The 57,671-nt window shown below is 68.5% G+C and carries 50 protein-coding genes and 2 pseudogenes (1 of these 52 running past the window's edge); 18 read left to right on the top strand and 34 right to left on the bottom strand.

The features are described from left to right. From ABGB16_RS13440 to ABGB16_RS13375, 14 genes are all read right to left on the bottom strand, one after another. Positions 1–169: the 5' end (the start) of an ABC transporter ATP-binding protein gene (locus ABGB16_RS13440; protein WP_347668352.1), read on the bottom strand. The gene continues 1,613 nt to the left of window position 1, outside the view; 169 of the gene's 1,782 nt are visible here — the first part of the coding sequence; it begins with the start codon at positions 167–169; the stop codon falls past the left edge of the window. After that, positions 166–2,025, bottom strand: a complete 1,860-nt coding sequence (locus ABGB16_RS13435) for an ABC transporter ATP-binding protein (RefSeq protein ID WP_347668351.1) — start codon at positions 2,023–2,025, stop codon at positions 166–168. Before ABGB16_RS13435 ends, ABGB16_RS13440 begins: the two co-directional genes overlap by 4 nt. A gap of 8 nt (positions 2,026–2,033) precedes the next feature. Next, complete coding sequence (locus ABGB16_RS13430; RefSeq protein ID WP_347668350.1) at positions 2,034–3,365, bottom strand: condensation domain-containing protein; 1,332 nt, start codon at positions 3,363–3,365, stop codon at positions 2,034–2,036. Between the two features lie 79 nt (positions 3,366–3,444). Next, a complete protein-coding gene (locus ABGB16_RS13425) occupies positions 3,445–4,326 on the bottom strand; it encodes an aminoacyl--tRNA ligase-related protein (protein WP_347668349.1) in 882 nt (293 codons plus the stop codon). Between the two features lie 25 nt (positions 4,327–4,351). Continuing rightward, positions 4,352–5,524: an acyl-CoA dehydrogenase family protein gene (locus ABGB16_RS13420; RefSeq protein ID WP_347668348.1), complete on the bottom strand. Its 1,173-nt coding sequence runs from the start codon at positions 5,522–5,524 to the stop codon at positions 4,352–4,354. Beyond that, a complete protein-coding gene (locus tag ABGB16_RS13415; RefSeq protein ID WP_347668347.1) occupies positions 5,524–5,748 on the bottom strand; it encodes a phosphopantetheine-binding protein in 225 nt (74 codons plus the stop codon). The genes ABGB16_RS13420 and ABGB16_RS13415 overlap by 1 nt, the downstream gene beginning before the upstream one ends. 20 nt (positions 5,749–5,768) lie before the next feature. Continuing rightward, positions 5,769–5,903 (bottom strand): hypothetical protein, encoded by a 135-nt coding sequence (locus ABGB16_RS13410; RefSeq protein WP_347668346.1) that lies wholly within the window; start codon positions 5,901–5,903, stop codon positions 5,769–5,771. Positions 5,904–6,143: 240 nt separating this feature from the next. Further along, positions 6,144–6,374, bottom strand: coding sequence for an MbtH family protein (locus ABGB16_RS13405; RefSeq protein WP_347668345.1), 231 nt, complete (start codon positions 6,372–6,374; stop codon positions 6,144–6,146). Beyond that, complete coding sequence (locus tag ABGB16_RS13400) at positions 6,371–11,467, bottom strand: amino acid adenylation domain-containing protein (RefSeq protein WP_347668344.1); 5,097 nt, start codon at positions 11,465–11,467, stop codon at positions 6,371–6,373. Before ABGB16_RS13400 ends, ABGB16_RS13405 begins: the two co-directional genes overlap by 4 nt. After that, positions 11,451–11,720 carry a (2Fe-2S)-binding protein gene (locus tag ABGB16_RS13395; protein ID WP_347668343.1) on the bottom strand — a complete coding sequence of 90 codons (270 nt, stop codon included), beginning with the start codon at positions 11,718–11,720 and terminating at the stop codon, positions 11,451–11,453. Before ABGB16_RS13395 ends, ABGB16_RS13400 begins: the two co-directional genes overlap by 17 nt. A 130-nt stretch (positions 11,721–11,850) precedes the next feature. Next, positions 11,851–12,567 (bottom strand): alpha/beta hydrolase, encoded by a 717-nt coding sequence (locus ABGB16_RS13390; RefSeq protein ID WP_347668342.1) that lies wholly within the window; start codon positions 12,565–12,567, stop codon positions 11,851–11,853. After that, complete coding sequence (locus ABGB16_RS13385; RefSeq protein WP_347668341.1) at positions 12,564–13,247, bottom strand: hypothetical protein; 684 nt, start codon at positions 13,245–13,247, stop codon at positions 12,564–12,566. The genes ABGB16_RS13390 and ABGB16_RS13385 overlap by 4 nt, the downstream gene beginning before the upstream one ends. After that, positions 13,247–14,092, bottom strand: coding sequence for a hypothetical protein (locus ABGB16_RS13380; protein WP_347668340.1), 846 nt, complete (start codon positions 14,090–14,092; stop codon positions 13,247–13,249). Before ABGB16_RS13380 ends, ABGB16_RS13385 begins: the two co-directional genes overlap by 1 nt. 26 nt (positions 14,093–14,118) lie before the next feature. Continuing rightward, a complete protein-coding gene (locus tag ABGB16_RS13375; protein ID WP_347668339.1) occupies positions 14,119–14,892 on the bottom strand; it encodes an HAD family phosphatase in 774 nt (257 codons plus the stop codon). Between the two features lie 727 nt (positions 14,893–15,619). On the opposite strand from ABGB16_RS13375, the gene ABGB16_RS13370 reads away from it, so the two are divergent. The 10 genes and pseudogenes from ABGB16_RS13370 (at position 15,620) to ABGB16_RS13325 (ending at position 25,127) form a co-directional block, all read left to right on the top strand. Beyond that, positions 15,620–16,777 carry a hypothetical protein gene (locus tag ABGB16_RS13370; protein ID WP_347668338.1) on the top strand — a complete coding sequence of 386 codons (1,158 nt, stop codon included), beginning with the start codon at positions 15,620–15,622 and terminating at the stop codon, positions 16,775–16,777. Beyond that, positions 16,774–17,592, top strand: coding sequence for a formyltransferase family protein (locus tag ABGB16_RS13365; RefSeq protein ID WP_347668337.1), 819 nt, complete (start codon positions 16,774–16,776; stop codon positions 17,590–17,592). Before ABGB16_RS13370 ends, ABGB16_RS13365 begins: the two co-directional genes overlap by 4 nt. Beyond that, positions 17,585–18,556, top strand: coding sequence for a hypothetical protein (locus ABGB16_RS13360; protein ID WP_347668336.1), 972 nt, complete (start codon positions 17,585–17,587; stop codon positions 18,554–18,556). Before ABGB16_RS13365 ends, ABGB16_RS13360 begins: the two co-directional genes overlap by 8 nt. Then, complete coding sequence (locus ABGB16_RS13355; RefSeq protein WP_347668335.1) at positions 18,553–19,899, top strand: aminotransferase class III-fold pyridoxal phosphate-dependent enzyme; 1,347 nt, start codon at positions 18,553–18,555, stop codon at positions 19,897–19,899. The genes ABGB16_RS13360 and ABGB16_RS13355 overlap by 4 nt, the downstream gene beginning before the upstream one ends. Before the next feature lie 61 nt (positions 19,900–19,960). Then, positions 19,961–20,671, top strand: a complete 711-nt coding sequence (locus ABGB16_RS13350) for a hypothetical protein (protein WP_347668334.1) — start codon at positions 19,961–19,963, stop codon at positions 20,669–20,671. Beyond that, complete coding sequence (locus ABGB16_RS13345) at positions 20,668–21,459, top strand: hypothetical protein (RefSeq protein ID WP_347668333.1); 792 nt, start codon at positions 20,668–20,670, stop codon at positions 21,457–21,459. The genes ABGB16_RS13350 and ABGB16_RS13345 overlap by 4 nt, the downstream gene beginning before the upstream one ends. Then, a complete protein-coding gene (locus ABGB16_RS13340; protein ID WP_347668332.1) occupies positions 21,459–22,703 on the top strand; it encodes an HAD-IA family hydrolase in 1,245 nt (414 codons plus the stop codon). The genes ABGB16_RS13345 and ABGB16_RS13340 overlap by 1 nt, the downstream gene beginning before the upstream one ends. After that, positions 22,700–23,389: a hypothetical protein gene (locus ABGB16_RS13335; protein WP_347668331.1), complete on the top strand. Its 690-nt coding sequence runs from the start codon at positions 22,700–22,702 to the stop codon at positions 23,387–23,389. The genes ABGB16_RS13340 and ABGB16_RS13335 overlap by 4 nt, the downstream gene beginning before the upstream one ends. Positions 23,390–23,676: 287 nt before the next feature. Continuing rightward, positions 23,677–23,847: pseudogene (locus ABGB16_RS13330) on the top strand (SDR family oxidoreductase); the annotation flags it as partial. A 137-nt stretch (positions 23,848–23,984) separates the two neighbouring features. Further along, positions 23,985–25,127, top strand: coding sequence for an RNA ligase family protein (locus ABGB16_RS13325; RefSeq protein WP_347668330.1), 1,143 nt, complete (start codon positions 23,985–23,987; stop codon positions 25,125–25,127). Positions 25,128–25,314: 187 nt separating this feature from the next. Here the strand turns inward: ABGB16_RS13325 and ABGB16_RS13320 are convergent, their stop codons facing one another. Then, the gene (locus ABGB16_RS13320; protein WP_347668329.1) at positions 25,315–26,514 is read right to left on the bottom strand and encodes an FAD-dependent oxidoreductase; all 1,200 of its coding nucleotides are present in this window, start codon (positions 26,512–26,514) and stop codon (positions 25,315–25,317) included. A 92-nt stretch (positions 26,515–26,606) separates the two neighbouring features. Here ABGB16_RS13320 and ABGB16_RS13315 point away from each other — a divergent pair, with 92 nt between their 5' ends. Further along, positions 26,607–27,275 (top strand): TetR/AcrR family transcriptional regulator, encoded by a 669-nt coding sequence (locus ABGB16_RS13315; RefSeq protein WP_347668328.1) that lies wholly within the window; start codon positions 26,607–26,609, stop codon positions 27,273–27,275. Positions 27,276–27,648: 373 nt separating this feature from the next. Here the strand turns inward: ABGB16_RS13315 and ABGB16_RS13310 are convergent, their stop codons facing one another. Then, positions 27,649–28,416: an IclR family transcriptional regulator gene (locus tag ABGB16_RS13310; protein WP_347668327.1), complete on the bottom strand. Its 768-nt coding sequence runs from the start codon at positions 28,414–28,416 to the stop codon at positions 27,649–27,651. Between the two features lie 81 nt (positions 28,417–28,497). Between ABGB16_RS13310 and hutH (ABGB16_RS13305) the strand changes: the two genes are divergently transcribed. Together hutH (ABGB16_RS13305) and hutU are read left to right on the top strand one after the other, a co-directional pair. After that, positions 28,498–30,063 carry a histidine ammonia-lyase gene (hutH, locus tag ABGB16_RS13305; RefSeq protein WP_347668326.1) on the top strand — a complete coding sequence of 522 codons (1,566 nt, stop codon included), beginning with the start codon at positions 28,498–28,500 and terminating at the stop codon, positions 30,061–30,063. A gap of 26 nt (positions 30,064–30,089) precedes the next feature. Then, a complete protein-coding gene (gene hutU / locus ABGB16_RS13300; protein ID WP_347668325.1) occupies positions 30,090–31,745 on the top strand; it encodes a urocanate hydratase in 1,656 nt (551 codons plus the stop codon). A gap of 376 nt (positions 31,746–32,121) precedes the next feature. Here the strand turns inward: hutU and ABGB16_RS13295 are convergent, their stop codons facing one another. The 8 genes from ABGB16_RS13295 to ABGB16_RS13260 all read right to left on the bottom strand — a co-directional run bounded on the left by ABGB16_RS13295 (position 32,122) and on the right by ABGB16_RS13260 (position 41,355). Continuing rightward, a complete protein-coding gene (locus ABGB16_RS13295) occupies positions 32,122–33,081 on the bottom strand; it encodes an electron transfer flavoprotein subunit alpha/FixB family protein (RefSeq protein WP_347668324.1) in 960 nt (319 codons plus the stop codon). 11 nt (positions 33,082–33,092) lie between these two features. Then, entirely contained in the window at positions 33,093–33,872 is a 780-nt protein-coding gene (locus tag ABGB16_RS13290) for an electron transfer flavoprotein subunit beta/FixA family protein (protein ID WP_347668323.1), read from the bottom strand. Between the two features lie 99 nt (positions 33,873–33,971). Beyond that, positions 33,972–35,441 carry a Re/Si-specific NAD(P)(+) transhydrogenase subunit beta gene (gene pntB, locus ABGB16_RS13285; protein ID WP_347668322.1) on the bottom strand — a complete coding sequence of 490 codons (1,470 nt, stop codon included), beginning with the start codon at positions 35,439–35,441 and terminating at the stop codon, positions 33,972–33,974. A gap of 3 nt (positions 35,442–35,444) precedes the next feature. Continuing rightward, positions 35,445–36,986, bottom strand: coding sequence for a Re/Si-specific NAD(P)(+) transhydrogenase subunit alpha (locus tag ABGB16_RS13280; RefSeq protein ID WP_347668321.1), 1,542 nt, complete (start codon positions 36,984–36,986; stop codon positions 35,445–35,447). Between the two features lie 468 nt (positions 36,987–37,454). Further along, the gene (locus ABGB16_RS13275) at positions 37,455–38,231 is read right to left on the bottom strand and encodes an SDR family NAD(P)-dependent oxidoreductase (protein WP_347668320.1); all 777 of its coding nucleotides are present in this window, start codon (positions 38,229–38,231) and stop codon (positions 37,455–37,457) included. A gap of 102 nt (positions 38,232–38,333) precedes the next feature. After that, positions 38,334–39,554 (bottom strand): imidazolonepropionase, encoded by a 1,221-nt coding sequence (gene hutI / locus ABGB16_RS13270; protein ID WP_347668319.1) that lies wholly within the window; start codon positions 39,552–39,554, stop codon positions 38,334–38,336. A 40-nt stretch (positions 39,555–39,594) separates the two neighbouring features. After that, positions 39,595–40,869 (bottom strand): FAD-dependent oxidoreductase, encoded by a 1,275-nt coding sequence (locus ABGB16_RS13265; RefSeq protein ID WP_347668318.1) that lies wholly within the window; start codon positions 40,867–40,869, stop codon positions 39,595–39,597. An 84-nt stretch (positions 40,870–40,953) separates the two neighbouring features. Beyond that, a complete protein-coding gene (locus ABGB16_RS13260; protein WP_347668317.1) occupies positions 40,954–41,355 on the bottom strand; it encodes a nuclear transport factor 2 family protein in 402 nt (133 codons plus the stop codon). A gap of 203 nt (positions 41,356–41,558) precedes the next feature. Between ABGB16_RS13260 and ABGB16_RS13255 the strand changes: the two genes are divergently transcribed. From ABGB16_RS13255 to ABGB16_RS13245, 3 genes are read left to right on the top strand one after another with little or no spacing between them, the layout of a single operon-like run. Beyond that, positions 41,559–43,544, top strand: a complete 1,986-nt coding sequence (locus tag ABGB16_RS13255) for an NAD(P)/FAD-dependent oxidoreductase (protein ID WP_347668316.1) — start codon at positions 41,559–41,561, stop codon at positions 43,542–43,544. A 57-nt stretch (positions 43,545–43,601) separates the two neighbouring features. Further along, positions 43,602–44,486 (top strand): alpha/beta hydrolase, encoded by an 885-nt coding sequence (locus ABGB16_RS13250; protein ID WP_347668315.1) that lies wholly within the window; start codon positions 43,602–43,604, stop codon positions 44,484–44,486. Continuing rightward, complete coding sequence (locus tag ABGB16_RS13245) at positions 44,483–45,106, top strand: HutD family protein (RefSeq protein ID WP_347668314.1); 624 nt, start codon at positions 44,483–44,485, stop codon at positions 45,104–45,106. Before ABGB16_RS13250 ends, ABGB16_RS13245 begins: the two co-directional genes overlap by 4 nt. Positions 45,107–45,290: 184 nt before the next feature. Here the strand turns inward: ABGB16_RS13245 and ABGB16_RS13240 are convergent. The 8 genes and pseudogenes from ABGB16_RS13240 to hutH (ABGB16_RS13205) form a co-directional block, all read right to left on the bottom strand. Beyond that, a pseudogene (locus ABGB16_RS13240) lies at positions 45,291–45,505 on the bottom strand (IS5/IS1182 family transposase); the annotation flags it as partial. Between the two features lie 105 nt (positions 45,506–45,610). Next, entirely contained in the window at positions 45,611–46,897 is a 1,287-nt protein-coding gene (locus ABGB16_RS13235) for a formimidoylglutamate deiminase (RefSeq protein ID WP_347668313.1), read from the bottom strand. Continuing rightward, positions 46,894–48,105, bottom strand: a complete 1,212-nt coding sequence (locus ABGB16_RS13230; RefSeq protein ID WP_347668312.1) for an allantoate amidohydrolase — start codon at positions 48,103–48,105, stop codon at positions 46,894–46,896. Before ABGB16_RS13230 ends, ABGB16_RS13235 begins: the two co-directional genes overlap by 4 nt. Before the next feature lie 258 nt (positions 48,106–48,363). Continuing rightward, positions 48,364–49,137 carry an alpha/beta fold hydrolase gene (locus ABGB16_RS13225; RefSeq protein ID WP_347668311.1) on the bottom strand — a complete coding sequence of 258 codons (774 nt, stop codon included), beginning with the start codon at positions 49,135–49,137 and terminating at the stop codon, positions 48,364–48,366. Positions 49,138–49,145: 8 nt separating this feature from the next. Beyond that, positions 49,146–49,913: an amino acid ABC transporter ATP-binding protein gene (locus tag ABGB16_RS13220; RefSeq protein WP_347668310.1), complete on the bottom strand. Its 768-nt coding sequence runs from the start codon at positions 49,911–49,913 to the stop codon at positions 49,146–49,148. Further along, positions 49,910–50,803, bottom strand: a complete 894-nt coding sequence (locus tag ABGB16_RS13215; protein WP_347668309.1) for an amino acid ABC transporter permease — start codon at positions 50,801–50,803, stop codon at positions 49,910–49,912. The genes ABGB16_RS13220 and ABGB16_RS13215 overlap by 4 nt, the downstream gene beginning before the upstream one ends. Before the next feature lie 249 nt (positions 50,804–51,052). Then, complete coding sequence (locus tag ABGB16_RS13210) at positions 51,053–51,988, bottom strand: ABC transporter substrate-binding protein (protein WP_347668308.1); 936 nt, start codon at positions 51,986–51,988, stop codon at positions 51,053–51,055. Between the two features lie 702 nt (positions 51,989–52,690). Next, positions 52,691–54,220, bottom strand: a complete 1,530-nt coding sequence (gene hutH, locus ABGB16_RS13205; RefSeq protein WP_347668307.1) for a histidine ammonia-lyase — start codon at positions 54,218–54,220, stop codon at positions 52,691–52,693. Positions 54,221–54,398: 178 nt separating this feature from the next. On the opposite strand from hutH (ABGB16_RS13205), the gene ABGB16_RS13200 reads away from it, so the two are divergent. Further along, complete coding sequence (locus tag ABGB16_RS13200) at positions 54,399–55,475, top strand: NADP-dependent oxidoreductase (protein WP_347668306.1); 1,077 nt, start codon at positions 54,399–54,401, stop codon at positions 55,473–55,475. A 24-nt stretch (positions 55,476–55,499) separates the two neighbouring features. Here ABGB16_RS13200 and ABGB16_RS13195 read toward each other — a convergent pair whose 3' ends face one another. Together ABGB16_RS13195 and ABGB16_RS13190 are read right to left on the bottom strand one after the other, a co-directional pair. Further along, entirely contained in the window at positions 55,500–56,357 is an 858-nt protein-coding gene (locus ABGB16_RS13195) for a MurR/RpiR family transcriptional regulator (RefSeq protein ID WP_347668305.1), read from the bottom strand. Positions 56,358–56,379: 22 nt separating this feature from the next. After that, positions 56,380–57,426 carry a hypothetical protein gene (locus tag ABGB16_RS13190; protein ID WP_347668304.1) on the bottom strand — a complete coding sequence of 349 codons (1,047 nt, stop codon included), beginning with the start codon at positions 57,424–57,426 and terminating at the stop codon, positions 56,380–56,382. A 131-nt stretch (positions 57,427–57,557) separates the two neighbouring features. Between ABGB16_RS13190 and ABGB16_RS13185 the strand changes: the two genes are divergently transcribed. After that, positions 57,558–57,671: transposase (locus ABGB16_RS13185; RefSeq protein ID WP_347668377.1), on the top strand; the 114-nt coding region annotated here is incomplete at its 3' end.

Genomic DNA, 57,671 nt, shown 5'->3' with positions numbered 1-57,671 from the left:
GCCCGCTACCGAGCCCGGCGGAGTTGGACAGGTTACGCACGCTGAGACCGGTGGCGGCTACGGCCAGAGCGTTGAAGAACGCCAGCACCAGTACGGTGGCGGTGGCTTTCTTGTCGGCGCCGTACGCGATGCGGAGCATGGCGAGAACCACGTTGGACTCGGCTTTCATGCTTTCGCTCCTCCCGGACGTGCCCTCATCGGGTTCTCGGGCGCGCCGGCCGGCGGTCCGTCGCCGAAGCGATCGGCTTGGAGCCGGTACAGCCGCGCGTAGTGGCCGCCGAGGTCCATCAGCTCGCTGTGGTCCCCGGTCTCGGTGACCCGGCCGCCGGTCAGCAACACGATCCGGTCGGCGTTGCGGACGGTGGAGAGCCGATGGGAGATCACCACGATGCTCACGCCCGAGACCGCGGCGATCACCTGGTCGTAGAAGTTCGTCTCCGCCTTGACGTCCAGATGTGCGGTGGGCTCGTCGAGGATGAGCAGCTTGCGGCCGTGCGCGACGGCGAACATCGCGCGGGCGATGGCGATCTTCTGCCACTGTCCGCCGGAGAGGTCGACCCCGCCCCGGTGTTCGCGGGTGAGCAGGGTGTCCAGCCCGTTGGGGAGCCGCTCGATGACGTCCCGGGCGCCCGCCGCCTCAGCCGCGGCCATGATGCTCTCGTCGGTCGCCTCGGCTTCCGGCGCGCCCAGCGCGATGTTCTCCCGGACGGTCAGTGGATAGTGCACGAAGTCCTGGAAGACGGCGGAGACGCGGCGCCGCCAGGACGTGATGTCCAGCTGGGCCAGATCGACGCCGTCGACGCTCACCCGTCCCTCGGTCGGCCGCTGCAAACCGGCGAGGATCTTCAGCATGGTGGTCTTGCCGGCTCCGTTGCGGCCAACCACGGCCAGCACCTCGCCGGGCTGGATCTCCAGGTCCAGGCCGTCCAAAACCTTCTTTCCCTCGCCTGGGTACGAGAATCCGATGCCCTCGAACCTGAGGCGCGGCGCTGATTCGGGGGCCAGAAGTCCCGCGCTCCGCTGGTCCGCCGCGGCGAGCCGATGCGAGCGCAGCCGCTCGAACGCCTGCATGGCGCCGGTGGCGTACTCGATGTCGAAGGCCTCGTGTCCCATGACGCCGGCGGCGAAGACGCCCCAGGCGGCGAGGACCATCGTCACCAGCGCCCCGAAAGTGAGCTCACCGTTGCCCAGCGCCGTGCCCGGCACGTAGAGCGCCGCGAAGCCGGCCGCTCCGGCGAGGCCGAACGTGACCCATTGCCGGCGCAGGATGCCGCGCCGCTCCCGCCAGATCTCGCCGAGCCAGTCCTCGGACTGTTCCCGGTGCCGGGCGTTGAGCCAGCCGGCGAGACCGAACAGGCGTACCTCCTTGGCGGCGGCGGAGCCGGTGAGCGTCTCCGACCAGTACTCCATCCGGTTCCGGTCGCCCATCCGCGAGTCCCAGATGGCTCCCAGGCGCACCCACTGCCGCCGGATCACTGCTCGCATGAGCAGAGTCGCGGTCAGCAACGCGATCCCCAGCCACGGCTGGTACCACGCCAGCACCGCGCCACAGCACACCGCCCCGGCCAGCCGCCCGAGCAGGACGAGCTGACCGACGGCGCCGGTTCCAGGGGTACGGGTTCGCCAGCCGCCGAGTTCCGACACGCGGGCCACGTCCGTGCTGTAGTCACCGTCGTCGAGGTGCGAGATCCCCCGCGGTTCGGACACCCTGCGGCGCACGTCGGAGCGCAGCCGGCCGTCGATCCGGCGGGCCGCGAGCACATCGAGCGGCTCACGCAGCAGCTCCGTGCACTGGCCCAACAGCACCACGACCGCGACGAGGGCCAGATGGGGCACCATCTCACCGACCGACCCCGAGCCGAGGGCGCGTGTGAGCAGCAGGCCCGTGAACACGGCCGTGGCCGCCGGCGCCAGGGCGGATGTCAGGTGCGCCAGCAGCAGTCCGCCCAGTGTCGCGCGTCCCGCCCGGGTGAGCAGCATGAGCAGCTGGAGGCGTTGCCGCCCCACCGTTCCCCAATGGGTCATTGGACTCTTCATCTCTCCATAGCGAGTGCGCAGCGATCGGCCACCTGCCGCACGGTGGTGTCCGTCCCGTCGGCCAGCCGGCACAGCTGCTCGTCGAACCATCCGGCCAGCGACCGCAGCTCCGAGGCGGGCAACAACCGGGGATCGACGCGGATCACGATCGGCATCTCGGCGCCGAAGCGGACCTTGACGTCGAAGCGGGGTCCGATCTGGCGGCGTGGCGTGGTCTCCTCTACGCGAGGCGGCGGATGGCCGTCCAGCCGGGCGGAGGGCCGGGCCACGATGTCGGTCGGCAGGAAGTTGAAGAAGTGGTCGAAGCCGAGCTCGATCTGCCGTTCCTGGCGCACCAGGTCGGTGATTCCGTCGACGTCGTACATGCCCATCCGGTACGCCTTGAGAGCCGACGCGCCCAGGCGGGAGAGGAAGTCGGTGTACTTGGCGTGAGGTGCCCCGAGATCAGCCGGCAGCGGCACGTACTGATTCATGGAGCTGACGATGGCGCTCCACCGCGGGTCGAAGCGGTTGCCGGACTGCAGGGTCAGCACCGGCTGGGCGACGCCGGTGACCACGCCGCAGGCCACCGCGGTCAGCGACAGCAGAAGGGTATGCGGCGAGGCGTTGGTGCGGGCGGAAAGGAGTTCCAGCGCCGCACGTGCCCGCGTCGAGTAGAGGACGGCTTCGATCCGGCCCGGGATGTCTCCGTCGGACAGCGGCACCGGGAAGTGCTTCTCCGGCAGCGTGTGCAGGAGCTTCTGCCAGTGACGTACCACCGCGTTCCGGCGCGATCGATTGGCCTCGGACCATTGCTCCGCGGCGAGGTCCCTCGGGGAGGGCGCTGTCTCGGCCAGCCACTGCCGGCCCGCCTCGTCCGGTGACTCCAGCAGCGCCGACAGCTCCGCCAGCAGACGGATCATGCCGTAGGCGTCGGACACGATGTGGTCCACGACGATGACGACCGCGTGCGGCAGCCCGTCGCGGGTGACCACGGCGAACCGGCGGCCGAACTCGCTCCCCCGGACGATCCGGTCCTTGGCCAGCAGCCCCGCGACCACGGCGGCGTCGTCGTGCTCGACCACCTCGACGGTCACCGTCTCCTCGGCGGGCACGACGTGTTGGCGGGGCCCCGCCGGAGAGTCCACGAACAGCGTTCGCAGCGACTCGTGTCTGCGGCACAGTGCGCTGACCGCCCGGACCGCCTCGTCGAGAGTGGTGCCGGGCGGGACCGGAACGTATTCGCGCAGATACGTCTCCGAGAAGCGCTCCAGCGGATACGTCTCCATGACTCGCCATACCGACAGCTGCCCGAAGGTCAGCGGGCTCGACGCACGCTCGTCGGTCATGATCCGGCCCCCTGCTTCCGGCCGGCCGGCGCCACCCGCACGGCAAGCGGGTCTGCGGGCACACGGTGCGGAGAGCGCGTCACTTGGCTGTCCCGCCCAACGCCAGCGAGCCACGCACGGAGGCGGGCCAACGCGCCGGTGACTCTCCGTGCGCCGCGATCAAGGCAAGCACGATCCGCTCCAATCCGAATGCCGCGCACGCGGTGTGCGCGACGCCCCCGTCCATCCGAATGTCGAACAGCCCGCCGAAGTGATCCTTGTGGTAGTTCGCGCTCGCTATCGCCTGCGCCTGGCCGGTGCCCAGATCAGCTCGCAGCTCCCACTTGAGCTCTTCCTGCCGCTGGCGTGGCGCCATCATCCGGGCGGCGTCGCCGAAGAACGGGTCCGTCGCGGTCTCCACCGACACCTTCAGGCCGAGCCCGTCGAACCAGGTGCGGGCCCGCGCCAGCCACTCGTCCCGCCATGCGGGCACGCCGTCGGGGCCGCCGATCCGCACGATCTCGCGCATGCGGAAGCTGCGCAACCTGCCCAGCTCACTGCTCCCCTCGTGCCGATAGCACGACGCCTCGGCCGTCATCGTCACCGGCTGCGCCAGCGTCTGGTCCGCTACCAGCGGATACAGGTGATAGCAGGTCGCCGGCAACGCCACGACGTCGCTGATCGTCTGTTCGCTGTGCCAGGGAGCGCCGTCCGCCAGCCGTGCGGCCTGAATCGCACGCCACCGCCGGTTGTCTCCGACGAAGGTGTGCAACGTGCCGAGCAGGTTCGGGAACGCGTCCACGTAGCCGAGGCGTTCCAGAAGTGCCCTCGAGATGACGGGTGGCACGTGGAACGCCTGCGTGTCCTCCGGCTCGGCGAAGCCGAGCAAGGACGAGCGCAGTGCGTCCACAACCGCCTCGAACGCGGAGTTCAGCACGCCGACGCCGGAAACCTCGGTGGGAATGAGCGACGCGGCAGGCACGTCGGTGTTGCCCAGGGTGTCGATGTCACACCTTCTTCATGAGGCTCAGTCGCGCGTTGGTGCTGAGCAGCCGTTCATTGCCGATCATGAGGCGGGCCGAGTAGAGATCGCGCAGGTGCCGCGCCACCGAGAGCGGCCCGTCCTCGGAGTAACCCGCGATGCCGCAGATCTCGAGGGCTAACCTGGCGACATCGACCGTCGACGTGGAGGCCAGCACTTTCAGGTCGTTGAGCAACATCGTGAGCGCGGGGCCGCCGTGTGCCCCCAACGCAGCGGGGTCCGCCCAAATGGGCTGGTAACGGCCGGCCGCTTCGGTCAGCAGAGCCCGGGTCTGCGCGAGCGCGGCACCGGCGGCGGCCAGCCTCGGCTCCAGGTGGTTCCCGTCGGACCGCGTTCGTTGGCGCACCATGGACTGCGCCCTGCGGAACGCATCGGTGGCGACGCCCATCCAGCAGCTGGTCCACAGCAGGTGCGACAGCGGAACCATCGTGGCCTCGGCGATCTCGCCGAACCCGACGGGCAGGACATGCGTCGCCGGCACGGTCGCCACCACGTCGAACCCCGGGCTGCACGTGCCCCGCATACCCATGGGATTCCAGTCCGGCCCGGCAGGTGTGAGCGACACCTGGTCCGCCTCTGCGTACACCGCGACCTGGTCGGTCGCGGGCGCGTCGGCTGTCCGGCGAGCGGTGATCAGAAAGGCGCCGGCCTGCTGTCCATAGGAGACAGTCGGCGCACGCTTCTCCAGCCGCACCATGTCACCGTCCGGCACTACTGCCGCCGAGCTCGTGCGCAGGCTGCCTCCGATTCCACGCTCCGACGTGACCGAGGCGACCAGCGTTCCCCCGGTCACGATCGAGGGGAGAAGATCAAGAACGTTTTCACCCCCATGCCGTACGAGGCACGCGACCTGAACCTGGTGCATCGCCCAGATCATGGCCGTGGAGCCGCACCCGCGTCCGAGTTCGATCCCTATCTGGATCAGGTCTTCGAGGGCGCAGCCGAGACCTCGGTAATCCGTCGCGCACGCCGCATTGAGCAGCCCGGCGCGATGCAACGCGGCGACGGATTCCGCCGGGAAGCTCGCACCGCGATCTGTTTGGACCGCATTCTCGGCGAGGATCGCGGAGACTTCCCGAAGCGAATGCGAAATGCCATTCATCGTGGAAACGCTCGGCAGGTCACGGACGCCGGGCATCAGGCGGGAGCCTCAGTGACGCAGGGCGCGCCGGCGATCTGTCCGCGCACCGCTTGCGTGATCGCCCGCACGGAGGAGAAGGTCGCGCGGGTCAGCGCGTCCTCAGGAAGCTCGATCTCGAACTCTTCCTCGATGGCGATCATGACCCGCACCACCTGCATGGACGTGATGCCCGCGGACCACAGGTCCGTATCCGGCTGAAGGTCGAGGGACGGTGAGTCCATACAACTTCTCACAATCTCCTTCACCAGGTCTTGCAAGGCTTGTCTCCCATCGTTTCCAAATGAAGCCCGCTGCCGTGATCGGCGACGAGCGCCGCCGGAGAGGACCGGGCGATCGACGCGGCACGCACGCGATAAGGCGCCATGCTGTCGCTCATCTCCAGCTCCTTGGATGATCTGCTCGACCCGGATCCGGCCGGCAGCGCCGCCACGGGTCTGGGGATAAGACAGCAGCACCCGCCGGGAATGAATGGTTTCCGGCCGAGCGTTTCCCGCGCCGCCGCAACCCGTCCTCGAAAACGCAGGCAACAACACGGGATTCGACTCCGGAAGCCGACCCGAGCCACAACCGCCACCGGCGAGCGCACCGTCCATATTAGACTGACTCCCGCCGCTTTTTACACATGGCGAGCACCTTCGGATGCCATGGCCTCTCGCAGGCTCCGGGGACGGATATCCGGCCAATGCTGTTCGACATAGGCCAGGGCGGCAGCCCTGTCACATTCACCGAACACAACGTGCCAGCCGTTCGGCACGTCAGCGAACACCGGCCACAAGGAATGCTGCTTCTCGTCGTTGGCCAGCACGTAGAAGCGGCCGCTCTCGTCATCAAACGGATTGATGGTCATCCTTCCTCCCGAGCCTGGGATTCGTTCGTCGGCAGAAGTCGGTCCGGTGCGCCCGAATCGACGGGACGCATCCGCCGCAGTGCCGGGCGGGCGGCTGGCCTGCCGCGCAGGCAGCGGGAGATCGCGGCCACGGTCGGGCCGTCGAACAGATCGCGGATGTCGAGCTCGCAGCGCAACTCCGCGCGGATCCGGTTCACCAATCGCGTCGCCAGCAGCGAATGGCCGCCGAGGCTGAAGAAGTCGTCGTCGACGCCCACCGTCTCGACGCCGAGCGCCTCGGCGAAGAGCCGGCACAGCGTCGCCTCTTCCGCGGTGCGCGCCGGTCGTCCCCCTCGGAGCGCCTCCGAGTAGTCAGGAACGGGCAGCGCACCACGATTGAGCTTGCCGTTCGGGGTCAGCGGCAGCTCGGTTAGTGGCACCACCACCGACGGCACCATGTACTGCGGCAGTCTGCTGCCGGCCTGCGACCGGATCTCCGCTAGGTCGGGAGCCCGGCCCGCCTCGCCGACCACGTAGGCCACGAGACGCTGGCCGACGGCCCGGTCCGCACGGGCGAGCACGACGGCCTGGGCGATCCCGGGCATGGCCATGAGAACGCTTTCGATCTCGCCGAGCTCTACCCGGAAGCCCCGGATCTTGACCTGGAAGTCGGTACGGCCGAGGAAGTCCAGGCTGCCGTCCGGACGCCAGCGGACCAGATCACCCGTGCGGTACATGCGGGTGCCGGGCGCTCCGTAGGGATCCGCGACGAACCGCTGTGCCGTCAGCCCAGGACGGCGGAGATATCCGCGCGCGACCTGCGCTCCGGCGAGGTAGAGCTCACCCGGCACGCCGACCGGAACCGGCTGCAACCGGTGATCCAGCACATAGGTCCGCACGTTCAGGATGGGCGGGCCGATCGGCGCGGTGCGACCGGTGCTGATGGTCCCGGCTTGGACGGCGCACCCGGTGACGGCGTGGGTCTCGGTGGGACCGTAGTAGTTGTAGAGGTAGCGATCGGGTCGACCCTCGTACAGGGCACGGACCGATGACGAGAGGTCCAGCGCTTCGCCGGCCTGAGCCAGGTGACGCAGAGCGTCCAGCCGCGTTCCCAGCCGCTGGGCAGCGGCTGCGACGCTCTCCACCACCGACATCGGCGCGTACAGCTCGTCAACGGCACAACGGTCGAGCCAGCGGGTCAGTTCGTCGGGATCCCTACGGATGTGGTCCGGCGGTACAGCGAGCGTCTTACCGCTGGTCAGCGCAGAGAAGATCTCCTGAGCCGCGACGTCGAAGCTCAGCGAGGCGAACTGGGCGACCACCGTCCCCACGCCGCCGGGCACAAAGCCCGTCTGCCACGCCAGCAGATTGACCAGGGCCGCGTGGTGCATCACGACCCCCTTGGGCCGGCCGGTCGACCCCGAGGTGTAGATGACGTAAACCGGATGCGACGGCCGAAGCGGGCTCACCCGCTCGCCGCCGGCGATGTCCGCGCCGGAGAGTGCATCGAGCTGGGCGCGGATCTGCGGGCTGCGGACATCGATCGTGAGTGAGCCGAGGTCGTCGATCGGAGCGCCGCCGGCAGTCAGCACGCAGGCCGGCGCGGCGTCACCCAGCATGTAGGAGATGCGATCCGCCGGGTAACCGGTATCGACAGGCAGATACGCCGCACCGGCTTTGACGACGGCGAGCACCGCGATGACCTGCTCGATCGACCGAGGAACCGCCACGGCCACGACCGCCTCGGGACCGATGCCGTGGCCGATGATCAGCCGGGCGAGGCGGTTCGAGCGCTCGTCGAGCTCCGCGTAGTTCAGCGAGCTCTCCTCGAAACGCACGGCGACAGCACCGGGTGAGCGGGCCGCCTGGCGTTGCAGCATTTCGGGCAGCAACATGCCGTCCACCGTTCGCCGCGTGGAGTTCCAGCCCTCCAAGACCTGCCGGCGCTCAGCGGCGGACAGCATGGGAAGGGCATGCACAGGGACGTCCGGATCGCCCACCGCGGACTGGAGGATCCGCAGCAGGTATCCGCCGAGCCGAGTGACCGTAGAATGATCGAAGAGGTCCACGGCGTAGTCGATCGAGAGATCGACGCCGCCCGGAGCGCCATCCTCCCCGGTCGCCGGGGTGAAGCTCACCGAAAGATCGAAGGTGGCGGCCTTCGCACCCGACTCGTCCACCTCGACGGTCAAGTCCTCCACGGTGAGCGTGGGACGGCGGCGATCCTGCGCGGCCAGAAGCACCTGGAACAACGGATGCCTGGACGGAGTTCGGACCGGGTTCAACGCCTCCACCAGCACTTCGAACGGCAACTGGTCGTGGTCGAATGCCGCAAGGTCGGCGTCGCGGATCCGAGCCAGAAGCTCGGCGAAGGACGGATCGCCCGACGTGTCGGTACGCAGGACGAGCGTATTGACGAAAAGACCCACCATCGGGTCGAGAACGGGGTCGCTGCGGCCCGCCACAGGGCTTCCGATCGGGATGTCCGGTCCCGCGCCCAACCGCGACAAGACCACGGCCAGCGCCGCCTGGAACACCATGAACAGCGTCGCCCCGCCGTCGCGCGCCAGACGCGTCAGCTGCTCGTGCAAGCCGGCATCCACACTCAGGTCGACGGTGCCGCTGCGGTGCGACGATCGCGCGGCACGTTGCCTGTCGTACGGGAGCACGAGTTGATCAGGGAGCCCGTTCAACGCCGCTCGCCAGTAGCCGAGGTCACGAGCAGCTACGCTGGACGGGTCGGTGGCGCCACCGAGTTGGTCGCGTTGCCAGACGGCGAAATCCGCGTACTGAAGGGGCAGGGGCCGCAGCGCGGGCGCATGACCGGCCCGCCGCGCGCCGTAGGCCGCGAGGTAGTCGGAAACGAACGGCGCAATCGACCAGCCGTCGCAAGCCACATGGTGGAAGACGAAGAGCACGGCATGCTCGTCCGCAGGTGTCGACAGCACATAAGCCCGGACCGGCGGCTCGCTGGACAGGTCAAATCCATGGTGGAGCAGCTCATCGCGACGGGCGGTCATTTCCTCACGGGTGGCGCATCGCAGCACCTGCGGTTCTGCGGTGCACTCCTCGGGTGTGAGCACGCGTTGCACGGGTGTTCCGTCGTCGGTTTCGGGAAAAAGGGTGCGCAGGGTCTCATGCCGGGCCCTCACGTCGCCCCACGCGGCCACCGCGGCTGCTGTATCCAGCGGACCCCGAACCCACAGCGTCAGCGGAAGAATGTAGGAACCGCTGCCTGCTTCCATCCGGCTGAGGAACCAGAGCCGTTGCTGGGCGAACGACAGCGGGATGCGCTGCGGACGTGGCTGAAGGACCGGTATCCCAGCCGGCGCCGCCGCCGCTCCCTCACCGCCGACAAGCACGTCGGCGAGTTCCCGCACTGTGCTCCGAGTGAAGATCTGCCGCATGGACAACACGGCGCCCATCTCCCGGCGTACCAGCCCAATCAGCTTCGCGGCCAGGAGCGAGTCCCCACCGAGCTCGAGGAAATCGTCGGAGGCGCCGACCGAGTCGAGCCCGAGCACCGCGGCGATCAATGCGGCCAGCCGGCGCTCGGTGGCATTGCGATACGAGCCGCCCGGACTCACTGGCAGCGCGGGCGCCGGGAGGGCGGCACGATCGGTCTTGCCGTTGGGCGTCAACGGCAGCCGGTCGAGGTTGACGATCGTCCACGGCACCATGTAGTCGGGCAGCGCCTTCGCGAGAAGTGCGCGAGTCTCCGCCGGCTCGGGCAGGTCTCCGGCCGCGCCGACCAGGTACAACACGATGCGCCGGTCGCCGGGCCGATCCTCGCGAAGCATGGCCACCGCGCGCGTGACGCCCGGGATGACGGTCGCGGCGGCCTCGACCTCACCCAACTCCACCCGGAAGCCGCGGATTTTGACCTGCGTGTCGGCCCGGCCCACGAACTCGAGATCCCCACCCGGACGCTGCCGTACGAGATCGCCCGTCCGGTACATCCGGGTGCCCGGTGCGCCGTTCGGATCAGCTACGAAACGCTGGGCGCTCAGAGTGGGTTGCCCAAGGTAGCCACGGGCGACGCCGGCACCGCTGATGTAGAGCTCACCGATGGCGCCGACGGCGACCGGGGCGAGCTTCTCGTCGAGCACGCGGATTCCGGTCTCCCGGATCGGCGTGCCGATCGGCACCGTGCCATGGCCCAGTTCGAGCGCGGCGTCCAGCCTGCGGGTGGTCGACCAGATCGTCGCCTCGGTCGGTCCATAGACGTTTGTCACCTCTGCCGCGGCAGCGCGTAGCCGGCGCGCCAGCGGCGGCGGCAGAGATTCGCCACCGACGAGAACCCGGATGCCGGTGAGATCCGGTTCCGCCGTGTCGAGCAGGCTCTGCCACATGGCCGGCGTCGCCTGGACGACTGTGATGTCCCGCGTCAGAAGCGATGCCAGCGCGATTGGATCGCCCTGTTCCTCTCCCGTGGCCAGCACCAGGCGCGCGCCGCTCATCAGAGGGGCGAACAGTTCGAGGCCTGCGATGTCGAAGCCGATGGTGGTGACGGCCAAGAACCGGTCACCGGGGCTCAGGGCGAGCCGTTCCACGAAGTCGTCGAGGAGGTTCATCAGATTGCCGAGGGTGTTGACCACCCCCTTGGGGACTCCGGTGGATCCCGAGGTGTAGAGAACGTAGAAGGCGTGCGCCTCGGACGGTTCCGGCCACGTCGACTGCCGTACCAGATCCTGGTCTTCGGCAGGCACGTCGATCAGGACGCGTCGCGCCTGATCGGCGAACGCGATCGTGGTTTCGGTGGCGCTGTCGGTCACCAGCAGCGACGGCCGGGCGGCCTCCACGATGCGCCGGTTCCGAGCGCTGGGGTGCGCCGGATCCAGCGGCAGGTACGCGGCGCCGGTCTTGCCGATCGCGAGCAGGGCGACCACGAGTTCGACGGTGCGCGGCAACGCGACCGCGATCAGCCGCTCCGGGCTCGAGCCGGCAGCCGCGAGCCGGGCGGCGAGTTCGTCCGACGCTTCGTCGAGCTGCTGATAGGTCATGCTGCGCCCGCCACAGACCACAGCGATCGATGAAGGCGAGGACCTTGCCCACTCGGTGACGAGGCGAGCCGGTGTGCGCCGCGTCGCTCGGCGATCAGGCTTTTCGATCATTCCAGGCCCCTTGCCGGATTCCATGGATCACGTCGGACAGCGCGCAGCCGCGTGCCTCCGGCGCGGGTCGCGAGGCCACCTCGTCGGTCTGAAAATCCCCGATCAACTCTTCGAGCATGTCCTGACAGTCGCCGCAGCCGGTGCCGGCGTCGCAGTACTCGCCGAGGCCGTCGATCGTGACGACACCTCGCTGAATCCAGCTGACGATCTCGTCCTCGGTGACGCGGTTACAGACGCAGACATGAGTGCTCACACCGCCTCCTGCCAAGCTTCGAGCAGGACGTGCGGAAAGAGCCGTTCGATCTCCGGGACGTTGAAACGCACGGTATCGGTCAGCTGTGGCGAAGGCGGCGAATCCACCGTGGTTCTCCCGTCCTGCAGAGCTAGACCGCAGCCAGGCTGGCGACGATCTCCGCACCAGCCGGTCGCTGCGGATTGACCAGGTGCATGTGCCCGGTGCCGGCCATATCGCGCACCTGTACGGGCAGGCCCGCTGCCGTCCACGCCGCCACCTGCGTCGTGACCACGTCGAGGGGCACCGCCTGGTCCTCGTCGGCCACGACGACGTCCATCATGGACACGTCGGCCGGGCCCAGCCGCGGAGTGGCGTCCCCGACCGCCCCGCCTTTTCGCACGTGTGCGACCGTCAGCGCCGCCGCCGCGCCGTCGCCCAGCCCGCGGGCTGCGGCGAGCGCCACGTCGACGACCGGCGCGAGCAGGACGACCCGGTGCCCGCCGGCTCGGCCTGCAAGGCCGGACAACAGCACGTGCGCTCCCGCCGAGTGGGCGACGAAGCGGCCGTTCGCCCACTCCTTGTCGTCGTGCACGAGCGTGTCCAGGGCGGCCGTGGCGTCCTCGGCCACACCCGGCCACGTACCGCCATCCCACACCGGCCGGTACTCGACGACCGCCACTTGACAGCCCCGCCGAGCCATGGCCACGGCCAGCGGCTCCAGGTCGCGAGCCGTTCGGTCATGGCGCCAGAACCCGCCGTGCACGAGGACGATCCGCGGACCATCCTCGCGCGCCGCAGCCCGGTACATGTCGACGCGCTGCCACGGCGAGCCGCCGTAGCGAAGCACGCCCTCCGTGATGCTCAAAGGACGCCAAGCGCGTACAGGCGGGCGATCCAGTGCTGGAGCCGTTCGTCGCTCATGCGCACCTCGGCCCGGCGTTCAGCGGTTTCGTCCGCGGCACCGTAGCGGTACGACACCGTCCCGTCGTCCCGGCGAATCATGAAGGCTCGCTGCTTCTGGGCAGTACTCTGGATGACAAGCGAGACGGTCTCCGGCTCGGCGATCGTCGTGTGCAACTGCTCATGGTCAAGCGTGATGCACCGGCCAGCCCGCTCCTCGCGCAGGAAGTGCGGCCAGAACCGGGTCACGTCGGCCGTCTCATCCAACGGCTGGTCCGTGGCGTACAGGGTGTGGTTGTAGGCGCCCGCGAGGATCAGAGCGGTGAAGCTGTACCGGTGGTTGTGCACGCTCTCGTACTGATCGGTGTTAGCTAGCCGCAGTCGGATCTGCAGCCCCTTCTCCGGCGCATCCCAGATAACGATCTTGTCGTCGAGCGCGTGACACTCACACTTCTCGCGCAGCTCCGGCGTGCGCAGCACCCGGTCGACGAGCAGGCGCAACAGGTCCTTGTCCTCGCCGATGCGGCGGGCGATGCGTTCGGTGACCTCGGCGGCCGCTTCGATGTCGTCCCAGCGCACCACGGGCAGGGACTCCATGAACGCGACGGCGTCGGCCTCCGCACTCGTGCTCGTCAGGGTGGTCATCACAGCACCTCCAGCGCGCGCAGCCGCTGCGCGAGATCGTCGAAGTACTCCTTGGAAATGCGCTTGCTTGCCCGGCGGGACTCCTTCTCCTTGTCCTCACCGAACCGCCACCAGACCTTGCCGGTCTCCCGCTCGGTGATGATGGACCGCTCCTTCTCGGCGGGACCCCGCAGGAACAGCGACACCGTATTCGGCGTGGTGAACGTCGTGTGAATCTCGTTGTGGTGCAGCGTGTAGCAGTTGCCCTCGACCTCGTTCGTCACGAACAGCGGGACGACCCGCACGTCGGTGTCGCGGGCCTCCCAGTCGTTCTGCACGTCGTCCGGGATGTCCTCGGCCCGCCCGACCAACTGGTGGCGCACGTGTCGGTACCCGCCACGCATGATCAGCGAGGTGAAGGAGAACCGGTGATCGTGCGGCCGGTCCCGGTGATCATCTGTGGAGACGTGGACCCGGATCCGGAACCCGCGGTCAAGGGCGTCGTAGATGACCAGCTTGTCAAGCAGCTTGTGGTGCTCGCACTTGTCGAACAGGTCCTCCTCCTCGCGGGCACGGGCCAGCAGCTCACCGAGAGCCTGCTTGTCCTCGGCCAGCGCGAGCAAGACCTCCTTGGTCTGTTGTCGCGCCTTCGGCAGGTCGGACCAGTCGATCGTCATGCGGTTCAAGGCGTCCAGCATCAGCTCACGCGTCCCTTCCAGCGAGCGTTCCGTGGTGCGTAGCGGGGTGAGGCGGGTGCGGTCCGGGTGAGCCAGGGAGACGTCATCCCACCACCTGGACCAGGTCGGGCTCGGCGAGCTGCCCGAGCAGTTCGACGATGTCGTCCGTGGCCTCGTCGACAGGGACATCGAAATCGTGTCAGCCCATTGACATGCTACAATGCGTGCGCCGAGAGAGTGGAATCTCTCGCATCCTGCACGATATCTTCGAGGTCATAACGGCAGTCGCCACAGTCGCTGCACGCGATATTCTCAGCCATGGCGAAACGGGTCGTACACGTCGCGGCCCAGGCCACCAGCGCCTCGCCGGCCAACGCGGCGAACGATTCGTGCACGTCCAGCACCGTGCCCGGCACCGACGGAACGCCGACCACGACCATGCCGGCAGCCTGAGCGGATGCCACGCCCGTCCGCGAATCCGCAAAGGCGGCACTGGGCTCGGGTGCGGCGTCCAGGAGACGACAGGCGGCCAGACAGAGGTCCGGAGAGGGCCTGGCGCGAGGCGCATCCTCAGCCGACACGATCACGTCGAACAGGTCCAGCAGGCCGGCGGAGCCAAGGGCGGCGTCCACGAAGTGCCGTGGACTGTTGCTCGCCACCGCCACCGGCACCCCGTGGTCGATGAGCGACTCGACGATGCGCCGAGCCCCAGGCAGCGCCGGCGCGCCCGCCTTGAGCTCCCGCCGAACGAGGTCGGCCAGGTGCGCGGCCGGCGTCGGCCCAGCGCCGGCAAGGCCGACGTACTCCGCCATCGCGTCGCCGCCGGCCTCCAGCGTACGGGCGATGAGGAGCTGCTTCTGCTCATCGCCGAACTCGTGCCCGTGCTCGCGACAGCGAGCGGATTCGGCCCGACTCAAGCCGGACCCCGTCTCCACGAGTGGACCATCGCGGTCGAAGACGACCGCGTCCACGTTGGTCGGTAGGCTCATCTGGCGTATCTCCCCCGAAATTCGACAGCCCATGAGCGGCGGCACCCCGACAATCGTTCATGACGGGGCTGCGATCGTCAACCATGGTCGACACAAGCAAGATCAAAGAGCTTTCACATCCAACCAATGTTGTCGGTCGATCGACCGCAACAGTCGCTCGCGGGCATCACTGCGCCCCTGGTCAGGGCGCATGCGCAGATCCGGCCGTTCACCCTCGGCCACCGGGCGAGCGGGCGCGTCGGTGAGGGTGGTGACTGCGGACAATACCTGGATCGGGCGTGCTGACATCGCGGGCGAGGTCCGCAAAGGTGTCTGGAAGCGTGCAGTCGCCTACGCGATCTCACCCGCTCGGGACGCCTCCACAGAGGTCAATCACCCCAGATAACCCCAGCTCAAGACGCTGCTGTCGAACACACAACGGCCCTGCGTGTCACCCCGCCACGCCGCAGCGAACCACCGAAAGTGCGAAAGTCGAGTCATCGCGGGGCCACATCCGGCGTCGCGCTGTGGTTAGGATGCAACGCAAGATAGATGCCAACTTATCGACGAGCCGCGAAGCCGCTCCTTGCGCTCCGGCGTCGTCGATAGACGCTCGGCCATCCACAACGATGTGGACGGCGAGCGATCAACGTCCAGGGGCTTACGGGTGGAGTCAATGGCGGGTTCAGCATGCGTTACGCCGCCGGCGGTGCCTGTCGCCAACGCCTGCCGAATCGATGTGAGACGAATGGACAACATCTCAAGTGAGGAGCTCGGCAAATTCGCCGGGCTGCCGGTGGAAGTGCATTGCCACGGCTTCGCCGGTGTGGACTTCTCCGAGTTCGCCCAGCTCGACCTGGAGCTGTTGGAGCAGATGTGCGTCGCCGAGTCGGTCGTGAGCATCCCCACGCTCTACCTGCACCGCGACCGGCTCGACGACTTCGAACGGTTCATGCACCGGTTCGCGGCACTGCGCCGGGCGGGCCGACTACCGCACGTGGGGGGCATCGCTCTCGAGGGCCCGTTGCTGGCCAGCCACGGTGGCACCCCCGCCGCGACCGTATGGGCCCCGACCAAACACGAATGGGAGCGCCTGGCGCGGCTGGGCAACCTGGGCCTGGTCTACATGGTGATGTCGCCCGACGCGTTCACACCTGCCTCCGACTTCTACGGCGAGGTGCTCGCGCGCCATCCCGGCTTCGACTGGATCGTACCCACGCTCGTGCAGCATGGCGTCCGTCCGGCGCTGGGCCACTTCACCCGCGCGGACCCGCAGCGCAGCGCCGAGCTGGTTACCGAGATGGTGGAGTTGGCGTGGTCGACGTCGTGGGACGGGTCCGGCGCGCGCGTGATCACCGACCACCTGTTCAACGACATGCCACTCAACATTCGGCACGCTTTTCGGACCAGCAAGGCACGGCAGACGCGCGACGCGACCATCGCCGCCTACGACCTTCCCAACTGGACACTGTCCGACATGGCGGAGATCGCGGGTCCCGTGCCGGCGGCGATCATGAACGAGGCGGCTGCGGGACGGCTGGCCGCGTGCATCAATTTCGACGGTGAGCACGTCGACGGCGCGATCGCGGCGCGCGCGGTACGTCTCATGGGCATCGAGAACTCGATGATCATGACGGATCGGTGCGACTCGGCCCGCCTCGGCGGCCAGGAACTGTTTTCCAACGCCGACAATGGCCTGTGGTACCAGGAGCTTGGCGTGGTCGCCGCCGGCTCGCAGCCATTGGCTCGCCAGATGCGCAACGCCGTTGACCGCGACATCGTCGGCTCTGAGCTGTGGACACTGGCGGCCGGCACGGCACAACGCGCCCTCTGTATCGAAGAGGACGAGCGGTTGACCGAGACGGCCACGGCCGCGTGGGGCGAGCTCGTCGCGAGCGGCCGGTGAGCGCGCCCGTCCCCGTCGTTCTGCCGAGGCTCAGCGCGAGTGGGCCTATTCGGGTGGGTGTGCTCGTGTCGGCCACGGGGGCCAATCTGAGCACGTTGATCGACCTTGCCCGGCGCCAGCCGGACACGGTCGAGGTGTGTCTCGTCGCGTCGCACGGCGCCACGGTCAAGGCGCTGCAGGTCGCCCATGATCACGGCATCGAGGCCTGGCCGGGCGACTTCGACGAGCAGTGCGGCCTCGCCTCGGCGGCTACGGACGCGGCCGCGCGTGCCGAGTACCGTCGCCGTGCCCGGCTGTGGCACGACGGCCTGAGCCAGCGGATGCGCCGATGGGAGGACCAGCACGGCGACCTGGACCTGATCGTGCTCGCCTACCACCGGTGGATCGAGGGTGACCTTCTCGACCGCTACCGCGGCCGCGTCATCAACCAGCACCCCGGCGACCTGAGCGTGCTCGACGACGCCGGCCGCCGGGTGCTCATCGGGCGCGATCCGGTGCGCACGGCGATCGGACTCGGCCACGCGTCCACGCGTACCTCATGCTTTCTCGTTGACGAGAGTCAGGACGGTGGTGCCGTGCTCTGCCAGGGCCCGCCGGTGTCCACCGCCGGGCGCGCGGCGACGCCGGAGGACGCGTGGGAGCAGGAACTGCGGCAGAAAGAGGCAAGCGACCGCCCCTGCCTGGAGTGGACGGTCCTGGCCTACGCGGCCGGCCGGCTGGCCCTGACGACCGACCGGCACGTCGACGGCAGCCCGGTCGTGGCCGTCGACGGCCAGGCGACATCTCTCGGCGGATGGCGGATGGACCATGTCTGACCTCGACACTCTGAGCCCGCCAGGCACGAGCGCGGTTTCGTCCGACGTGCTGCGTTCGCTCACCGCGGACGACAAGAAGCACCGGCTGTACCTGGTGGACCCGTACCTGCGCGAGGGACTGCTGCACTTCTCGACGGTCGGCGCGCTGTCGGTGGCGCATGACCTGGCCTTTGTCGTGCTCAAGCCCGACGCGGTGGCCGGCCGGCGATGCCAGCTGATCGTCGACACGCTGCGGGAGCGCGGATGGTTGCCGGTGGCGGCGACCACCGCCCGGTTCGATCCACTGCTGACCCGCGAGGTGTGGCGGTACCAGTTCAACGCCGCCTCGGAGCAGCGCATCGCGGTGGTCGACCATCTGCTGGGCTCCGGGGACAGCCTGCTGGTGCTGCTCACCGATCACCAGCGGCCCGACTGGCTGCCCGCGAGCGTCCGCCTGACCGCCCAGAAGGGCGCCGCCGACCCGACCGGCGCCCACCGGGCCGATCTGCGCCAGCGGTTCGGTCGGGTCAACGGGCTGTTCAACTTCATCCACACCGCAGACGACCCGGCCGACTTGGTGCGGCAGTTGCAGCTGTTCGCCTTCGATGCCGGATGGGACTGGTGCGCCGAGGCGCTGACCAAGGGGGCGCAGACCGACCCTGCCGTACTGGAGCGGGCCGCCGAGCGGGTGGCCACGTTGGTGGCCGACCTGGAGGCGCAGATCCCGGCCCATGATCTCGACCTACGGGCCAGTCTGGAGCGCCTGCGGCACCGCGATGACGAGTGGGGTGCGCACGCCCGTCGGTTTGACAGCCGTGAGCACATCGGCGAGTGGCTGGCCACCCTGGCGCGCGTCCCGCTGCCACCGGGCGCCGCGCGGTGGGACCTGCTGACCGTGCTCACCTGCTGGATCGAATGCAATGAGCCGAACGTTGCCGCCGTGATCCCCACGGCGCGGCCGGACGAATGGTTGAGCGCTCGATGACCCTTTCCACGATCCCGGCCACGCGCCGGGACATTCCCGCGCATGTCGGGGCGGGCAACCTCATCTACCGCGCGGCCCAGGTACCTCGGTTCGTCGGGGCGGACGGCTGCTATCTGACCGACGCCGACGGCCGCCGTTACCTGGACGCGGAGGCGGCCAACGGCACTGTGGCGTGGGGCTACGACGCGCAGATCCTGCGCGACGCGTTGCGTGCCTGCGAGCAGCTGCCGGCGTTGCCGTCGTTCTGCGAATCCGAGCTTCGCGTGTCCGTACTGGAACGGCTGGAGCGGCTGTTCGGTGGCGCGCTCGGCGCTTCCGGTCGGGTGGAGCTGGATCTCGGCGGGGCGCAGGGCATGGAGACCGCGCTGCGGATCGCCTTCAGCGCCGTAGGCCCCGGCACCGTCCTGGTGTTCGAGGGTGCCTTCCACGGTCGGTCCGGGGTCACCAGCATGCTCAGTTCGAGCCCGCGCTACCGCGAACTGTTAGCGGCCTGGGGTCTTGAGGTGGTCCGCCTGCCCAGCCCCGACTGCGGGCGGTGCGTCCACCACGACGGCGCGGCGGCGGGTTGTGCCAGCGGATGTGTCCGCGCGGTGACGCGGTGGGGTTCGGAGCTGACAGGAGTCGGCGGCGCCGGGTACGGCCGGCGCGTGAGTGCTCTCGTCTTCGAGTCCATCCAGAATGTCGGCGGCATGGTCGAGCCGGACCCGCGGCTGCTGCGCGCGGCGGTCGAGCACGCGCGGGCCAACGGCGCCGTGGTGATCGCGGACGAGATCTTCACCGGCATGCACCGCACCGGCCCGCGCTGGGGCTTCCAGCGTGCCGGTGTCGAACCGGACATCGTGGTGACGAGCAAGGCACTGACCAACGGTGCGGCGGCGCTGAGCGCGGTGTGGGCTCGTGAACCGCTGGCGGACCCGCAGACGTACCGGCCGGGCAGCCACTCCTCCACGTATATCGGCATCCCGCACGCGCTCGCGGTGGTGCAGGCCGTGTTGGACCGCTGGGATGGCTGGGCCGACCCGACCGCCGACATGACTCGCCTCGAGGAGCGCATGCTCGACCGGCTCAACGCGGTGCGCGAGCGCCATCCCGAGACGGTGCGCGGCGCCGCCGCGTTCGGTGCCGCGGCCAGGGTCGAACTGGCCGGCGTCACCGCGCCTGAGGTCCGCCAGCTGTGCCTGACGGTGCACCCGAAGGCCGCGCTCATCGTCGCGGCGACGGGCATGGCGCCGGACGTTCTCAATATCCACCCGCCGCTCGTGATCTCCGACGACGATCTTGACGTCATGGTCGAGGTGCTGGACGCGGCGTTGACCCGATGGGAGCGGGACCGAGGCGACTGATCGTCTGCCCGCCGAAAGCATCCACGGCTCACTACGGAAGAACGAACGAGGAGTTGGAACGATGTCCTCCCTGCTAGCCGAAATCGAGCACGCCCAGTTCGACTGGGATGACTTCGAGGAGACCGGTCGACGAACGCGAGACCTCATCCAACGGATCGCCGCCGACAAGGCGGTGCTCGCCGACATGGTGGACCGCTCGCTCAACGACCCGGCGTTGCGCGCGATGGCGGAGCATCATGAGCTGCTCGACTATCTCGTGCTCCACAACGCGCCGGACCGGGGCTTCCGCCTGCGCCTCCACTGCTCGACCGACGTCCATCGCGACCGGCCTCACGACCACCGGTTCTCGTTCTCGAGCGTGATCCTGACCGGGGGCTACCGGCACACGTGGCATCGGCTCGACACCGACCTTTACGCCTCGTGGTCGGAAGAGGACGCGCTCGGCGTCATGGATCTCACCCGGTCGGAACCAGCCGAGAAGGCATTCGAGGTAATCGAGCCGATGCTCGTGCGCGACGAACGACCAGGCAATTGTTACTCTCTCCACGACTCTGTGATCCACACCACCTTCACCAAGCCCGATACGTTCTCGCTCTTCCTCCGGGGACCCGCCGTGAAGTCGCGGTCGATCATCCTCGATGCCGAGACCCGACGGGTCTGGTGGAGGTTCGGAGCCGAGCAGGAGCCAGCGGAGCGTCGGGCAAAGGTCGGCCTCGGCGACGAGGCACTCCAGTCCGTGCAGGAGCGGTTCAACCGCCTCGTCCTCGCGTGATCGCCAAGAAGGAGCAACTGGGCATGCAGACCACATCCGCCAGCCTCTTCCCGGAAGTCGACCGACTCGACTGGAGCGACCTTGATGGGACGGCGTCGCGCTGCGAGGCCATGCTACGCGAGATAGCGGGGGATCGAGACCTGATGACGGCGCTGGTCTACGGCGCACCCGCCGACCCTGTGCTCTGGTCCAAGTGCGAGGAGGACGCGGTCGAAGACAAGATCGTCCTCTGTGATGACCCTGAACGGCAGTTCCGCCTCAGGCTCCGCCTGTCGAAGCAGTACCAGGAGGAGCTGGCACATCAACACCGCTTCTCGTTCAGCACGTTGGTGCTCCGAGGCCGCTACCTCCACCGCACCTACCGGGTGAGCGGTGACTTCGACGCCGGCACGTCGCTCGACGACGTGGTGCCGGTGTGGATCCATGAAGACGGTCCGGGCGACGTGTTCACGATCCACCACGAGGCCGTCCACTCGACGCCGCTCGTCGAAGCCGGGACCGTGTCGCTGATCCTCCGCGGCCCGGCGGAGAAGGAACGAGCACCGGTCCTGTTCCGCGAGGACCGCGCGTCGGAGCTGTCCGCCGACGAGCAGGCCGAAGCCCTGGCCGGTGCGGTCCCCGGCGAGTTCGAGCCGCTGGAGGCCTCTGCCGGCACGTTCTTCTGGCGAGTCGGCGAGCAGGGCGAATCCGCGACACGCCGATCGAAGCGTCAGATGCGACGCGAGGTATTCGAGCAGTGGTGTCGGGAGCTCATCGCGATGGGCGTCATCGAAGACCGCCTCAGCTGATGCAACCGGTCGTCCTATTCGACCTCGACGGGCTTCTTATCGACTCCGAGCCGATCTGGGACGCGGCAAAGCGTGAAGTGTTCGGTCCGCTCGGCCTGCACCTCACGACGGAGATGCAGGCGGCGACGCGCGGGATGCGGCAAAAGGACATGGTGGCCTACTGGTTCGATCGGGCCACCATTCGAGCCGACCCCGACGACGTCCAGCAGCAGATCGTCGCCGCGGTGTGCCGCAGGCTGAGGGAGGGAGTGGCGGTGAAGCCCGGCGCCGATCACGCCGTCGCGACGTGTGCGCGTGTATCGAGGGCGATCGCCGTCGTGTCATCGTCGCCGGAGTCGGTGATTCGGCATGCGCTCGCGAGCGCCGGCCTCGACCGATCCTTCGATGCCGTGTTTTCGGCCGAAGACGACGAACACGGCAAGCCCCACCCGGGCGCCTATCTCCGGGCCGCCGCCGCCCTCGGTGCGTCACCCGACGAATGCGTGGTGATCGAGGACTCACTCAACGGCGTCCTCGCTGGCGTGTCAGCCCAGATGACGGTCGTCGCCGTTCCCGAGGCCGCTGATCGCTACGATCCGCGCTTTGCGATTGCCACTCTGGTACTGGAGTCACTCAAGCATCTCGATACCTCTGTACTCGGCGCCGACGTGTCCAGGGGGAGCCGGGGCGCCACGTGGGCATCGCGTGCCGCGGATCCTCAACCGTTCCGCCGGATCTTCGGTGAACCCAAGCCCCGGGTCGCGGCCAAGGTGCGCGGCACGCTCCACCCCTGGATCGAGCAGTTCATCAGCCTGTCGCCGTTCCTCGTGATGGCCACGGCCGACGGCACCGGCGCGGCGGACGCGTCGCCGCGCGGTGGCGAACCCGGGTTCGTCCGGGTGCTCGACGATCGACACCTCCTCATCCCCGATCGGTGGGGCAACCGGTTGTTCCAGAGCCTCGGGAACATCCAGACCAATCCCCAGGTTGGCTTGATCTTCTTCATTCCCGGCGTGAACGACACTGTGCGAGTGAACGGGGTCGCCCGCGTGGTGGATCAGGACCGGGTCCTCGAGCTCGTGGATGACCTCCGCGGCGAGCGCATCGACCCCAAGCTCAGGATGATCCAGGGCCTCGTCATCGAGGTGGAGGAGGCTTATTACCATTGTCCTCGCTCGATCGCCCTCGCCGCGTTGTGGGACGCGGCTCGGATCGCGCGTCACATCGAACACCCGCCGCTGCCGCCCCGACCGAGGTCGATGTGACCGAACACGACGATGCCGACCTGACATGGCTGGACGAGATCCCGGCGCTGCCATGGGACGACCTGGAGGTGGCTCACGACGTGAACCTCGCCGTCCTGCGTCGTGCGGCACGTCCGCGGGTCCTGTCGGCGCTGCTCGATCGCGTGCGGTGCGATCCCGATCTGTTCGCCATGGCGGAGCACTTCGACAACATCGACCAGATCGTGCTGTATGACGCCCTCGATCGTGGGTTCCGCATCCGGCTACACCTCTACCCGGACCAAGCGTTCGACCGTCCTCACGATCACCGGTGGCCACTCACCAACCTGATCGTGCACGGGCGCATCGGACACGAGCTGCATCAACCGCGACCTCCGGCAAACGTCCGCTCGGGACTCGAGGTGTCGACCCCGACGACCATCTGGGAGGCGGTGGCTGAAGCCGCCTACACGCTCGATCATCGATCGATCGACAACGTGGTGACTGGCGCCGATACGGTGGCACTGCTGATGCGAGGTCCATCGAGGGCGGATTCGTTCACGATGGCGGACCGAACGACCGGCCGCGTGTGGACCCGCCGGGGTCGCGCGCTCGAGACACCCGAGGAGATCGAGGCGAAACGGATGACCACCGACCGCTTCGACTCCCTCCTGGCGCGCCTGGCCGAGTTCGGCCTGCTCGACGAGCCGCAGCCCGCTGGCACGTAGCGTGATGACGTCCTGCCGGTAATGAGGCGACCGTGATCCGGGGTGGATGAGCAAGGGCCTTACGCGCATGGTGATGGGCCTGGCCGCCCTGCTCGAGGAGGCGGCTCCTGGCGCCACCACCGTGCAGCTACCGGGGTCCGGCCCGGTGGGAGGCGGCGCGAACTGTGGGAGGACGCCGGGGCGGTCGCCGGCTGGCTCCAGGCCTCCCATCCGCCGGGGTCGGTCGTCGGCGTCGCTCTGCGCGCCGGCGCTGCCCTTGCCGAAAGTACCGGGCCGAGCACCCCGAGATCGACGTCCAGATGGCCGCCCTGCATCCGCTGGGCAGGATCGGCACGCCCCGCGAGGTGGCAGACGCCGTCGCCTTCCTGCTCTCCCCCGCCGCGGGATCCGTCAAGGGCGTCGTGCTGCCCGTCGATGGAGGGCGCGCAGTCAACGGCCCCCATCCCGAAGCCGTCTGAGCGCACCCGGCGTGCCTCGAAAGGGTCGGCGGACGACAGGTGAATTCCCGTTGATCAGCCACCGGTACGACACCTACCGTCACTGACGCCGCCGACGGGGGAACGCCTGCGGGGACGACGTGCTCAGGAGTGGAACCATGTGGACGCGCTATCCCCGCACTCCGCACCTGCCGTGGTCACCCGGCGCCACCACCGACGACGTCCGGACCGGTGACCTGACCGGCCTGACCGGCCAGGAGGTGGTGGTCACCGAGAAACTCGACGGGGAGAACACCACGCTCTACCCGGACGGGCTGCACGCCCGCTCGCCGGACTCCGGGCACCACCCGTCCCGAGCCTGGGTGAAGGGACGGCACGAGCGGATCGCCCAGGCCATCCCACCCGGCTGGCGGGTCTGCGGCGAGAACCTCCACGCCCGCCACTCGATCGGCTACGACGCGCTGGCGAGCTGGTTCTACGCCTTCTCCGTCTGGGCCGGTGAACACTGCCTGGACTGGGACGCCACGGTCCGCTTCACCCGGCGGCTGGGCGTACCGGTACCGCCGGTGCTGTGGCGCGGCAGGTTCGACGTGCGGACCATCCGGGCCCTGCGGCTGGACCTCGACCGGCAGGAGGGCTACGTCGTCCGGACCGTGGCCGGGTTCACCCGCGCGGAGTTCCCCGCCCGGGTCGCCAAGTGGGTCCGGCCGTCCCACGTCCAGACCGACACGCACTGGATGACCGCACCGGTGGTACCGAACGGGCGCGGCCCGGCCGCGCCGCTGTGGGACGTACGCTCCGGTGCCCCACCGGACCCACCCGCCCTGACCGCCGCCCTCCGGCAGCCACTCGGGCTGCCCCTCGCCCGCCGGGTCGCCGACCTGGTCGGGCGGCACACCACCGTGCACCGCCCGTATCCGGACGAGCAGCGCCGGGCCGGACTGGTCCGGCTGGCCGGCGTCGCCAGGGTGTTGCGCAGGATCGGACCGCCCTCGCGGCCGTCGACGGCGCGGTCAATGGCCCTGGCGACCGCGGGTGGGAGCGGAACGAGGACGACCTTGCCGCCCTTGCCGCGTACGCGGAGGGCCCGGTGGCCGTGTTCGTCGCCGAGATCACCGATGTCGGTGCCGCAGGCTTCGAAGATCCGCAGGCCGAGGAGGCCGAGGAGGCCGAGCATGGCGATCAGGGCGAAGTCGTTTGGGTTGGTTGGCCGCCGTGCGGTGGTGATCAGGGCTTCGAACTGGAGGTCGCCCAGGCCGAGGGTGGGTGATTCGGGTGGTACGACGGGTCGGCGGACGTAGTCCAGGAGCAGGAGAGGTAGTCATACCTCACGGTGCGTCACATCCCTCGTCGATGCCAACGCCCTCCGCGCGGCAAATCCGGATGCCGAAAGGGCCCGACACTTCAGGTGGCGAGCGCTACCCGGCAGATGAGAGTGCGTCCTTGTCGTAGTGGATCACGTCGCCATCCGCCTGCCGGAACGGTGGGTCAGCGCACGTGTTCGGGGCGTACGCCGATGCCGACCAGCCGGGCCGGCAGGGCTTGCAGCGCCGGGATCCGCTTCGCCAGGCGCATCGGCGCCGGGGCCTCGATCCGGCCGGTGGCGTGCAGCAGCGGGTCGACGACGCGCCGTTGCGCGGCGCGCTGGATGTTCTGCGTCAGCACCGTCGGGAAGTGCCGGCGTTTTTGCACCGCGGCGAGGTCGGCTTCGGTGACCGGCTGCCCGGCGGCGAGGTTCGGGCCCAGCATCCGGGCGGTGGCCGCGGCGTCCTGCACCGCCAGGTTGATGCCGACGCCGCCGATCGGGGACATGGCGTGTGCGGCGTCGCCGATGAGCAGCGCGCCGGACGCGTGCCACCGCTGCAACCGGTTCACCTTCACCATCAGCAGTTTGACGTCGTCCCAGGTGGCGAGCTCACCGACCCGGTCGGCGAGAACGGGGTGCCGCCGGGTCACCTGTTCCCGCAGCGCCTCCAGCCCGGCCGCACGGATCGTCTCGTAGCCGCCCTTGGCGATGACGTACGCGCACTGGTAGTAGTCGCCGCGGTCGATGGCGAGCATCAGCCCGCCGGCGCCGACCCGCATCGCCAAGCCGTCGCCGTCGCCTGCGCGGCGCGAGATCCGGAACCACAGCACGTCCATGGGAGCGCCGTAGTCGACTGGCCGCAGGCCGAGCTCGCGGCGTACCACCGAATCGCGGCCGTCGCAGGCGACAGTGAGTGACGCAGCGATCTCCAGTTCGCCCTCCGGGCCCGCGGCGCGCACGCCAGTGACGGCGCCGGACGCGTCGCGGAGCAGGCCCGTCACGGTGGTGGAGCGAAGTAGCGTGAAGGTGGGGAACCTCGCCGCCTCGGTCGCGAGCATCTCCAGGAAGTCCCACTGGGGAACGAAGTACAGGTAGTTGTGCGGCGCCGGCAGGCGCGTGAAGTCCGCGACGGTGTAGGTGCCGTCGTCGAAGGTGACGCGCAACGCGCCGGCCTTGCGCCCTGGCAACGCCGCCACCCGTTCTCCGAGCCCGATCTCGTCGAGCATGTCCAGCGTGGAGGGATGAACCGTGTCGCCGCGGAAGTCCCGGAGGAAGTCGGCGTGCTTCTCCAGCACGGTGACCTCCACTCCCTGACGGGCGAGCAGCAGTCCCAGGACGAGCCCTGCGGGCCCGCCGCCGACGACGCAGACAGTGGTCTTCATGGATCCTCCCCAATCGCAACTCGTGTTGCTTTTTCAGTCTGCCATGATGGGGAGAGGTAATGCAACAGTCGGTGCATTAAGGGAGGTGTCCGATGTCTGCCGGCCAACGACCGGGCGGGCGCAGCGCCCGTGTCCGGGCCGCGGTCCTCACGGCCGCCCATGGTCTCCTCGTCGACGGGTACAGCGAGCTGACCGTCGAACGGATCGCCCAGGCGGCCGGCGTCAACAAGACGTCGGTCTACCGCCGGTGGACCGACCTGGAGGGCGTCCTCGGCGACCTGCTCAGCGAGTACGCCAGTGAGGTCGTCCCGATCCCGGACACCGGCGACCTCGACACCGACCTCGAGGAACTGGCGTTGCTAGTCCGGCGCGGCATGACCGGCGAACCTGGCGACCTGATCACCGCCCTGGCCGCGGCCGCGCCCCGCAACCCACGCGCCGCGGAGATCGTCCGCGGCTTCTTCGCCGAACGGTTCGGCCTGGCCGAGGCCGTCGTCGACCACGCCGTCGCCCGCGGCGAACTGCCTCAGAGCACCGATGCCCGGGCCGCGATCGAGGTCCTGGGCGCGCCCTTCTTCCTGCGGCTGCTCGTCGTCGACGAACCCATCGACGAGGAGTTCGCTCGACGTACCGCCGCCGCAGCCGCCGCAGCCCTCCGCGCCGGCGTCTTCAGTCCGGCGCGAGAACCTCGTCCCGCCATAGGCGCGAGTACACTGCCTCCCGCCAGCCGTCCCGGTCGGCAGCCCAGTCCCAGTCGGTGATTACGTCGATATGCACGTCGAACCGCGACGCAAAAGCCCCGGTCATGACGGGTGCCGTGGGAGCCGGGGTTGTGGCGAACGATGACGTAGAACCCAGCTGCCCGGCCCCGATGCCGGCGCTGTCCGCACCACGTCCGCCGCAGAGGTTGGCGGTGCGCTTGGCCACGGTCGGCGCCGCAGCCGCTCGAATGGTTAGGTCGGGCCTCGGGAACCAAGTAGCCCAACGCAACACGCCGTCACCACGACCGTCGGGAACGCCGCGGCATGCCGCATGACCAGGTGCACGCTCATCGGCAAATCCGGGCGTCCTCAGACCCGTCAGCCAACTACCGACCCGAGCCCGGGCGGTGTGCGTCACCGCGCAAGGGCACGGCTAAGGGCACAGTCGGCCGCCGATGCGCCGGGTCAGTTCGGCGGTCGTTCGGGCGACCTGCCGGGCCAACTCGCGCTGCCCGTCGACGTCCACGTCGGCGGCAGGGTAGGTCACGGCCACGGCCGCGACCGGGTGGCCGGTGTGGTCGTGTACCGCTGCGGCGACCGAGGAAACCTCGGGTGTGACCAGCCCCTCCTCGATGGCATAGGTGCGTTGCCGGACTCGGATCAGCTCGGCGCGCAGCTGGGCCAGACTGGTGACGCCGACGCCGTGCCGCTGCACGAACGCGTCCCGGCCCGGGAAGAGGGCACGCACCTGGGCGTGCGGCAGGGCGGCGAGCATGGCCAGGCCGCTCGCGGTCAGCGCCGCCGGCAGCCGTACCCCGACGTCGGTGACCAGCGGGGGGCGGCCAGGCGCGCGCTCCTCGATCACGTAGAACACCTCGCGGCCGTGCAGCACGGCCAGATGGGCGTTGTGCGAGCTGGTCTCGACCAGGCGGGTCAGCAGCGGCCGGGCGACGCGCTGCAGCGGGGCCTGACGGGAGTACGCCGAGCCGAGGGCGAACGCTTCGACCCCCAGGCCGTACCGCCGCTCCTCCGCCAGGTGCATCACGAATCCCTCGTTCCGCAGCACCGCCAGCAGGTGGTAGACGGTGGACCGCGGCAGCTCGAGGTCGCGCGCGATCGACGCGGCGGGGAGGGGTTCGGCGTGCCGGGCCAGCAGCTTGAGCAGGCTGATGGCGTGGGCCGCGGCGGGGACGTTCGCCATGCACCCAGTATCTCAGATCCGAGACAGAACCTGGCCGCCGGTCGTATCCGGCAGGCTCGGTCGTCGGTTCGAATAGAGGGCATGAGAACAGCCCAACCCCGTCGGGCCGCTGCCGTCGTCACGGTCGGCACCGGCCCGCTGAGCTTCGACGACGTCGTGGCGGTCGCCCGCCACGACGCCCCCGTCGAGATCTCCGCCGATGCGCTGTCCGAGATCCGCAGGAGCCGCGAGGTCGTCGAGGCGCTCGCCGACGACGCTGAGCCCCACTACGGCGTGTCCACCGGGTTCGGGGCGCTGGCGACCCGGCACATCCCGGTCGAGCTGCGCGCCCAACTCCAGTCCAGCCTCGTCCGCAGCCACGCCGCCGGGTCGGGGCCGGAGGTGGAGCGGGAGGTCGTCCGGGCCCTGATGCTGCTGCGCCTGTCGACGTTGGCGACCGGCCGTACAGGAGTCCGTGCCGAAACCGCGCTCACGTACGCGCGGCTGCTGAACGCCCGGATCCACCCGGTCGTGCACGAGTTCGGCAGCCTCGGCTGCTCCGGCGACCTCGCACCGCTGGCGCACTGCGCGCTGGCGCTGATGGGGGAGGGCCCTGTGCGCGACGCCGCCGGTGAACTGCGCGACGCCGGGGACGCCCTACGCGAGGCAGGCATCGAGCCGGTCTCCTTGGCTGAGAAGGAGGGCCTCGCGCTGATCAACGGCACCGACGGCATGCTGGGCATGCTGGTGCTGGCGATCACCGACCTGCGCCACCTGCTCAAGGTCGCCGACCTGACCGCCGCGATGAGCGTGGAGGGGCTGCTCGGCACCGATGCCGTGTTCACCCCTGAGCTGCAGGCCCTGCGCCCCCACCCGGGCCAGGCCGCCTCCGCGGCCAACATCCGCACCGTGCTCGCTGGCAGCCCGATCGTCGCCAGTCACCGCAGCCCGGACTGCACCCGTGTCCAGGACGCCTACTCGCTGCGCTGCGCGCCGCAGGTGGCCGGGGGCGCCCGGGACACCGTGGACCACGCGGCGCTGGTCGCCTCCCGGGAGCTGGCCGCCGCGGTGGACAATCCGGTAGTCACCCGCGACGGGCGGGTCTCCTCGAACGGGAACTTCCACGGTGCCCCGCTGGCGTACGTGCTCGATTTCCTCGCGGTCGTCACTGCGGACGTCGCCTCGATGGCCGAGCGCCGCACCGACCGGTTCCTCGACGTGGCCCGCAGCCACGGGTTGAACGCCTTCCTCGCCGAGGACCCGGGCGTCGACTCGGGCTACATGATCGCGCAGTACACCCAGGCCGCGCTCGTCTCGGAGCTCAAGCGGCTCGCCGTACCCGCCAGCGTCGACTCGATCCCGAGTTCGGCGATGCAGGAGGACCACGTCTCGATGGGCTGGTCCGGCGCCCGTAAGCTGCGCCGCGCCGTCGACGCGCTGACCCGCGTGCTCGCCATCGAGCTGCTCACGGCCGCGCGCGGCATCCAGTTGCGGGCGCCGCTGCGCCCCGCCCCCGCCACCGGCGCGGTGATCGACGCCCTGCGCGAGGTGGCCCCCGGTCCTGGGCGCGACCGCTTCCTCTCGCCGGAGATCGACGTCGCCGTGCGGTTCGTGGCCAGCGGGGCCGCGCTTCGCGCCGTCGAGTCGGTCACCGGACCGTTCAACTGACCCCCAGGCAAGCAAGGAGACACGCCATGGATGGCGCACGTCCCGTCCGTGCCCCGCGCGGCACGACCCTGACCGCCAAGTCCTGGGCCACCGAGGCCCCGCTACGGATGCTGATGAACAACCTGGACCCGGAGGTCGCCGAGCGCCCCGACGACCTCGTGGTGTACGGCGGCACCGGCCGCGCGGCCCGCGACTGGAAGTCCTTCGACTCGATGGTCCGCACCCTGACCACGTTGGAGCGGGACGAGACGATGCTGGTGCAGTCGGGTCGCCCGGTGGGCGTGCTGCGGACGCACGAGTGGGCCCCTCGGGTGCTCCTGGCCAACTCCAACCTTGTCGGCGACTGGGCCACCTGGCCTGAGTTCCGGCGGCTGGAGCGGCTCGGCCTGACAATGTACGGCCAGATGACGGCCGGCTCGTGGATCTACATCGGCACGCAGGGTATCGTGCAGGGCACGTACGAGACGTTCGCGGCCGTAGCAGAGAAGCGCTTCAACGGCACCCTGGCTGGCACGCTCACGCTCACCGGCGGCTGCGGCGGCATGGGCGGGGCGCAACCGCTCGCGGTGACCCTGAACGACGGGGTCTGCCTGATCGTCGACGTGAACAAGGCCCGCCTCGACCGCCGGGTGCAGCACCGCTACCTGGACGAGATCGCCACCGACCTGGACGACGCGATCGAGCGGGTGCTGCGCGCCAAGGGCGAGCGCCGCGCGCTCTCCGTCGGGCTGGTCGGCAACTGCGCCGAGATCTTCCCCGAACTGCTGCGTCGTGGTGTCCCGATCGACATCGTCACCGACCAGACCAGCGCCCACGACCCGCTGTCGTACCTACCCGAGGGTGTCTCGGTCGAGGACTGGCACGACTACGCGGAGGGGAAGCCCGAGGAGTTCACCGCCCGGGCCCGTGCCTCGATGGCCCGGCACGTCCAGGCGATGGTGGAGTTCCAGGACGCCGGCGCCGAGGTCTTCGACTACGGCAACTCCATCCGGGACGAGGCACGGCTCGGCGGGTACGAGCGGGCGTTCGAGTTCCCCGGGTTCGTCCCCGCGTACATCCGGCCGCTGTTCTGCGAGGGCAAGGGCCCGTTCCGCTGGGCGGCCCTGTCGGGCGACCCGGAGGACATCCACGCCACCGACCGCGCCGTGATGGAGCTGTTCCCGGACAACGACCGCCTGCAGAAGTGGCTACGCGGGGCGCAGGAGAAGATCGCGTTCCAGGGCCTGCCGGCGCGCATCTGCTGGCTGGGCTACGGCGAGCGGGACAAAGCCGGCCTGCGGTTCAACGAAATGGTCGCCTCGGGCGAACTCAAGGCGCCGATCGTCATCGGGCGGGACCACCTGGACGCCGGCTCGGTCGCCTCGCCCTATCGGGAGACCGAGGCCATGCTCGACGGGTCGGACGCCATCGCCGACTGGCCGCTGCTGAACGCGCTGATCAACACCGCATCCGGGGCGTCCTGGGTATCGATCCACCACGGCGGGGGCGTCGGCATCGGCCGGTCGATCCACGCCGGCCAGGTGTCGGTCGCGGACGGGACCGCCCTGGCGGCCGAGAAGCTGGCACGGGTGCTGACCAACGACCCCGGCATGGGCGTGATCCGCCACGTCGACGCGGGCTACGAGCGCGCCGAGCAGGTCGCCGCCGAGCGGGGCGTGCGGATCCCGATGCGGGAGAGCTGAGCCGCTGCGATGAGCTCCGACAGCACGTGGGCGGCGATCGAGCCGATCGGGCGCGATCGCCGCACCCGCAGCTACCGGCGCTTCGTCCAGAGCCGCAAGGACCACGACCTGCGCGAGTGATTCGCCCAGGAGTGCCGGGGCCGGGCCTCGACTTCACTACCGACCGGATGGGCAACCAGTGGTCTTCTCTTCACTCGGGTCTCCCCCGACTCTCCGCCGGACATGTGAGCGGCACCACGTGCCGAATCCCGAAGACCGGACCGGGCGGTCGTGCGCGCTGAACGAGCGCCCTGGCCCAGAACGGCAACGGCGCCCGGGGCGGCAACTCCGGACGCCGTTGCCGTCGGAAACTCACCACCTGCGCAAATGCCTCCCATCACTTGCGCTTGCGGATCTCCTCGGCGGCCTGTGGAACAACTGCGAACAGGTCGCCGACGACGCCGAAGTCGGCGAGCTCGAAGATCGGCGCTTCGGCGTCCTTGTTCACCGCGACGATGGTCTTCGAGGTCTGCATGCCGGCCCGGTGCTGGATCGCGCCGGAGATGCCCAACGCGACGTACAGCTGCGGGGAGACCGTCTTGCCGGTCTGGCCCACCTGGAACTGGTGCGGGTAGAACCCGGAGTCCACGGCCGCGCGGGACGCGCCGACGGCGCCGCCGAGCAGGTCGGCCAGCTCCTCGAGCAGTTTGAAGTTGTCGGCGTTGCCGACGCCCCGGCCGCCGGAGACGACCACGGACGCCTCGGTCAGCTCCGGGCGGGAGCCCTTCTGCTCGGCGACGCGCTGCACGACCCTGGCCAGCTTGTCCGCCTCACCAACCTGCACGGTGAGCTGCTCGACGGCCGGTGTGGCCGCCGCGGGGGTCGGGGTGAGCGAGTTCGGACGGACGGTGACCAGCGGCAGGCCGCGGGTGACCTTGGATTTGACGATGGTGGAACCGGCGAACGCGACCTGCGTGGCGGTGCCGTCGGCGGCCAGGGCGACCACGTCGGTCAGGATGCCGTTGTCCAGCTTGACCGCCAGCCGCGCGGCGATCTCCTTGCCCTCCTGGCCGGAGGCGAGCAGCACGGCGGCCGGCTGCACCCGCCGGACGAGGTCGGCGAGCACGGTGGCTTTCGGGGCCACCAGGTAGCCGTCGATGTCGGCGCTCTCGGCCGCGTAGACCTTCTCCGCGCCGTACTCGCCCAACCTGCCGGTCAGCACCTCGGCGGCGCCGGGACCGCCGAGCACGACCGCGGCGGGCGTGCCCAACTCGCGGGCGAGGGTGAGCATCTCCAGGGTGACCTTCTTGACGCCGAACTCCCGGGTGGCGTCGACGACGACGAGAACCTCAGCCATGTCCAGACCCCTCACACGAACTTCTCGGTGGCGAGGAACTCGACCAGCTGCACGCCGCCGGAGCCCTCATCGGTGACCTTGGTGCCGCCGGAACGCGGCGGGCGCTTGGAGTGCTCCAGCACCGTGCTGGTGGCGCCGGCGAAGCCCACCTCGGCGGGGGCGACGCTCAGGTCCGCCAGGGACAGCGTCTGCAGCGGCTTCTTCTTCGCGGCCATGATGCCCTTGAACGACGGGTACCGCGGCTCGTTGATGGTGTCCCACACCGAGACCACCGCCGGGGTCGAGGCGGTGACGACCTCATACCCCTCCTCCGTCTGCCGCTCCACCGTCAGGGTCGAGCCGTCCACGGTCAGCTTCCGCGCCCCGGTCAACGCCGCAACACCCAACCGCTCCGCGATCATGTGCGGCAGCACCTGCACACGACCATCAGTCGACTCCGAACCACACAGCACCAGATCCGCATTGAGCCGACCGAGAGCGGCCGCCAGGACCTTCGAGGTGGCCACCGCGCAGGAGCCGTGCAGGGCGTCGTCCACCACGTGCACGGCCTTGTCCGGGCCCATGGACAGCGCCTTACGGATCGACTCGGTCGCCTTGTCCGGACCCATGGTCAGGACGGTGACCTCACCCCCGTGCGCCTCCTTGATCTTCAACGCCTCCTCGATGGCGTACTCGTCCATCTCGTTGATCACGTTGTTCGCCGAACCGCGGTCGACGGTGTTGTCGTCAGAACGCAGGTTGCGGTCCGCGCCCGAATCAGGCACCTGCTTGACGAGTACCACGATATTCATCGCGTTTCGAAATCCTCTCTACGTTATTCGCCACGCCGGGCCGCGACGCGACACACGGCTCAGTTGAATGAGCTTTCTTCGGTCTTGATACCGGATGGATCAAGCCAGCGCCGGACGGTAGATGTCTGCCCCGCGAACTGCTGAAACACGGTCCAGGGCTCGGACGATGTCCTCGACCCGATCCTTGGCGTCGCCGAAGAGCATCTGGCTGTTGTCGCGGAAGAACAACGGGTTCTGCACGCCGGCGTAGCCTGTGGCCATCGACCGTTTGAAGACGATCACGTCGTGGGCGTTCCAGACCTTCAGAACCGGCATGCCGGCGATCGGCGAGGACGGGTCCTCCGACGCGGCCGGGTTGACCGTGTCGTTGGCGCCGATGACCAGGACCACGTCGGTGGCGTCGAAGTCGTCGTTGATCTCGTCCATCTCGAGCACGATGTCGTAGGGCACCTTGGCCTCGGCCAGCAGCACGTTCATGTGGCCGGGAAGGCGACCCGCCACGGGGTGGATGCCGAACCTCACGTTGACGCCCCTGGCCCGAAGCTTCGCGGTCAGATCGGCAACGGGGTACTGCGCCTGCGCCACCGCCATGCCGTAGCCGGGGGTGATGACGACCGAGGACGCGCCGGCCAGCAGCTCGGCGACGGCGTCGGCCTGGATCTCGCGGTGCTCGCCGTAGTCCTTGTCAACCCCGGGGCCGGCCTCGACACCGAAGCCACCGGCGATGACGGAGATGAAGGAGCGGTTCATCGCCTTGCACATGATGTAGGACAGGTAGGCACCGGATGAGCCGACCAGCGCACCGGTCACGATCAGCAAGTCGTTGCTGAGTAGGAACCCCGAGGCGGCCGCGGCCCAACCCGAGTAGCTGTTGAGCATCGAGACCACGACCGGCATGTCGCCGCCACCGATGGAGGCGACCAGGTGCCAGCCCAGGGCCAGAGCGAGCACCGTCAGCACGACGAGGACGACATCCTGTCCGGTGCTGCCGGCGTCAATGGCGGCGTAGACGATGGTGAGGATCGTGAAGAGGACCAGCGAACCGACGTTGATGAAGTTCTTGCCCGGCAGCATGAGCGGGGCGGACTTCATCTTCGCCGAGAGCTTCAGGTTGGCGACGATCGAGCCGGTGAAGGTGACCGCGCCGATGAAGATACCGATCGAGACCTCGGCCTCGTGGATGTTGTTGAGGCTGTCCAGAGCGTAGTGCGAGCCCTGAAGGTGGCCGTTCCACCCGATCGCGACGGCGGCGAGGCCGACAAAGCTGTGCAGCAGCGCGATGAGCTCGGGCATTCCGGTCATCTCGACGATCCTGGCCCGCCACAGGCCGATCACGGCACCGACCGTGATCGCGGCCAGCATGAGCGGGATCGAGACCATGCCGCCGTCGAGGTCGGTGGTGACGTCGATGACCAGGGCAACGGTCGCGACGAGCGCCATCGCCATGCCGACGATCCCGTAGGTCAGGCCGTTCTTGGCGGACTCGTGCTTCGACAGGCCCGCCAGCGAGAGGATGAACAACAGCGAGGCAACGATGTACACCGCGCCAGTGGTGGAGATGATGTCCATCGCTCAAACCCCCTTGTTGAACATGCCGAGCATGCGCCGCGTGACCGCGAAGCCACCGAAGATGTTGATCGAGGCAAGCAGGGTCGCGACGGCGGAGAGAATCCGTATGGTGGTGTTCTCCGAGGCGATCTGGATCAACGCGCCGACCACGACCACGCCGGAGATGGCGTTGGTGACCGACATCAGCGGCGTGTGCAGCGCGTGCGCCACCTTGCCGATGACGTAGTAACCGATCACGATCGAGAGCATCAGCGTCGTGAAGTGCCGCGGGATCGGGTCCGGCGCGGTCGCGTTGACCAGCCAGAACAGGGCGATGCCGCCCAACACCAGGCCGACCTTCGCACCTGCGGACAGCCGCGCCTTCTCCTCCTTGACCGGAGCAGCAACCGTGGGAGTCGCGGCCGCGGGGGCGACCGAGACCTGCACGGCCGGCGGCGGCCAGGTGGACTCGCCGTCCTTGACGACGGTGATGCCACGCTGGACGACGTCGTCGAAGTTCAACGTCAGGTTGCCGTCCTTCTCCGGGGTCAGCAGCTTGAGCAGGTTGACGACGTTGGTGCCGTACAGTTGCGACGTCTGCGCGGCCAGGCGGCCGGCGAGGTCCGTGTAACCCAGGATCGTCACGCCGTTCTGGGTGACGACCTTCTGATCCGCCACGGTGCCCGCGACGTTTCCACCGTTGGCCGCGGCCATGTCGACGATCACGGAGCCGTTCTTCATGCCGGCCACAGTCTCGGCGGTGAGCAGGCGCGGCGCCGGGCGTCCGGGTATCAGCGCGGTGGTGATGACGATGTCGGCGGCGCGCGCCTCCTCGTCGTACATCGCGGCAGTCGCGGCCTGCTGCTCCTCGGTCATCTCCTTGGCATAGCCGTCGGAAGACTTCTCCGCCTTGAACACGGACCGGTCCAGCTCAACGAACTGCGCGCCCATCGACTCGACCTGCTCGGCCACCTCGGGACGCACGTCGAACGCGCGCACGACCGCACCCATCGCCGATGCGGCACCGATCGCGGCCAGACCCGCGACACCGGCGCCCACCACGAACACCCGGGCCGGAGGGATCTTGCCCGCTGCGGTCACCTGGCCGGTGAACATCCGGCCGAACTCGTGCGCGGCCTCGACCACGGCGCGGTAGCCCGCGACGTTCGCCATCGAGGACAGCACGTCCATCGGCTGCGCGCGCGAGATCCGCGGCACCGCGTCCATCGCGAGCGCGGTCACGCCCTGCGCTTGCAGCTCCTCCAGCAGCTCGGGGCTACGGCCCGGCGCCATCATCGAGATGATCGTGGCGCCCTGCCGGAGCCGGCCGATCTCCTCGTGGGTGGGGGCGTTGACCTTCACGACGACGTCGGCGGCCCACACCTCCTCCGTCGTACCGACCCGGACACCGGCGGCGGTGAACGCGCTGTCGGGCTGGTCGGCGAGGTCGCCGGCGCCCGACTCGACGATCACGTCGTAGCCGAGGTTGGTCAGTTGGGAAACCGTCTTGGCGGTCGCCGCAACCAGGGCGCCCTGTTTCGACTCGCTCGGGATGCCGATGAGCATCGATACCCTCCTTCTCTCGTTTCCACCGGGTCCACCCTGTCCGGGCAGCCAAGGGAGCGCCGGGCGACGGCGAGCCGCGAGACCCTGCCGTTGCCGACGGACGACCGGTGCGATCCCGGGCCACGGGACGGTCACGGCAGGATGCCGTTGTCCCCCGCACCCCTGTTACGAATAGAGACCACGGACCCGGTGCGCCTGGCACACGCGTTCGATAGCCATGCAGGCCTGCTCGACCTGCCTCGCCGAAGCCCTGCCCGCGCTGTTGGCCCGCCGTCGGCGCCGGGAGGCGATGCCGACGTGGGTCAGCGCCTTGTGAGCGATGGCGCCACACCCCGGGAGGCCGACGCGGCCAGAGGCACGGCCAAGAGGACGCACTTCCGGGTCGCCCACATCGCGAACGCCCGGACTTCGTAGAGGTCGACGCCGGCGTCGCGGATGGACCGACCTCTTGCTCGTCGGGAGAGACCGCTAGTAGAGAGCCTTCCCGCCATCGAGACGGATGACCGTGCCATTCAGGTAGGGCGAGCACGTCGCGAGGAAGAGCAGCGTCTCCGCGACATCGTCGGCATCCCCGTTGCGGAACTCGTACCGCGTCCCGACACGGTAGGTGTCGCCATCGACGAGCGGTTCGCCGCGATAGCGACGCAGCGCGTCATTGGTGCCGTCGTCCGAACGGAAGAACTGCGTCGGCGCCACCGCGTTGCACTGCACCGTCGGAGACAGCGCGACGGCGAGCTGCTCCATGAGCCGAATCAGGGCCGTCTTGGACAGGCCATGCGGAATGAGGTTCGGCCATGCCTCGTTGGTCGAGTTCCCCACCAGCGCGATGATCCTGCCGTGTCCCTGTGCCTTCATGACCGCCGCCGCGGCTTGGCTGAGGAAGAACGGTCCCCGGATGTTGACCCCGAATGAGGCGTCGAAGTCGTCCTCGGTCACGTCTTCGAACTCCTTCGCGCGAAGTGAGCTCGCATTATGGATCAGCACGGAGAGATCGCCGCGCCAGGCCACCGCTTGGTCCACGAGCCGGCGGGCGTCCGCGGTGTTCGACACGTCCGCCTCCACGGCGATCGCCTCGCCACCCTCGGAGCGGATGAGCTTGACGGTCTTCTCGGCGAGCTCCGCCTGCTTCCAGTGGTTCACCACCACGGCCGCCCCGGCCGCTCCGAACCTGCGCGCGAACACACGGCCCGCACGTTCGGCCGCGCCGGTGATGAGAACCGTCCGGCCGACGATAGATGAACTCATGATGTCTCCAGATAGTCAGAATGAGGGGAATGAATTCTGGATTGGTCCCCGCCACGGCGACGGGCCGCAGACGGAAGCAGAAGTGTCTCGGCGGACGGTAGGTCAGACTTGACGGATGCCGGCCCGCCACACGGCGCTCGTGAGCGGCACCCCGGGACGGTAGGCAAGGTGGGTGACCGAGGGGGCGTCCAGCACCTGAAAATCCGCCCGCCGGCCAGGACCAATCACCCCGACGGCCGGCTGCGCCGCCCCACGGGGATCGAGCCACCCATCCTCGTCCATTCCCAACGCGATCGCCCCTCCCAGCGTCGCCGCGCGGACCGCCTCCTGCACGGTGAGACCCATCTGCAGCACGGCGGTGGCGACGGAGAACGCCATCGAGGTGGTGAAGGACGTCCCGGGGTTGCAGTTCGAGGCGATCGCGACGACCGCGCCGGCGTCCAGGAGACGCCGGGCAGGCGCGAGCGGCATCCGAGTGGAGAGGTCGCAGGCCGGAAGAACCGTCGCGACCGTGCCTCGCCTCGCGCCCGCCCAGGAGGAGGCCAGGGCCGCGATGTCGTCGTCGGTCAGGAAGCCGAGGTGGTCCACGCTGAGGGCGCCGTACTCGACAGCGAGCTGCGCCCCTGGCCCGTGCCCGAGCTGGTTGCCGTGCAGGCGACGCGCCATTCCCCGCGCCCTGGCTACGTCGAGGATCCTGCGCGTCGCCGCCTCGTCGAAGGCGCCGACCTCACAGAAGACGTCCACCGCGGTCACGAAGGGAGCGACGGCGTCGAGCATCGGACCAGCGACGAGCGCGACGTACTCGTCCGGGTCGGCGCCCGCAGGCACGACGTGTGCGCCGAGGAACGTCACCGCGTCCGCGTGCCGACCGGCCAGGCGAGCTGCCCGTACCTCGTCGGTCAGCGTCAGGCCGTACCCGGTCTTCGTCTCGATCGTCGTCGTCCCGCCACGGCGCGCCTCCGCTACCAGCCGCTCGATGTTTCTCTCAAGATCCGCGTCGCTCGCCGCCCGGGTGGCCTGGACCGTCACGTTGATACCGCCCGCCGCGTACGGCTCACCGGCCATCCTCGCCTCGAACTCCGCGGTGCGGTCCCCCGCGAAGACCAGGTGGGTGTGGGAATCGACCCAACCCGGGAGCACAGCTCGTCCGGCCAGGTCCACCCTCCGGTCGGCGGGGGGCGCCGCACGAGATGGCCCGACCCACGCGATCCGATCTCCTTCGACGACCAGCGCCGCATCGGGGATCCGCCCGCCGTTGGCCTCGTCGTTCGTGGTCAACTCTGAGATGCCGTCGATGACGACGGCTTCCTGTGGCTCGTTCACGTCCTGGTGCCTCTGGTTGTCCCACATGTTTGCAGGCCCCTCATCCCCGAAGCTGGCCCTTGCGCGGATCACGCAGCCGGGAGAACTGCGCCGTCGAATAGCTGCGCCCGCTGGTGGGGGCGAGGAACGGTTCTGCGGTGTGGTCGCGGCCGTCCAGCTCTGTCTCGACGACATGGCGAAGTAGCTCACCCACGATCGGCGCCGTCTTGAACTGTGTGCCTGAGGTCGCCATCGCGACGAACAGCCCGTCGAAGCACGTCCGGTCGTAGATCGGCAGCCAGTCCTCCGCCGCGTCGTACAGCCCGACGACGCCGGTTCGAGCACGCGGGATGCCCAGTGCGGGGATGCGCCGAGCCAGCCGCAGCGTCGTGCGCTCCCAGACGTCGGCCGTCACCAGCGGGTCGAACTCATCGGGGTCCTCGATGACTGTCTGCTCCTCGACGAGATCACCGTTACTGCCACCGAGGAACGCGTTGCCCAGCTCCGGACGGAAGTTGATGTTGAGGTCGCCGTCCACGAGGTGTACCCCTTGGAGCGCCAGGTCCAGCCCAGCGGGCGCCGGCACGTGGACCAGTTCCTCCCGGATCCGCCGGGTTCGGACCCGGAAGTCGGAGGTTCCGCCGATTGCACTGACAAGTGAGTCGGTGTGCGGTCCGGCAGCGACCAGAACCGCCTCCGCTCGCAACCTGCTCCCGTCGGCCAGGGTCGCTCCCACGGCGCGGGCACCCTCGAGATCGATCCGCACGACAGGGGCCGATCGCCGCAAGCGGGCACCTTCTCTCCGGGCCGCGTGCATCAGATTGACTGCCGCGAGGGTCGGGTCACCGACGTACCCCGACTGCGCGGTGTAGAGAGCGCCAGGCAGCAGCTCTGTCGGCTCCGACCAGAACTCGTCGTCGTCCACGGGCCGGGGCGGTCCGAACCGGTGGAAGTCGAAGTACGGGAAGTGGCCACTCATCTCGTCCAGCGACCACTCCTCGAACGAGACCTCGGCGGCCCTCATCGCCGCTGCGGCTCGGTCGACGAACCCGGTCCCAGCGTCAAGGATCAGCGAGCCACACCGCACGAAACGCGCGACTTCCTCGGTGCTGTCGGAACCGAGGAAGTCACGCCAGTTGTTCCACACCGTCAGGGCGTCGGCAGCGAGCGCCGAGCTCTGCGCGTCGCTCGCGTGGACGCGGATGATGCCTGCCGACGACCCGGTCGAACCGTCTCCGACCCCGCTGTTGCGGTCGACCACGAGCACGTCGTGGCCCGCCTTCGCCAGCGCGAAGGCGGCACTGGCGCCGATCACCCCCGCCCCGACGATCAGCACGTCAGCGCGGTTCTCTACCTCGGTACCCATGTTCCCTCACAGTCTGGATCAACGCGGCGCTCAACGATCGTCAACGGCGGAGACTCAGAGGCCCCAGCCGGCGTGAGGCTGAAGATCACCCTTCTGCTTGACGAACGACTCGCGCAGGTCCGCAACCCTGTTCCCGGCGAAGGTCAGCAGAAAGTTGCCCGCCAGGGTGTAGTCCTCCCCGCCCGAGCGGAGGGTGGCCCACCATTCGACGCCCACCCGGTCTCCCTCGATCACCGGCGTCCCGTAGCGGAAGTCGACGTCAGAGACGCCAACGAGCGCGGCCTCCCAAAACCCCGCGATGGCGTCGTGACCGACGAACGGCTGCTCCAGGAAGGGACTGTTCCGGTAGCTGGCGTCCTCGGTCATGATGGCCGCCGCCCCCGCCACGTCGCCTTCGCGCCACACCCGCCCGAACTCCTCCAGCCATGCCTTGACGACGTCAGCCGAAACGCTCACTTGATCTTCCTCGCTCTCGTTTGGGGGACGAACCGCATCGGCCACGGTGCGGCCGGCGTCGCAGCCGGCCGCCCACCCGGCCCGGCACAACTCTATGCGAGATGCCGCCGCTAGCATAGTATTATGCGGGCGAGAAACGGCCAGCTCCGACACTGCGCATCCCGCACGGACGTCCGTCTCGCCAGAAGGAGGTAGCAACCCGAATGACACCGACTCCCGAACCTGATGCCGACGAGATGCATCGGTTCGACGACCTCTACCAGGTCTCTCGGTCCGAAGCCATCGTCGAGGACGACGAGTTCCTCAAGCACGTGTCGGCCGGCTCGGAGCTGCCCGTCCTGCTCGCTGCGCTGGCGGCAGCTCTCGGCGACACGTCGATCCTGCACGCGGACCTCCAACCGCCTCTGACGCCGATGGACACGCAGCCGCACCCGCACGGGGGGATGTCGGAGGATCAGAAGGAGAAGGCTGTCGCCGTCGCCCTCTCTGCGCTGACCGTCCTGCGCGACAAGGGGATCACCACGGTCGACGTGCTGCCGGACGAGACAGTTCGAGAGATCCTCCACTACCTCAGCGGCGGCCGAGAGCAGTGGTATCAGATGCTGACCCACGAGCTCGACCTCGCAACCGACAAGGGCGGCCGGCCGTCCTGGAAGTTCGGGGATGTCGCGAACGGGCGACCGTTCCCCACCCTCATCATCGGCGCAGGTGTCGCGGGGATCGCCGCCGCTCACCGGTTCGCCCAAGCGGAAGTGCCGTTCACCCTGATCGAGGCCAACACGTCCGTGGGAGGTACGTGGGCGAAGAACACCTATCCCGGGGTCCGTCTCGACACTCCCACTTTCGGATACTCCTACTCATTCGCGCAGCGCGGCGATTGGCCGCACCAGTTCGCGCAGGGCGGCGAGATCCTCGACTACCTCCGTGACGTGGCCGAGCGGGCCCGAATCACCGACAGGATCGAGTTCTCGACCAGACTCCTTCGCCTGCGCTGGGACGACGACGGCCGGTTCTGGGAGGCGACCACCCGTGGACCGGACGGCGGCGAGCAGGTCCGCCGGTTCTCGGCGGTGGTCAGCGCCTTGGGCCAGCTCGACAGGCCGAACATCCCGGAGTTCGAGGGCCAGAGCCTGTTCCGCGGAACGACGATGCACTCGCAGGAGTGGGATCACTCAACCGACCTGAGGGGCAAGCGGGTTGCCGTCATCGGCACCGGCGCGAGCGCCTACCAGATCGTGCCCGCCATCGTCGGGGATGTGGATGCCCTCACCGTCTTCCAGCGCAGTGCGCCGTGGATGCTGCCGGCGCCGAACTATCACCACCCGATGACGGACGCGTTCAGCTGGCTCGTGCGGAAGGTTCCGCACTACGCGCAGTGGTACCGCCTCTGGGTGATCCTCACGGGCATCCCCGGACGGACCCATACCGTCACAGCGGAAGCGGACTGGCCCGGTGCGCCGCTCAGCGTCTCGGCCAAGAACCAGGAGCTGCGGGAGTATCTCGTCCGCCGACTCGAGGCCCAGTTCCAGGACGCCCCGGAACTCCTCCAGCACATCGTCCCCACGTACCCGCCCGGCGCGAAGCGCATGCTGCGGGACAACGAGGTGTGGGCCGCTGCGCTGCTCGCCGAGAAGACGACGCTCGTGACTTCCGGGATCGAGCGGTTCACCGAGGACGGGATCGTCGACAACGACGGTCTCCTGCACGAGGTGGACGTCATCGTGTACGCGACCGGCTTCAAGCCGTCCGACTATCTCGACGAGGTCGAGGTCTTGGGACGAGACGGTGTGGAGATCCACGAGTTCTGGGACGGTGACGCACGCGCCCACAACGGCGTCATGGTCCCGGGGTTCCCCAACTTCTTTCTGATCTACGGCCCCAACGTGGGTGGCGTTGTCGCGGGCAGCCTGCACTTCATGCTGGAGCGCGCCGTCGAGTACTCACTCAAGGCGATTCACGAGGTCCTTCGCCGGGGGGCGGCCGCGATCGACGTACGCAGGGAGGCGCTCGACCGCTTCGTCGCGTGGGTCGACCAGGGCAACCGGAGGATGGCGTGGGGCCAGCCGTACGTGAGCACCTGGTATCAGAACCGGCACGGACGGGTGTCCCAGATCTGGCCGTACACCAATGTGGAGTACTGGGAGATCACCGAGTCGATCATCGAGTCGGACCACGAGTTCCTCGACTAGACCGGCAGATCTCTGATGACTCTTGGCACTACGCATCCCTCCACAGGAGACACCGACATGTCGGCAATCAAACGGGACCAGATCAACGTCGGCGGGCTTGTGACGAGCTTCCTGTCGGCGGGATCCCCATCCGCACACCCCCTGGTGCTGCTGCACGACGGGGCATGGGGTGGTTCGGCCGAGGCAAGCTGGATCAACGTGATCCCCACCCTGGCGAAGCACTACAGGGTGATCGCACCAGACCTCTACGGCTACGGGGCCTCCAGCAAGATGGTGCAGCTCGACGTGGCGCCGTACGAGTTCCGACTCCGCCAGGTGGCGGCGCTGCTCGACGCGCTCGGGCTGGAGGACCGCCCCGCCCACCTCGTCGGCAACTCCTTCGGCGGCGCCATGGCGCTGCGGGCAGCGACCCTGCCCTGGTTCTCGTGGCGCGTCAGCACGGCCGTGTCGATCTCAGGAACGGGTGGCCCGTACCGCACCAAGGAGGGGCTGGCCGCGCTGTCGCACTTCGACGGCTCCCACGCGGACATGCTGCGGATCGTGCGCCTGCTCACCGGTCAGTTCCCGGCGATCGACGACCACGTCGAGCTTCGGCTACGTGACGCGTGCAACCCAGGTCACTACCGAGCCGTCGCTGCCGCCGGACTCGCCACCCCGTTCGAGGGCGCGCCGAAGCGCCACGACGACTACCCGCGGAGCCTCCGAACGGTGCGGACGCCACTAGCGCTGGTGAGCGGACGCCAGGACAACCTCGTCGAGCCGGACTGGGCGCACAGGATCGCCGAGCACGCCCCCAGCTGCAAGGTCTACGAGATCGATGCGAGGCACTCACCCAACATCGACGACCCCGAGACGACGGCGGCTCTCCTCCTCACGATCCTGGGAGAGCTCGCCGGCGGCCCCGCGACGCAGGACCATACCGCGCCCGGGACGAGCCGGTGACGCGGAAGCCGACGGTCCGCCACGGAGCCAGTCGCGTACGCGGGGATCTCGGTCCGGGGGCCGGAGCCGCCCCAACGAGCGGGCCACCTGGTGACGGCGGGGTGCCGGCACCGCTGCGCCGGTTCTGCCAGCTTCGGCCGGCTCCTTGGGCGACGGGTGCAGGGGTGACCCGCGAAGTGGTGTCCTACCAGGAGAGCCGGAGGCTGGCCACCGGCCGGCCGCCCTGGCGACTGAGCATCGCCGACCTGACCGGACCAGGCCCGTTCTCACGCCTCCCGGGAATCGCACGCACCTTCGTTCCGATCGACAGCCCCGTCGAGCTGCGGGTGGATGGTCAGACCCATTGCATCGCCGCTGCCACGCCGTTCTCGTTCGCCGGCGACTCCGAGACGACGCTGGTCCGGCTGACGGCGCCGTGCCGTGCCGTCAACCTCATGGTCAGGGCCGACGACTCCGACCCGGTTGAACTCCTGCCCTGCCGGTTCCCGGGGCTGGAGTTCCCGACGGCCGCCGTCGTGATCGCCCTCACCGCTGGCCGCGGGATCAGCAGGTTCGACGTCTGGCGACCGTCGGCCGCCCTTGACGGGCTAGGGGTTCGGCAGTGGCTCGCGGTTCGGTGACCTTGGAGAGACCGCCAGTAGGCATTATCTGAGGCGGCGGGTGCGTTCGACCGGCCAGCGGTTGCTGGCCTGCATCGGGGCGCGCCCGCCTCGTTCGGCGATCCTGGCGTCGAGGCCGTGGTCGGCCAGTGCCTTGCGGCTGGGCTGGTTGTCGTAGCCGCGGTCCGGGTGGACCGTGACCTGTCCGACGGCGGATCGTGGCGTGCGGGCACTGTGCGGACGCGACCCGCTCGTAGCCCGAGCCGTGGGCCAACGCCGCGATGACGTGCGCGAACACGACCCGGTCCGGGGATCCGACGTCGGTAACAGCCCAGCGGGTGACCGGGGTGGAACTCCCCGGCCGGGCAGCAGTGCGGCGAACTGAACCCAGCCGGGTTCCAACAGCGAAGGGCAGCGCAGGCACGGGAATCCTTGTCGGTCACGGAGCGTAGAAGACTCACGTGATCGATAAGCCCCGTGCCTGTCTGCTACCCGCGAACGGGTAACCCCTATTGACGGTCTCTCTCAGCGGCCGGGACGTGTCAGCCGACCGCCGACGATGGTTGCCCGCACATCGCAGGCACGCGCCGCGAGTGGCAACTGCCACGGGTCAGCACCTCGGACTCTCGTCGACGTCGCGTCGATTTCGACCGCGTCCCAGTGCTCGCCCACGCGCAGTCCCGGCGGAAGTCCAGGATTCCGCGACAGGCCGAGGGATTCGTACCCCCTGACGGTTCCCGCCGCCCAGAGCGTGTCCGGCGGGAAAACCCCACGCCGCTGCAGCCGCAAGCGCTGGTCGAGCTCCAAACGGCTGAGCTCCTCGAACGGATCGATCACCACGTGCTGGTCCGAACCGATGGCGAGGCGCGCCCCCGCGCCCTGGAGCTCGGGGCCAGGGCCGATCCCGTCGCCGAGATCAGCTTCGGTCGTGGGACACATCACGATCGTCGCGCCGGCGTCTCCGAGCAGGCCGATGTCGCCAGTGGTCAGGTGCGTCGCGTGAACTGCGGAGAACCGCGACGACACCAGCCCGTGATCCGCGAGCAGCCCGACCGGAGTCAGGCCGTGCGCCTCGATGCAGGCCTGGTTCTCCGCGGGCTGCTCGGACACGTGGGCGTGCAGCGGCACGTCCTGAGGGAGGCCGTCGGCGATCACGGAGAGGTCGGATCGCGATACCGCTCGGACCGAGTGAATGGCGGCCCCCAGGGTGACGAGTCCGTCACCCTGTTTTGAAAGCACGTCGCGCAGCCGATGCCAGCGGTCCAACCAGCGATGGGCGTCTCCGTCGCTGAACCGCTGCTGCTCCGCGCCCAGTGGCGCGTTGACGCCACCCCACAAGTAGCAGGTGTCCAGAAGTACCAGCCGAACGCCGGCGGAGGTCGCCGCCGCAACCAGCGCCAGCTCCATCTCGTGACCGCCGTACGGCGTTCCGCCAGGCTGGTGGTGCAGGTAGTGAAACTCACCGACCGCCGTGTAACCGGCGTCGCGCATTTCCTTGAAGACCCGCTCCGCGACGACGTGGTAGCTGTCCGGCGTCAGACTGTTGGCGACGTCGTACATCCGGTGCCGCCACTGCCAGAAGTCACCTCCGTTGGCGTGCGTACGACCGCGCAGCTCTCGATGAAACGCATGGGAATGGGCGTTCCCGAATCCCGGCACGACCGTTCCGAGCACGACATCGTCGGGCTGCGGCGACACGCCTGCGACGACCTCGACGACCACGCCGTCCACCGCCTCCACCCGCACCCGTTCGGCCAGGCGTCCCTCCACGAGCGCGACCTGGCAGTGGAAGCGCTGCCGTTCGCCGCTCATCGGGAGGCCCCGCCGGTGAGGTCTCGGAGAACGGCGGCAAGCCCTTGCGCTCCGGCCTCGCAGTCCTCCTCGCGGGCGGTCTCCTCCGGGGCGTGCGAGACGCCAGTCGGATTCCGGACGAAGATCATCGCGGATGGGACGTACGCGGAGAGGACACCCGCGTCGTGGCCAGCGCCTGTCGGTATCACCGGCACGCCGCCGAGAAGACTGGCGATCCTCGCCGTGAGCGACTCGTCGAAAAGGACCAACGGCGAAAACGACTCCTCGTGGACCTCAAGAGCACAGTCCTCGGCCGCAACCCTCTTCTGGATGAGCGCAACCGTCGCGTCCAACTGCGCGCGTACCTCAGAGTCGGTATGAGCCCGGATGTCGAGCCAGGCGTCAACACGCGAGGCGATGACATTCGTGCCGTTCGGGGTGACCGAGATGCGGCCGATGGTGCCACGAGCGGCCGGTCGCTCCAAGGCGATCTCGCGGACCGCAAGGGCCGCCGACGAGACCGCGACCACCGGGTCGCGGCGCCCCTGCATCGGAGTGGTCCCGGCATGGTTACCCTCCCCGACGATCGAGAGCCGCCACCTGCCGTGCGCCATGATCGCCGAACCCACTGCGAGGGGGAGACCACGGTCCTCCAGGTCGAGGCCCTGCTCGACGTGAAGTTCGAGGAACATGTCGATGCCAGCGAGTCGGTCGGGGTCCGGGCCGATGGTGGAGACCTCCAGGCCCGCCTGCCGCCAGGCCTCTTCGAGGGTGACGCCACTGCGGTCGACCCGGGCGAGCGCGTCCTCCGGCGCGATCTCACCGACCATCAGTCGAGAGCCCAGACACGGCATGCCGAAGCGGGATCCTTCTTCCTCCGCGAACGCACAGACGGCAATCGGCCGCGTGGGACACCAGCCTTCAGCCTTGAGGATCGCGACCGCCTCGAGTGCACTTACCACACCGAGAGGTCCGTCGAACGCGCCTCCACCGGGGACGGAGTCAAGGTGACTGCCTGTCGCGAGGGCTCCCTGTCGGGACTCGCCCCACCACGCCCACAGGTTCCCGTTCCCGTCCACCTCGACGGAGAGACCCAGTGCCTCCGCTGAACTTCTGAACCAGCTGCGAAGCGCCACCTCCGCCGGCTCCAGCAGATGACGCGAGTAGCCACCGCGGACGTTGTCTCGGCCGATCGCGCTGATCTCGGCCAATCTGTCACGAACCGACACGGCGCCCGCTCCTTGCGTCGACGTGCGTCATTGGTCGCCGTCGACCGACAGCGATGTGGTCATGGAAGGCTGTACTGGGCATAAGTTCTGTCAACGTCGTTCCTATCGGGGCACAGGTCCTCACCGGCATCTTGGGTTCGTCAGCAGGCGCGTTCTACATGTTGCCTCCTCCGGCACCACGGCACGACCGCAGGGGCTTGGGCGGCAACGGCGGTGCCGTCTTCCACACTCGACCGTGACGTCACTCGCGGACAACGCTCACACGCATAGGAAGAAGTCGACCAGCAGACCCGAGACGGTCGTGGGCTGCTCGAGGGGCGCAGCATGTGCCGCACCAGGAACGCACTGGAGAGACCCGCGCGGCAGCCCTCGAGCGAGCTCGGCCGACTTGCGCTCGGGGACGAGCTGGTCGTGCTCGCCCCACAGCGCGAGAGCACGGACGTCCATCCGCGGCAGGTCGGGCAAGATGTCGTAGGCGGCGAGAGCCTCGCACGCCCACGCATAACTACGGTCGTCGGCGCGACGAAGTTCCTCGATCATCGACGCCGCTCGCTCGCCGCGGTGCTCCCGCGTCGCCGGCGCGAACCAGCGCTGCAGCGATCCCGCCGTCAACGCCTCAGTCCCTTCCGAGCGCACCAGGGCAGCCCGCTCAGCCCAGGCCGCTGGTGCGTCGACGTTGGCGCCGGCGGAGATGACCGCAACTGCGTCGACGCGCTCGGCATGCCGGAGGGCCACGTCCATCCCCACGGTGCCACCGATGGAGACGCCCGCGTACAGGAACGTGGAGACCCCGCGTGCGCCGAGCTGACCGACCACTGCGTCGGACAGGTCGCTGATGGTGAACGCATCGTCTGCGGCGGGCGAGGCGCCGTGTCCGGGTAGGTCCCAGGTGACGACACGGAAGTGTCTTGCGAGCAACGCGGCCGCGTCGGCCCAGAGGGCGGATGACGTACCCAAGGAGTGGCCGAGGACCAGGCACGGAGCATCCGTGGCGCCGCGTGGCTCACCGAACGCGATCTGCAGGTTGACCATACCGACTCTCACCTCACGTGGTTCAGGAAGTTCTTCGTACGCTCGGATGTCGGCGAATCGATCAGCTTCTTGGCGTCGTCGATCTCGGCGATCCGGCCCTGATCCATGAAGGCAACCCGATCGGCGACGTCCCGCGCGAACCGCATCTCGTGGGTCACCACGATCATGGTCATCCCCCGCTCAGCCACGCGACGCATCACCGACAGCACCTCCCCGACGAGCTCGGGATCCAGGGCGCTCGTCGGCTCGTCGAACAGCATGAGCTTCGGCTCCATGGCCAGCGCGCGGGCGATGGCGACACGTTGCTGCTGCCCACCGGAGAGATGGCGTGGGTACGAGTTCTCCAGGTGCGCCAGTCCGACGTCAGACAAGCTCGCCCGCGCGCGGGCGACCGCCTCGCTCCTTGCGAATCCCCGGACCTTGACAAGGCCGATGGCCACGTTCTCGAGCGCTGTCAGATGGGAAAAGAGGTTGAAGTGCTGGAAGACCATGCCGATGCGCTGGCGGTACCTCGCGATCTCGGCCTCGCTGGGCTCGTGGAGCTCCCCGTTCTTGACCGTCGCGCCCGCGAATTCGTTCTCTACCTGGATGTAGCCGCCATCGATCTGTTCGAGGACGTTCACGCACCGAAGCAGCGTACTCTTTCCTGAGCCTGACGGCCCGATCAGGCACAGCACCTCTCCGTGCATGACGTCGAGGTCGATGCCTTTGAGGACCTCGATCTCGCCGTAGCACTTCCGCACGTCCCGGATGGTCACAAGTGGCTGCTGCTTCACTTCGACGCCTCCCCGACTCGAGATTTCATGAACTTCCGCTGCGGTCCTGCGGACAGGGAGTACTTCTTCTCGAGGAAGTGCTGACCCAGGGTCGCCAGCATGACGATCGTCAGGTACCAGAAGCTGACCACCATGAGGAGCGGGATGACCTTGAAGTTGGAGCCGTAGATCTGCTGGGCCCGGGTGAGGAGGTCACCTCCACCGATGACCGCGACAAGCGAGCTCGCCTTGAGGAGGCTGATGAACTGGTTGCCCGTCGGGGGGATGATGACCCTGATCGCCTGTGGGATGACGATGGTCCGCATGGTGAGGCCACGCTTCATTCCCAGGACCTGGGCCGCCTCACGCTGGCCGGGAGGCACCGACATGAAGCCGGCACGGATGATCTCGACCATGAAGGCACCCTCGTGCAAGGAAAGGCCGATGATGGCGGCCGTGAAACCGGTGATGAGGGTGTTCGTGTCCCAACTGGCTCCACCGAACCCGACTCGCGGGATGAAGAGTGCCGCGTTGAAGCAGATCAGCAGGAGAACAAGGAGCGGCAGCCCTCGGAACAACCCGACATACGCCTTGACGAAGGTGCGGAAGACCGGGTTCCGGGACTCACCGAGAAGGGCGAGCAGGCAACCGATCAGCACTGCGATGAGCTGGGAGAGCAATGAGAGCTTGATCGTCATCCACAAGCCCTCCATGATGGGATCGGCGAAGAGGTAGTCACCTACGACATCCCATTCCAGGTGCTCATTGGTCACGAACCCGTAGACGAGAAAACCCAGGATCACAGCCGCGACAAGCCCACTGATCCAGTAGCTCGGGTGTCTGCGTGGCCGGGGTTTCGCGAAAGGATCTCGCACTTCGACATCAGCTGCCGGGTGTGTCACGTGTGTCACGGTTCACCTTCTTTTGTTTCTCGTTAGCGATGATCCGAGAGGCGTGGTTGGTGTCCGAGGTCGACGCTTCTCGTGTGCTCGCGACAGACGGCCGGCCTGAACGGTCGGGTTTGCGCTCAAGTCAGCCTGACCGCCGGGTCTGACGCGGCGCGGATGTCCGCGCCGCGTCAGAGCCGCGTCCCGCGAGTCAACGACAATGCATCAGAAGATCATCGACACGCTCGGGGCGACGCCCACATCGGCGCTAGGTCAGGAGCCGCACGCCCCGCAGACCTTCGGCAGCTCGAGGGGACGCTCGGTCGCCAGGTTGATGCCGGGCTTGTCCAACGCGATGTCGTTGAGTTCCCACTTCGACATGATCTTGCCGTAGGTGCCGTCCTCGATGATCGCCTCGAGCGCACCGAGCAGGGCCTTGGCGGTCCCGTCGGCCTGAAGGCCTACCACGATGCCGACGTAGGTGCGCGACAGCAGCGGGCTCGGGATGATCTCGAAGTGGCCGCCGCTGGCCTTCGCCTGCCACACTCCAGTCGCCGTGTTGGTGAAGGCGAAATCGATCCGACCGGACTGCAGTGCGGTGTTCTGGTCGCCGGCGGTCGGGAAGTTGGTGATCTGCAGCGCGGCCTTGCCCTCCGACTCGCAGTTCTTCGAGAACAGCTTGGCGTCTTCGACGAACTCGGTTCCGGTCTGAACGCCCGCCTTCAGCCCACACGTGGTCAGGGGGTTCTTCGTGATGCCGCGCTTGTTCTCCGACGTCGTGACGACGCTCTTGGTGGCGTAGGCATAGTCGACGAACTTCACCGTCTTCTGGCGCTCCAGGTTGTCGGTGATGCACTCCATCGCGGCATCGAACCGACCGCTCTGAACTCCGGGCAGCAGGCCGTCGAAGGCGATCGCCTGCTGGCGGATGTCGACGCCAAGTCGCGGCGCCATCGCCATCAGGATGTCGTGGTTGAAGCCATCGATCTGCCCTGACTGGTTGGTGAAGTCGCACGGCGGGTACTGCGGGTCGGTCCCCACGGTGAGGACACCGGCGTCGCGCACCTTCTGCGGCAGCAGTTCATTCAGCTTCGGGACGAGCTGAGCGTTGTCCTTCGACGTGTCGGCCTCCGCCCCGCAACCGCTCAGGAGGAGCGCGGTGGCGGCAAGCAGGGAGAGGGTGGCGGTCACTACACGGCTTTTCGGCATCGATGGCTCCTGGTGGGCTACTCGAGGCTGGCGTGAAAGAATTCATTCAGCGCTGGCGGAACGGTATCCCCTTCCATGCAGCACGGCAAGCCCTTCACGCACGGGATCTGAAGATGTTTCACAGCCGCAACACGGCCGCCTTCAGGCCGCCCTCGCGAGAGAGCATTGAGTGACCGATTGGGCGCGACACGTAACGGTTAGATACGTCGATGCACGGCGCCCGGCAATAGATCATCCCCGCCATGATCACGGGGCGCCGATGCGAATACTCGCGGCAGATGCCGCGCAAGCTCCCGCCGCCAAATACGGCGCATCGCTGGTTCACGGGGCGGCGGAGGGACGGAACATGGGACGCGATCCACGACGAGTTTTGTCGGCGGGTGCGGGTGGCGGCCGGCCGAGAGCCGGAACCAACCCCGCGGTCCTCGACGCACAGTCGTCAAGTCCAGTGAGGTGGTGATTGCCGCGGGTCCGACAAGGGGAAGAAGATCAGTGCATTCGCCACCATCGTCCTCGTCCGGGCCGACGGCGGGCAGCCCCTGGCGCTGTCGGCACGGGCAGCGACGCGCCTTGACAGCATCGTCTGAGGGCGACCAGAGCCCACGAGCAGCGCTCAGAAAAACCGCGAAGGGGTGGGCACGCCATGCGCGCCCACCCCCGTGGCGCAGCCCACCCCATGCGGCAAGAGCGGAAAGCTGCCGGTCAGGCGTCAGCTTCCAGTGGACCACCGACGATGTCGATGAAGACCCCGTCGAGGACCTCCGCGGCAACGGCCTCCATCTCCCCCGCCATAATACGGTCGTCCTTGAGGAATTCAGCCTTGGAGCGCACAAGGTCGTAAGTGGGGCGATTCGCCGGCGCTGCAGCCCCGCCGTTTCTCAGGTCCAGACCCTGGGCAGCACACAGCAGCTCAATCGCGATGATGTACGCCGCGTTGCGCACCATGGGCCCAAGGCGCACGGATGCGTGCGTCGCCATGCTGACGTGATCCTCTTGGCCGGCGGAGGTCGGAATACTGTCGACGCTGTTCGGAGTCGCCTTGGCCCGATTCTCCGCGACGAGCGCGGCACTGGTGACCTGAGCCATGATAAATCCCGAGTTCAGGCCCGCATTGCCAACCAGGAACGGCGCCAATCCGCTCATGGAGGCATCCATGAGCATTGCCTGGCGGCGCTCGGAGATCGACCCGATCTCGCAGATCGCCATGGCGATGATGTCCGCCGCGTAAGCGATGGGCTGGCCATGGAAGTTGCCGCCCGACAAGACGACATCATCGTCGGGGAACATCAGTGGGTTGTCGGAGACCGCGTTGACCTCCTGCTGGATCGTGCGCGCGGCGAACGTCAGGAGGTCCAGCGCTGCCCCCATCACCTGTGGCTGGCAACGCAGGCAGTAGGGATCTTGGAGCCGACGTCCCTCGAACTCCACGTCGAGGACCGAGCTGTCGGCGACCAGGCGGCGCAGGAGGCCTGCGACCCGGATCTGGCCAGCGTGCCCGCGGATCTGCTGGATGCGGTCGTCGAGAACGACCTGCCGGCCCGCCGTCGCCTCCAGCGTCAGCGCACCTGCGGCCAGGCCGGCGTTGAAGACGGCCTCGGCGCCGAACAGTCCCCGTAGGGCGATGGCGGTGGATGCCTGAACGCCGTTCAGGAGTGCCACCGCCTCCTTGGGGCCCAGTTCGATGGGAGTCAGTCCGACCTTCGCGAGACCCTCTACGGCGTTGTAGGTGACGCCGTCGATCCGGACGCGACCCTCTCCCATCAGGGCGCCGGCGAGGTGCGCCAGCGGCGCCAGGTCTCCCGAGGCCCCGACGGAGCCCTGCGTTGGGATGACAGGCAGCGCATCCGCGTTGATCATATCCACGAGCATCTCCGCGGTCTCGACGCGGATGCCGGAGTGCCCGCGCGCAAGACCGATGAGCTTGATGACCATGATGGCGCGGACCGTCTCGTCGGGAAGCGGGTCCCCCACCCCGACCATGTGCGACAGCACCGACCGGCGTTGCAACTCCAGGAGGTCCGAAGGTGAGATCCGTCGGTCCGCCAGCTTTCCGAAGCCGGTGTTCACCCCGTAGACCACATCTCCGCGGCTGATCGCGTCCAGGATCACCTGGTGCGCGCGTCGCAGGTTCTCCACCGCCTGAGGAGCAAGCGCCACCCGGACAGGGCCCCGGAATACGGGACGAAGCGTATCGAGGCTCAAATGCTCGCCGGTGATCGTGATGGTGCTCACGATGATCATCCTCCTGTTAGCTGATCTCTTCAGGCTCACATTCGACGGCGACCCAGCGACGAGAGCGACGGCAGCGACAGGTCGCCCGGCGACTGGCACCCTCGACGTCGAGCGAGGACCTTGTCCTGGTTGCAGAAAATCATTCATCTGCCTCGCGCACCGTATCTCACACTATGCAGTGCGGGCAACCTCGGTTATGTTGCCTCCTGTGACCCACTCCCATGCCGTCGTCCTCGCCTCCCGACCCGTCGGCGAGCCCGCCCGCTCGAACCTTCGTCTCGAGACGCGCGAGCTCCCGGCCGTCGGCGACGGCCAAGTGTTGCTGAGGACGATCTACCTCTCGCTGGACCCGTACATGCGCGGCCGGATGAACGCAGCGCGTTCCTACGCCAAGCCGGTGGAGGTTGGCGAGGTGATGGAAGGCGGCACCGTCTGCGAGGTCCTCGAGTCGGCGTCGCCTTCCTTCAGCCCCGGCGACATCGTCCTCGCGCACTCCGGCTGGCAGACCCACGCCGTGCAGGACAGTCAGTCCCTGCGCAGGGTCGACTCGGCCAAGGCACCTATCTCAACCGCTCTCGGAGTGCTCGGCATGCCAGGTTTCGCGGCGTACGTCGGACTCACCGAGATCGGGCACGTCCGCGCGGGCGAGACGCTCGTGGTGGCGGCCGCGACAGGGGCTGTCGGGTCCGTCGTCGGCCAGATCGCCAAGATCCAGGGCGCCCGTACCGTCGGCATCGCGGGCGGCGCCCGCAAGGTGGCATGGCTGCGCGAGCTGGGTTTCGACGTCGCCCTCGATCATCGATCACCCACCTTCGGGAACGAGCTGAGCGAGGCCGTTCCGGACGGAATCGACGTCTACTTCGAGAACGTCGGCGGCGCCGTGTGGGACGCCGTCTTCGATCACCTCAACGATTTCGCACGGGTGCCCGTCTGCGGCCTGATCTCTCAGTACAACGAGACGTCGGCGCCGGTCGGGCCCGACCGGCTCCCGCAGCTAATGAGCGCGATCAACATCAAGCGACTCGTCGTCCGCGGTTTCACGCAGCGGGACTTCATCTCGACCCACTACTCCGACTTCCAGCGCGACATGTCGGCCTGGCTCTCGGACGGTCGGATCAAGTACCGAGAGGATTTCGTCGACGGGCTCGAGAACGCCCCTGACGCGTTCTTCGGCCTCCTGAAGGGGAAGAATTTCGGGAAGCTCATCGTCAAGGTCGCCGACGACCCCACGCGCCCCGCACCGCCCGTGCCGTGATGCGCTGGCCGCCGACGGCCTCGATCAGTCCTCGAAGACCACCAGATCGGTGGCGTGTCGCTCAAAGCGCTCGAGCCCGTCCTGCGAGGCTCCAGGGTTGGAGTCGGCCATGGCGTGCAGGAGCGCGGACGAGGCGATGTTCATCGCTGCGGACGTGTCGAAGAGCAACCCACTCCCGAGCCTGACGGTGATGAGCTCGTCGGTCTCGTGCCCGACGGTCGCAAACGACTCGTCACTGAGAACCGCGGCCTTGAGCCCGATCTGCCTCGCATAACGCACCAGGTCACAGGCTTCCCTCGGGTAGCGCGGGAGGATGAACGCCAGGCACCAGGTGGCCCCCTCCGCCGCCGCGCGAGCAAGGCTCTCCTTGGCCTCTGTGTCGCCGCGGTCGATCACGGAGATGTTCGGGTGCACCTTGGCACCGAGGTAGGCAAAGTGCTGGGCGAACGAACGCGAGATTCGCAGCCCGATGACTGGCAGCCGCCGCGAGGACATGAGGGCGGACCCGACCCGAGAAATCTGCTCCTCGAGGGTGACCGACTGGCCGAGCCACTGTAGATTGGCCACCTCGGCCCCGATCGCCTCGGCCAAAGGACTCGCGCTCTCGACTGAGGGCGGAAGTGTCGACATCTCAGAGCGGGCCCACTTCTGGAGCGCTCGCTTGAAGTCCGAGAACCTGGCGTAACCGAGCGCGGCCGCGAACCGTGAGACCGAAGGTTGGCTGACGCCGACCTGCCGAGCAATGCTCTCGCTGGTGAGGAAGGCCGCAGCATCACGGTGATCGATCACATAACGCGCGATTCGTCGTTGCGCAGGCGATAGCCGGGCGTTGGTCAAGCGCTCATAGACGTCGGCCGGCGCCGTGGCCGCAGTGGCGGTCATGTCAAGCATCTCCTAGCGCGGATCAAACACGAGCGGGCGGGTGTGACGCCTCGGCAGTAGGGCCGGTCTCCCGGAGCAAGCGACACGGGTGATGTTCGGGTGCGCGAAGTTCTGGACTGAGCGCGACGTTGAAGGAACCAAGGCACAAAGAGTCATGCTCATCTTTCACCCCTTCCTCCTGGAACGCGAGACTCAGGCGACAGTCGACCCGCCGGGCCGAGCTGAATAGCTCTATGCATACTACTAGCCTCGATGATTCGCGCCTGACGTCGGCTCGTTCCGCCCGGCGGACCTGAGCGCTGATGGTCGATGTCGGGGGGCTCCGGGCATGGTGGCAGGGCCGTCTGTCGCGGCGGCGGGCGTGGTCTCCTGGGGTCCTCCGGGTTGTTGGGGCAGCGGCTGGGCTGGTCAGCCCGGGGGCGGGGATGGCCGTGATCCGGTGGAACGCGCGGTGGGGGATCTGTTCGGCCCGGGTCAGCTGGAGGGGATGCGTAGCCAGCGGCGGCGTTGGCCGTGCACGAGGCGGGCGGCGGTGTGCGGGATCCGGGTAGCGCAGCCGCTTCGGTTCAGCTTTGGCCAGGTCGCCGTCGAGGCCGATGAGTTGCAGCCACGCGATCAGGTCGGCGGCGATCGCGGCAGCGGTGCACCAGGCCCGGTCGATGGCGAGCTCGCGCGAGGGTGGCCGGCGCAGGCCGGTGTCCTTGGCGCAGCGGATCCGGTCCTCGACGCGGGCGTGGGCCCGGTGGCGGGCCTCCAGCCACTGCAAGGCGCCGCTGGTGGTGTTGGTGACGATCGCCGGGTGCCCACGCCTCGGCGGCCGGCCGACGATGGTGGCGCGTTCGGTTTCGCCGATCGACCAGCCCAGGGAGCACTCCAGGGTGCGGCGGACGGTGTGACGTCCGATCAGCCAGTCGAGCACGGCGTGGGTGGCCCCTGCGGAGTCGCCACGGATGAGCAGGCGCCGGCGGTGTTCCGGGAGGACCTGCGCGACCGCCTGGGTGAGCACGTCGAGGAGATCGGCGGCCGTATCGGCCCCGGCGTTGCCCGGCCACAGCGTGACGGCGAGCAACTCCCGGGTGTTGTCGGCAGGTCACCCTGGCTCTACCGATTTGAGGCGAGAGGGCTGCCGTCTTCAGGCGGCAGGTGAATCGCTGCCCTGATGCTGCTCTGTTAGTTACGTGCCGTGCGTATACTAAATTCGTGGCCGAATATCAGACGAACCGTGGGGCGGCGTACAGCCTCGGATACCACGTGGTGTGGTGCCCGAAGTACCGCCGCCCCGTGCTCGTCGGCCCAGTCGCCGAACGTCTGCGG

This window comes from Micromonospora sp. B11E3 (genome assembly GCF_039871625.1).
In the GTDB taxonomy this organism is placed as follows: Bacteria; Actinomycetota; Actinomycetes; order Mycobacteriales; family Micromonosporaceae; genus Micromonospora.
Note: the sequence above shows the minus strand (reverse complement) of the source record. Positions and strands in the feature narration are given on the sequence as shown.

Bases quoted from the DNA above. Each gene is read 5' to 3' on its own strand.
- ABGB16_RS13385 (WP_347668341.1), bottom strand. From the start codon at position 13,247: ATGACCACCCTGACGAGCACGAGTGCGGAGGCCGACGCCGTCGCGTTC.
- ABGB16_RS13295 (WP_347668324.1), bottom strand. From the start codon at position 33,081: ATGGCTGAGGTTCTCGTCGTCGTCGACGCCACCCGGGAGTTCGGCGTC.
- ABGB16_RS13275 (WP_347668320.1), bottom strand. From the start codon at position 38,231: ATGAGTTCATCTATCGTCGGCCGGACGGTTCTCATCACCGGCGCGGCC.
- ABGB16_RS13415 (WP_347668347.1), bottom strand. From the start codon at position 5,748: ATGGACTCACCGTCCCTCGACCTTCAGCCGGATACGGACCTGTGGTCC.
- ABGB16_RS13315 (WP_347668328.1), top strand. From the start codon at position 26,607: ATGTCTGCCGGCCAACGACCGGGCGGGCGCAGCGCCCGTGTCCGGGCC.
- ABGB16_RS13370 (WP_347668338.1), top strand. From the start codon at position 15,620: ATGGACAACATCTCAAGTGAGGAGCTCGGCAAATTCGCCGGGCTGCCG.
- ABGB16_RS13280 (WP_347668321.1), bottom strand. From the start codon at position 36,986: ATGCTCATCGGCATCCCGAGCGAGTCGAAACAGGGCGCCCTGGTTGCG.
- ABGB16_RS13340 (WP_347668332.1), top strand. From the start codon at position 21,459: ATGCAACCGGTCGTCCTATTCGACCTCGACGGGCTTCTTATCGACTCC.
- ABGB16_RS13405 (WP_347668345.1), bottom strand. From the start codon at position 6,374: ATGACCATCAATCCGTTTGATGACGAGAGCGGCCGCTTCTACGTGCTG.
- ABGB16_RS13380 (WP_347668340.1), bottom strand. From the start codon at position 14,092: ATGTCCCTGTCGACGAGGCCACGGACGACATCGTCGAACTGCTCGGGC.
- ABGB16_RS13400 (WP_347668344.1), bottom strand. From the start codon at position 11,467: ATGATCGAAAAGCCTGATCGCCGAGCGACGCGGCGCACACCGGCTCGC.
- hutU (WP_347668325.1), top strand. From the start codon at position 30,090: ATGGATGGCGCACGTCCCGTCCGTGCCCCGCGCGGCACGACCCTGACC.
- ABGB16_RS13430 (WP_347668350.1), bottom strand. From the start codon at position 3,365: ATGACCGACGAGCGTGCGTCGAGCCCGCTGACCTTCGGGCAGCTGTCG.
- ABGB16_RS13210 (WP_347668308.1), bottom strand. From the start codon at position 51,988: ATGCCGAAAAGCCGTGTAGTGACCGCCACCCTCTCCCTGCTTGCCGCC.
- ABGB16_RS13325 (WP_347668330.1), top strand. From the start codon at position 23,985: ATGTGGACGCGCTATCCCCGCACTCCGCACCTGCCGTGGTCACCCGGC.
- ABGB16_RS13320 (WP_347668329.1), bottom strand. From the start codon at position 26,514: ATGAAGACCACTGTCTGCGTCGTCGGCGGCGGGCCCGCAGGGCTCGTC.
- ABGB16_RS13420 (WP_347668348.1), bottom strand. From the start codon at position 5,524: ATGCCCGGCGTCCGTGACCTGCCGAGCGTTTCCACGATGAATGGCATT.
- ABGB16_RS13310 (WP_347668327.1), bottom strand. From the start codon at position 28,416: ATGGCGAACGTCCCCGCCGCGGCCCACGCCATCAGCCTGCTCAAGCTG.
- ABGB16_RS13360 (WP_347668336.1), top strand. From the start codon at position 17,585: ATGTCTGACCTCGACACTCTGAGCCCGCCAGGCACGAGCGCGGTTTCG.
- ABGB16_RS13410 (WP_347668346.1), bottom strand. From the start codon at position 5,903: ATGAGCGACAGCATGGCGCCTTATCGCGTGCGTGCCGCGTCGATCGCC.
- ABGB16_RS13195 (WP_347668305.1), bottom strand. From the start codon at position 56,357: ATGACCGCCACTGCGGCCACGGCGCCGGCCGACGTCTATGAGCGCTTG.
- ABGB16_RS13355 (WP_347668335.1), top strand. From the start codon at position 18,553: ATGACCCTTTCCACGATCCCGGCCACGCGCCGGGACATTCCCGCGCAT.
- hutH (WP_347668326.1), top strand. From the start codon at position 28,498: ATGAGAACAGCCCAACCCCGTCGGGCCGCTGCCGTCGTCACGGTCGGC.
- ABGB16_RS13255 (WP_347668316.1), top strand. From the start codon at position 41,559: ATGACACCGACTCCCGAACCTGATGCCGACGAGATGCATCGGTTCGAC.
- pntB (WP_347668322.1), bottom strand. From the start codon at position 35,441: ATGGACATCATCTCCACCACTGGCGCGGTGTACATCGTTGCCTCGCTG.
- ABGB16_RS13375 (WP_347668339.1), bottom strand. From the start codon at position 14,892: ATGAGCCTACCGACCAACGTGGACGCGGTCGTCTTCGACCGCGATGGT.
- ABGB16_RS13435 (WP_347668351.1), bottom strand. From the start codon at position 2,025: ATGACCCATTGGGGAACGGTGGGGCGGCAACGCCTCCAGCTGCTCATG.
- ABGB16_RS13235 (WP_347668313.1), bottom strand. From the start codon at position 46,897: ATGAGCGGCGAACGGCAGCGCTTCCACTGCCAGGTCGCGCTCGTGGAG.
- ABGB16_RS13290 (WP_347668323.1), bottom strand. From the start codon at position 33,872: ATGAATATCGTGGTACTCGTCAAGCAGGTGCCTGATTCGGGCGCGGAC.
- ABGB16_RS13225 (WP_347668311.1), bottom strand. From the start codon at position 49,137: ATGGTCAACCTGCAGATCGCGTTCGGTGAGCCACGCGGCGCCACGGAT.
- ABGB16_RS13250 (WP_347668315.1), top strand. From the start codon at position 43,602: ATGTCGGCAATCAAACGGGACCAGATCAACGTCGGCGGGCTTGTGACG.
- ABGB16_RS13350 (WP_347668334.1), top strand. From the start codon at position 19,961: ATGTCCTCCCTGCTAGCCGAAATCGAGCACGCCCAGTTCGACTGGGAT.